Below are 57,671 nucleotides of genomic sequence, written 5' to 3'. Positions count from 1 at the left end.
TCGGGGCTCCGAGGCCGACGTTCAGGCCGTTGGCGCCGGCGGCGAAGGCCATGTTGACGTCGATGCCGACCAGGTGCCGCAGGGTGCACTCGGCGTCCGTCATCGGCCGCGCCCAGTCGTAGGCTTCTTCGAACAGCTTCTCGCCGGGGCCGCGGACGTGGAAGCGCGGCAGGTCCGCCAGGAGCGGGTGCCCGTCGGGGGCCTCGCACGGGGCGCAGTCGACCGGGTCCCTGCCCAGGCTGCCGGGGTTGTGCGCGGAGTGCCGCTTGCCCGTCGCGTCGGGCTCGGAGGCGCGGGTCGGCGGGTGCAGCGCGGTCATCAGCTCCAGGCCGGTGACGGCGGTGGAGCCGCGCGGCGTCATCACCCGGGAGGCGTACACCCCGAGGACGCGGGCGAGGTCCGCCGGCGGAAGCTGTGCGGCGTTGCCCCAATGGCGGGAGTCGAGCGCGTGCCAGGACGGGATGCACAGCTGTACGCAGTTGCGCTCCGAGCCCTGGGCGGGGCGGTAGATCCGCGCCCACGGCCCGAGGCCGCGCTTGGTGAGCTTCCAGTCGGCGCGCGCCAGCTGCCTGACGGCCTTGTGGCCCTCCGGTAGGCGCCCGGCGAGGCGCTCCTCCTCGGTGAGGGCCACGGGCAGGCCGTAGCGCTGCAGCACGGCCTCGGTCAGCACCAGCAGCGGGTCGGCGTCCTTGCCCGGGCCGGACAGCCTCGGCTGCCCGAGCCTGGCCTCCTGCAGCGTCCACTCCACCAGGGCCGGCAGGCTCTTGGCGGGCACGTCCAGGACCAGACCGCCGGTGCAGTACGCCAGCACCTGTCCCCCGGCGTCGACGTCGACGACCGCGAGCGGCCCGTTCTCGAAGCGCGGGTCGGCACCGCCCGCCGGGGTGCGGGCCGGGGCCGCCTTCCGTGCGCCGGGGCGGCGCGACGTCGACGTGCTCCTGGCGGTGCGCGCCGGACGCGACGCGGCCGCCGGGACAGAAGCGGGAGAGTCGGGGCTGATTCGGGCGTTCCCGGTTGCGGTCGTGGCCGCGGTGGCGGGCGCCGGGCCGGGGGGCAGAGGCTGTGCTTCCGCCGGGCCGGGCGCGGCGGTGAAGGTGGCTGCTGCCGTCGGGGCGGCTGACTCCTCCGGTACCGGGGGCGCGGGGTAGAGCTCCGCGAGCTTGTTCAGCAGCCGCGCATACGCCTCACGCTCCGGGCCCCGCGGCTCGACCGTCTTCTTGACCGACTCCCAGCCCGACACCGTCGCCCGGCGCACCTTCAGCGCGGCGGCCACCTCCTCCAGCGTCAGCCCGTGGGCCTGACGCAGCCGCTTGCGCTCCTGCGCCGGCGGCAACGGAGCACGGGACGCCACCAGCGCGTCGACCGCCTCGAACAACTCGGACATGGAACACCTCCCGACCGACATCCTACCCCCTCGAACCGAACGAAAGGCGCACTTTTACCGTACGAATTGCGTACAAGCCGATTCAGAGCAGCGCGGCCGACACCGGAGGCCGTCGACCCGTCCGGACGCGTGCCCGGCCGCCGTCGGTGAGCACGGCTGCGCACGGCCTCGATGAGCGGGAGAACGCGGGGTATCCGGGAGGCGACGACACTGTCCCGACTCCCCTTCGAGGAGGTCCGCGCTGTGCTCTCGCTCAAGCGCTTACTCGACCGTAGTCTGACCGCGCAGGCGACCCTGGTCTTCCTCCTGGGACTGGGCGTCACAGCCCTGTTCCGCAAGGACGAGCACCCGGCTGTCTGGGTGTTCCAGAGCGCTCTCTACACCGGGGTCGCCATCGCGGTCCTGGCCGTCCAGCGCCGCCGGGCCGCCCGAGCCGTGGGCACCGACGCGGACGGGCTCGCCGATCTGAACCGGAAGATCCGGCACCATGAGGTGCCGCAGGACCCCGAGGAGCAGGCGGCCGTGCGACGGCTGGTCGCCGAGCAGCTCGGCCAGATGGAGCGGGCGGGCAAGTGGCTGCCGTACTGGCTCGGCGCCATGGGCCTCGTCGCGGTCGGCATGGTCGTCCTGGGGGCCGTCAGCGGGTCCGTGGTCTTCCCCCTTCTCTTCGCGCTCGGCATGGTCGCGCTGTGCTCCTGGGTCCTGTGGATGCGCCGCCGCTCCCTGGACCGCCTCCGCCGGATGCGCCAGGCCCTGCGGCAGGAGTGAGCGGCCGGGGAGGGCGGGGACGGTGGGCGAGTCCCCGAAGCCGGCGGCCTTTCGAAGCGGTGAACTCGCGTGGCGGAGGTAGCGGCAGGGCAACGCGTGAGGACACGGCCCGGAAGGGTGACGATGGGTCCGGTCAGTCGGTCGCGACAGCTCGGGGCCGTGCATGCGGGCGGTGCGGCGGCCCGACCTTCTGCCTGTGGCTGAATCCGGTCCGGGGTGAGGGATCGACGCGGCAGAGGGTGCTGCTGCCGGGGCTGCCCGCCGTCTTCCTCGTCCTGCTGCTGTGGTCGACCTGGTACCTCGGGGAGGCCGGGGCGCACCGTGGGGCGGACCGGGCCGGGTGCACGGCGAACGCGCACGCCGAGCCGTCCTGACGCGAGCCAGGCTCCGGGAACGGACCTCGACGGCGGCGAACCGCCGGGCCGGCGCCTGACCGGGGCGCCGACCCGGCGGGTGTTCCGCGGCGGCTGGCGATCCGGAGCGGCAGGCGGTCCGGGCGGCCGGAAGTCGCCCCGCGGGCCTGGTGTGACGCGGGGGCCCCTATTGGTTTCGTCAACCTGTTGGGGCGGGTTGGGGTTCGTAGAAGGTTCCGTCGCGGAGCATCGCGAAGAGCACGTCGGCTCGTCGTCTTGCGAGGCAGAGGAGGGCTTGGGTGTGGTGTTTGTCCTGGCTGATCTTCTTGTCGTAGTAGGCCCGGGAGACCGGGTCGGCCAGGGCCGCGAACGCGGAGAGGAAGAAGGCCCGTTTGAGCTGCTTGTTTCCGCGTCTGGAGGGTTGTTCGCCGCGGATCGAGGTGCCCGAACTGCGGGTCGCCGGGGCGAGACCGGCATAGGCGGCAAGGTGGGCGGCGGACGGGAAGCTGGATCCGTCGCCGACGTCGATGAGGATGCGTGCTCCGGTCCTGACGCCGATCCCCGGCATGGACGTCAGGACCTTGGAAAGAGGGTGGGACTCCAGCAGTTCCTCGATCCTCGTGGCGAGGAGCTTTCGCTGGTCAAGCACTGCTTGGAGCGATCCGGCGAGGCTGGAACGATCAGTGCGGCCGCGTCCGTGCCCGGGCCGACGACGGTCTACTCGTCCAGTGCGGTGAAGATGTCCTCGACCAGCCGTTCGGCCGTCCGCGGTGCCTTCGGACGTATCAGCGTCACGAGCCGGCGCCGTCCGGCTTTGCGGATCTGGGCGGGCGAGCCGAACCGGTCGAGGAGCTTGAGCACTGCCGGATGCTGCACTCGCGGACCCAGGACCCGCTCGAGCAATGGATGGATCTGCGTGAGCAGGCCCCGCAGGCGGTTGCTGATCGGGTGGCCTCCCCGGCCAGGTCGTCGTCGAAGCCGACGATCATCTCCAGCTCGGCGACGGTCTCGTCTTCGAGCTCGACCGAGCGGAGGGTGTGAGGCATGACGCGGGCCGCGTCGGCGATGACGAAGCGTCGCGGGCGTCAGTCTTGGCCTCACCGGGATAGAGATCGGCGATCCGCCGCATCGTAAGTCCGGGCAGATAGGCGACCGGGCAGCCCATGTCCCTCGCGACTGCCAGCGGCAGGGCGCCGATCGAGGCCGGCTGGTCGACCACGACGAGCACGCTCCCGTGCTTGGCCTGCAGTTTTCCGAAGGCCTCGCGGAGCTTCGGTTCGCTGTTGGGCAGCCGTTTGTCGAAGGCTTTCTTCCTGGCCGGGGTGACGGCGGTGGCGTGATGTCCGCCCTTGCCGACGTCCAGGCCGAGGAAGACGCCGATGTCGCTGACGTCGATCACGTGCTTCCTCCGGTTGTCCCCGCCCGGCCGTCCCACGGCACCGATCGCCACATCCACATGACGAAGAGCCTCCCGACCTGCGGAAAGGCCGGTGGCCATGCCCTTAATCAGCGGTCTGTCGATGCCTCCGGAGCCGGTGACACCACCCCCCAGGCCATGCGTTCGGCAGGGGGAGAAAGTCATGCCAACTCCGAAGGCCGGGCGCCCCATTGCGGGGCCACCAAGAAGGTAATGGGGGGACGCAGGTGCCACGGTACGGGAGCGTGCGGGAGGTGGCTGATCATCGGCCAAGCCGTCGGGATGTGCCCCTCAGGCCCTTGACCGGGTGCCGCTTCTGCGGAGGGTGAGGGAAGGGAGCGGGTCTGCGTGGTGAAGTATGGGCCCCTGATGACTCCGACAACAGGGAGCGTTTCTTCCGATGACCACGCAGCCCGCACGCCCGAAGCGCAGCGGTCCCGAAACCGCCTCGGTCATGGACGTCTCGCCGTTCAAGCCTTCTCTCGTCAAAGCGGTGTTCAGGGACGTGACCCCGATGCACGTCTCCCGGTCGGCCGCGTGGGCCGCCGCGTCGGTGACGCGGACAGTGCTGACGGAGATCATCGACGGCGCGAGGAGAGCGGCGGCGGAGGAAGCCCGGAAGAAGCTGATTCCCGGGGACCTTCTCTCGGCGATCGACCGGAACGCCGAGCTCGAGGTGGGGAACAAGTGGTACGACCACAGCCCGACGTTCCAGGGCCTGACCGGTGTCCTGTACGACGCCGAGGGTGTCATCGTGCCTTCTCGTAAGCGCAGCAGGTCGCGCAAACCGAGTGCTGTGGCCGGCGCCCACAGGTTCGAGGCTGGGGTCAAGAAGCTGCTGCGGAGCCAGGGGGCGACGGCCGTCCCAGCGATGGTCCGCGACCTGGACGGAATCGCGAGCGTGTTCCTGACGGACCTCGCCCGGGACGCGGCCATGATCGTCCGCGAGGGCGGGGTCAAGCGTTTCGGTACGGTCACCCTGGTGATGTCGGGCGAACCGGCCCCGCCCCCGTTCCTCGAGGATTCCCTCCGGACCCTGTCCACCCGCAGGGGGGACAGGCGGACCATCGGCAGGGATGACATCCTGGCCGCCACCACGATTCGATTGTTCGGCGGCAACCTCAGGCAGCGAGCCCTCACCGAAGCACGCGAGGCGGCACAGAACACTTCGGCCGGCTGAGCGTGTGCGACGACATCGCCGCCTGCGCCCTCATCTGCTACTGCGGACCCGCCACCTGATCCGGCAACCGATCGACGACACCGGCACGTCCTTGGGGCGTGAGTACCGCTGCATCCCCACCACCGTCCAGCACGCCGCCGGCCTGGCCGCACTGCGGCCACGGCGCAACCCCGGCCGATCCGGTTGGCTCCCGCGGCATCCGCGTCGGTGACCACACCGCCTGTCTGGCCCACCTGAATGACGTCGACCGTGCCGCCTACCTCGCAGCGCTGTCACCCGGCGCCAACATCGACCACCGCGGCACCCCTTTCACCGCTGAACTGCTGGACCAGTTGCTCGCCGCCCTACGCGACCCCATCACCGGCACGCCCCACATCGGCGTCGCCCGGTTCAGCGAGGCGTCCTTCTCCGGCGACGCCCAGTTCGACGGAGCGTCCTTCTCCGACATCGCCGCGTTCGGCGGGGCGTCCTTCTCCGGTGACGCCAGGTTTGGCGGGGCGGAGTTCGAAACGGCGTCGCACCTGGGACCGCTGGCGTGCGGTAAGCAGGTGATCTTGAACGGTGCGGTGTTCCGGCAGCCGGTGACGGTGGAGATCGCCGCCCGTGAGGTGAGCTGTGCGCGCACCCGGTGGGCGTCGACCGCCACGTTGCACCTGCGCTACGCCGAGTTGGACCTGAGGGATGCGGTCTTCGAGTACCCGGTGCTGGTCGCTGCCCGCCCCACCCCTTTCCCCCTGTCCGCATCGGCTGGTTTGCTGCCTGAGACGGAGCTGTCCGGTCTGGAGCCCGGCGTGCGCCTGAGCACGGTGGGCGGAGTGGATGCCGCACACCTGGCACTGCACGACATCGACTTGGGCAGGTGCCGGTTCGCCGGCGCTGTCCACCTCGATCAGCTGAAGGTCGACGGCTGGTGCACCTTCGCCACCACCCCTTCCGGCTGGAGCCGGCGCTTCCCCTGGCGGTGGAGCCGGCGCAACACGCTGACCGAGGAGCACCACTGGCGGGTGCGTGCCGCCCACCACCCCGGCCGGGCCACTGCCCTGGGCTGGGCCTGCCCGCCGCAGGACGCTCCCGATCTGAAGCCGGCGGCTGTGGCGGCGCTGTACCGACAGCTGCGCAAGTCGCTGGAGGACGGCAAGAACGAGCCGGACGCCGCCGACTTCTACTACGGCGAATGCGAGATGCGCCGCCACGACGCCACCCGGTCCCGGGGTGAGCGCGCGCTGCTGAGGATCTACTGGGCCCTGTCCGGGTACGGGTTGCGCGCCACCCGCGCACTGGCCTGGCTGGTGGCGGCGATGGCCGTCACGATCGCGGTGACGATGGTGTGGGGCCTGCCCGTCGACGACCCCAAGCCGACCACCACCGGCCGCCAGGCCGCCGTCGGACAGCAAGTCGTCCTCACCACCGACACCCCGACCCGGTCAACCCCACCGGCCCGCTGGCCGAGCGCGTCACCATCGAACGGTTCGAGAAGAGTCTGCGGGTGGTGATCAACTCGGTGGTCTTCCGCTCTTCCGGACAAGACCTCACCACCACCGGCACCTACACGGAGATGGCCTCCCGGCTGGCCGAACCCGCTCTCCTCGGCCTGGCCGTCCTCGCCGTCCGCAGCCGCGTCAAACGCTGACTGTCGCCTGCCTACGGCAGAGGAGACAGGGACACCACCGCCACCCAGGATGACCGGTGTGGTCGCACCGGCCCCAGGCGCCGCACGGAAGATTTCAGTGCCGAGGCCACCGCATCGCCCACCGTCTTCTTCCGCGCGGCCCAACAGTCGTGGCGGAGCGAAGCAAATTACTGAACGGCCAGAAGGCGGAGACCGGAGGTCTGTGCCTTCTGCCGCACGTGGCACCTGGATGCCGGAGCGTATTCCGACGGAATACCGACCCCGGCGGCCGCAGCCCGGTTACCGAGATGGAACTCGCGATGTCGCATACGGCCGACCGGAGCCCACTCCGTGCGGTGTCGCCGTGGGATGCGGTATCCACAAGGCGGCCGAGACGGCGGTGCGGCACGTGATACCGGGCGCCGCCGTCGCCCGTACCTCACTGATCATCGAGCACGGGCGATCCGTGCGCAGGCGCACAGCGCACGCCTCCCCGGTGGACGATACTCGCCCGGCCGCCCGGCTCCGGGCAGGCACCGGCCGGACGGGCACCTGCCGGGGAACCGTCCGCCGAGCCGCCCACCCTCGCCGCCGACCGCGTGAGCCGCGCCCTCGACGGGCGGCTGCTCCTCGACGGCGTCACCCTCACCCCACGGCCCGGCTCCGTGACCGGGCTGCTCGGCCCCAACGGTTCCGGGAAGTCGGCACTGCTGCAGCTGCTGTCCGGCGTCCTCCACCTAGTGATCTTTGAAGACGGACCCTGGAGGTCCGGTGGAGGGCGATGCCGGCCGCCCCGGGCCGGAAGGTGCCGAAGCGGTCATCGATCGGAGCGCCCCGGCCGGGCTCCGCTCGCGGTCCTGGAGGAGCGGCATCCGGGAGGGGCGCCTAGCCTTTATGGGTGAGAGCCGCACTCCGGGCACCCTCCGCCGATCAGCGAGGCCCTGCCCACCTGACCAAGCGGTAACATCCACGACCGCGCCGCAGGTTTCCCGCAGCGGACGCGGCCATCGTCTCGTGCATCGACGACGCGCGAGGGATGGAAGGAAGTCAGATCATGAATGCACAACGTGTGAGGCGCTTCTTCACGGCCTCCGCCGTCGGGGTTCTGATGGCCGGTGGTGCCACGATCGGCGCGGCAAGTACGGCCTCGGCAGCCGCCCCGGCCAGTCTTCCGAGCCAGGCCAGCCATGACTCGTGTGATCGCTACGGCTCGCAGGACCAGTACTGTCACTTCCACGACGACCTCAACAACAACGTCGTCGTAGTCATCGTGGTGGCCTGAACAGTTCGACGGAGCACGGCCGAGGGCCGCCACCCGCACTGCGGCCGGCGGCCCTCACGGCGTCCACGGGCCTGCCGATCAGGCAACAGCCGTGCCAGCCCCGCCTTCACACCGGCCCCGATCACCTGATGTGCACCCTCCGGCACGGCCTTCGCCGAATCCGGTACCTCGGCGGACTGATCGACGGACGCCTCTGTGCAGCCTGCTGCCCGACCATGCCGACATCACGCCGGCAAGCCCAGCGGTTCGCGGGCCGGAGCACCGGCCTTCACGTGTTCAGCCACTGGGACGACCACAGGCCGAAGGCACGATCCCGCTTCTGGGCCGTCTCCGGGCCGACCTGGCTGCGGCGCCCTCGGCCCGTACGGGCCGAGGGCGCGTGATCACCGTCCCGGTGTGCCCGCCACCGGGTGTGCCGGGGCTGGTGGTCCGTCCACGGCGGGACGGAACGGGAACCGGTGCCTGACGCCGAGAGGGACGTGGACGTCGTCGCACCGTGCCACGGCCGGCGCCGTGCTGCGTTCCGGATGCGGCAGGTGCGAGGACCAGGTCGCGCCCCCTCGGGTCGGATCCGTCCGGGAGGGCCCCGCCCGGGCGGTCGAGGACCCGGCCGGCGGATCCGTCCCCCGGGAGGAGAGCATCGGGCCGGTCCTCAACCTCGCCAGGGCCGTGTACGACTCGTGGCCGAACCCGGCGACACGGCCCTGTGCGATACCGCCTGCGCCCTCGCCGACCGGCTCGGCGGGCAGCAGGAGCGCACGCCGCGCTCCAGGGGCCTGGCGGATATGGCCGCTGCCCGCGAGACGGGCCGGACACCCGGCACCCGGGCCATGCCGGATCGTGACGAGGCGTACGCACAGGCGTTCGCGGACCGGGTCGGGGACGGCCTGCGCGCCCGTGGCCACCGCTTCGGCACCGTGCTGACCGGCCTGCCGGTCCCGGTCCGTGAGGAGGGGCTCGGTCTGATGCGGGAGATTGTCGCGGCGACGGCCGGCCGCTTCGGGAGCGGCGGGGAGGAAGCGGTGATCCGGTCATGCACTACTCCGCCGACTGGGACCTCACCAGCGACTCTGGCACCGGAGACCTCCGTCACATCGGCCACCAGATGCCCGGGGAGCGGGCGGGCAGCATCCACCTGGGACTGGACTTCCACGAAGTCCAAGCGGACGCCGACCTCAGCGGCCACGAGCCCTGGCCGCTGCCGAAGTGACTAAACGGCGTCCCGTAAGCCCTGCTCAGGCATGTGATGATCTTGGCGGGGGACGGTGGTGACGGCGGCTGAGCCGCAGGGGGTGGGCCTGTTCGCGGGACTGGACGGGCGGCAGTTCCGCAAGCGCGTCAGGCTCGTACGGCGCCGGGGCGGAGGCAGGCCCACCGGCGGCCGACCGTGGGCACTGTCCCTGGAAGACCGCATCCTGCTGGTGGCCGCGTACGGGCGAACGAACCTCACCATGCGGCAACTCGGGCCCTGACCTCGTACCTCCGCAAGGACCCGGGTGTGCCGACGCAGCGGGTGAACGCGCCGGGGTACGGGTGCGCCTGAACGTACAACCTTTCGTACAGCTCGGATGTCATGGGGGACATCCGTTGTCCGAGACAAGGAGTTCCGTTGCGCAGAGCAGTCACGGCGGCCGCCGTGCTCACCACCTCCGTCGCCGTCACCCTCACCCCGGTGACATCGTCCGCCGCCTCCCCTTACAAGGGCGCCAACACTGCGGCTGTGCAGGACGACTTCAACGGTGACGGCTACCGCGACCTGGCCGTCGGGGCTCCCGCCGCCGCCAACGGCACGGTGGAGGAGGCCGGTTCGGTCGTCGTGCTCTACGGCTCCGCGTCCTCGGTGAGCACCACCCGCGGCACGGTCATCACCCAGGCGACCACCGGGATCCCCGGCACCGCCGAGGAGTCCGACCGCTTCGGCAGGACGGTGGCCAGCGCCGACCTGGACCGGGACGGTTATGCCGACCTGCTCGTCGGCGCCCCGGGCGAGGACGTCGGCGGTGTCGAGTCGCGGGGTTCCGTGACCGTGGTGTGGGGCGGGCCGAACGGACTGAAGGGTGGCGCGAACATCGCCCCTCCGGCCGGGTACGGCGAGGGCAGGATCCACTGCCGCTTCGGCATGTCCATCGCCACCGGCGACATGAACGGCGACGGTGCCCCGGAGGTCGGCATCGGTTCGGGCTGCACCATCGCCTCCTACAGCGGCCCCTTCACCCGCACCGGCCAGGCCGCTGCCCGCTACCTCGAGTGGCGGGAGAACGCCCGTGGCGTGGTGATGGGTGACGTGAACGGCGACGGCAGGGCCGAGCGCTTCTACCTGGCCGGTCCCACCGACGGCGACATCCGCGGACCGGTGACCCTCGACACGGGCGCCCCCGACACCGAGGACCCGCTCGTCAACCGGGGCGTCGAGCTGCCGTACGCCGACGGCCACGCGGGGCAGATCGGCGACCTCAACGGCGACGGTTACGGCGACCTCGTCACCGGCATCGCGGGCGATGACTCCCACTTCAACGCACCCACCCCCGCGGCCCACCGCGGCGGCGAGATCCAGGTCCTCTACGGCGGTGCCCAGGGCATCACCGCCGGGCAGAAGCCGAAGGTCTTCCACCAGGACACGGCGGGCGTCCCCGGCACCGCGGAGTGGGGCGACTGGTTCGGCCAGTCCCTGAGCGTCGGCGACGTCGACGCCGACGGCTACGCCGACGTCCTGGTCGGCTCCCCCGAGGAGGCCGTCGGGTCGCGCGCCTCGGCAGGCACCGCTGTCCTTCTGCGCGGCTCGGCCTCCGGCTTGACGACGGCCAAGGCGGCCGGCTACACCCAGAACACCGCGGGAGTCCCCGGCACCGCGGAGAGCGGCGACGGGTTCGGTACCGCCGTCCACCTCGCCGACCTCAACAAGGACGGCAAAGCCGAGACGGTCGTCGGCGCCCCCACCGAGAACTCCGACGGCTGCCTCTGGGTCGCCCGCGGCTCGGCATCCGGCCCCCTCCTGAACGGCTCGGTCAACCTGTGCGGCAAGAGCGCCGGCATCGCCGTACGCGGCATGAAGGGCTACTTCGGCGCCGCTCTCACCAGCCCTCACGTGGAGAACTGACGCGGGCAGGGGCATGATCAGCGCCCCGAACGTCACGCTCCACCTGCTCCAGGACGCCGAGGCCGACGAGCTCCTCGACTGCAGCCCGCTCGCCGCGCCGGCCGGCGTGCTGCTGACTCCGCAGGCTTCGACGGATGGACGTTCTCCCGGGTCCTAGGCCCGGGGGAACGTCAATGGGGGCGGCAACCGGTGAGGGTGCCGACGGGGTCGTCGGGCAGGGCGATGCGGGCGGTGATGCGTTTGCCGACCAGCTCGCGCTGGACTTCGAAGCCCTGCGCGACGGCCATGACGATCTCCAGGCCGTGCTGGCCGACCCGGCCCGCATCCGCGGCCCTGGCCACCGGCAGGACCGGATCGCTGTCCCACACCACGACTTCCACCAGGTCCCCAGCGATCCGCAGCTCCATCATCGCCGGACCCGGTGCGTACTTGCGGGCATTGGTCACCAGTTCACTGACGACCAACTGGGTCAGGTCCATCGCGCGAGCAGAGACCGGCATGCCGTACTCGGCCTGGACACGGGTGAGGAAGTCCACCGCGCGGTGGCGGGCCCGGGCGATGCACGAGCTGTCACCGTCCAGAGCAAGTACGTCCTCTATGGCATCGGGCATCACGCCCCCGCTGTCCGGTGCCGATTCCACTGGGTCCACTACCGCTCCCCCATTCACATACGCGCGCTTACCCGCGAGGACGCCTCACATGCACCGTCCGTTCCGAGGTATGGACCGTACTGGTGGAAACCCTTGACTCTCATGGCAGGCTGCAGGTGCACGTCACCATCCGAAGTCCGAACCAGCGAGCGCAGTCGAGGAACCATGACGGATACCCATGAAGCAGCACGATCTGACCTGTCGATCGACATCAGCACGATTGACAGCGTTCGCATCGTCACCCTGCGGGGCGAAATCGACCACACCCACCGGGACGCTCTCTACCGGGAGCTGGTCCCTTCCGAACACGCCACGGAACCACGCACCGTGCTCGACCTGTCCGGCGTGTCGTTCATGGACTCCAGTGGCCTCAACGTCCTCATCGCCGCCCACCAAGCCCTCACCGAGACCGACGGCCGGCTGCACCTGGTCGGCGCCCACGGCCCGGTGCTGCGCGTCATGGAACTCGTCGGCATCGACACCGTCATCCCCTGCCACCCCACCGTGCACCACGCCCTGAACGACTGAACCACTCCCCTCGAAAGGCGCACGCTTCCACGAGTCGAAAGGACGGCCCCTCGGGGACGACGCCGATCCGCGCGTCAGCCATCGCGAGGAGACCTCGATGCCGTATCCGGTCCCGTCTCGCACACCACTGACGCCCGAGCAGGTGGAGCGGAGCTCCGACTGCCTCCTGGGGCTGCAGAGGGGTGGCGGCGCTGCTGTCGCCGGGCGGGCGGAAGCGCATCGGGAGCCGGCGTTTCCTCCTGTTGCGGCTGGCTGAGTACGTCCTCTGACCCGTCGCGGCCGTGGCCGGTGACAGCGACCCGTGCGCGGACTCCTTCGTGCTGGAAGAGGTTTGCTGCCTTCCGGCGGCGCCCGGCCCGGGCGGAGGGGTTCACCCTCCCCGAGATGTGGGGCTTCGGTGGCGAACGGCCGTGGAGCGAGGTGTCCACCGTGCTGGAGCCACTCCTCCATCCCCCGGACGTCGGCGGTGACGACCTCTCCCCCGCCGGCTGCGCGGCGATCCTGCCCCGCCCGGAGACCGTCACCGATCAGCGGGCACACGAGGGCGGCGACACGCTGCGTCACGAGCACATCGAGGAAGGCCGCCGGCCGGCGACCGTCCTGCGTCTCTGCCTCGGGAAGAACTACCGCTGTGCTTCCTCCGCCCCCGCCGATCGCTGAACGTCACTCACGGGACAGCCCTTGGACACCCCCGCCCCCACCGATCCCGGAGCGGTTCGCCGGGGAGGTAAGGTCTTTCGGTGTCCCTGACCGCGAAAGGGGTTCTGGGTGTTGGTGCAGGTGGTACGGGACGGCGTGGTTCTGGCACTCAGCCACCGCAGTGGGCAGGGCAGGCCGCTGTTGCTCGTGCCGGGAGTCATGGCCGATGCCGCTTCATGGCAGCCTGTGGTGGACGCACTGTCCACGGATCAGCCCGTATATGTCCTGAACCGGCGCGGCCGTCGGCCCAGCGGCCCGCTGGGCGATGACTATTCGGTGGGCACTGAGGTCGAGGACCTGTGCCGTGTGCTCGACGAACTCGGTACGGATGACGACCGCAGTGGTGGAGTGGACGTCTTCGGCTGGAGCTACGGTGGCCTCATCGCGTTGGAAGCCGCGAGGCGGCATGCCGGCGTCCACTCGCTGACGCTCTACGAGCCGGTGATGCGCCCTTTCGGTCTCCAGGCACTGGATGCGCTGCGGCAGGCTGATGAGGCAGGCGATCTGGACCGGGCCGTGGAGGTCGTGAACCGGGACGTGTCCGGCTTCTCCGCCGAGTACGTCACGCAGTTGCGCCGGAGCCCGGTGTGGCAGGCACTACGGCCGCTCGCGGCGCCATTGGCCCGGGAGTTGGCGGCGCTGAATGAACACGCGGTCGAACTGCCGGGCTACGGGAGCCTTCCCATGCCCGTCACGTTGCTGCTCGGTGGCGACAACGAAGGGCTCCCCCCGTACGGGGAACCGTTCGCCCGGATCTCGGCGGCGATGCCCCGTGCTCGCGTGCGCGTGATGCCGGGGCAGGGGCACCTCGCCCACGCCCAGGATCCCCGCACGCTCGCCCGGTTCATCGTCGAGGCGCTGGACTGGGCGCACCGGAAGGACCCTTCCGTGACTGCCGGCCACGAGTGAACCGGTCCTACTGAGCCTTTTCAGCGTTGCCTCTCCGGGACGCCCCGGCGCTCGCAGGTTCGGATGGTCTTGTGGGTGCGGGAAACGGTCAAGTCGTGGCTACGGCCCGGCAGCGCGGGCGAGACCCACGGCACCTCGCCGTCCGGATCGGTGTCGACCTGGATGTCCACGCCGTGGCGACGGTGCTTGGCGGAGCAGTCGGTGCGGCTGTCCGACGCGGTCGCACTCGGCGAGGGTGCCGTCCAGAAGGACGGACTCGGGATCGTGTTCGCGCAGCATCTCGAGAAGACCCGGGGGTCTGTCGGCGAGCAGGCCGGTCACGGCGGTGACAGCGTCGGCCAACCGGCCGGTGTCCTTGACTGACCGTCCGTCGCGATGCGGCGTCAGCCGGTGCTGTCCGCATGTACGGGTGTCAGCCGTCGATGGAGGGCCTGCACGCGAGCCTCACCGACAGCAGCGGCTGCACGAGCCCCATCCCCAAGGGCGCGCACCTGCGCAGTGCACCGGCCGGGTGACGCCGGTGTCCGCCGGATGCCGGAGTGCCCCGTGTGGGAGGAGAGACGACGGGGCAACCCATCCTGCATGCGCATCGTGGTCACCGGGGCGACCGGAAACATCGGCTCTGTCGTCGTGCAACGCTTGCGTGCCGAGGGCGGGCACGACCTGGTGGGTCTGGCCCGGCGGCCACCCGAGGGCCCTGACAGCCGGGGGGTCGACTGGCGCTCGACGGACCTCAGCGTCGAGGCCTGCCACGGCACGCTCGTCGAGGCGTTCACCGGCGCGGACGCCGTCGTCCACCTGGCATGGGGCTTCCAGCCGTCCCACGATCCCGCCTACCTCACCGAGCTCGGCGTCGGCGGTACTCGCCGCGTGCTCCGGGCCGTCGCCGACACCGGCGTCCCGCACCTGGTTCACATGTCCTCGGTCGGCGCCTACTCACCGAAGAGGGACGACCGTCCGGTCGACGAGTCCTGGCCCACCGGGGGTGTGCGCAGTTCGCAGTACAGCCGGCACAAATCGGCGGCCGAACGTCTCCTCGACCGGCACGAGGCCTCCGGCGCCGGCACGCTCGTCACCCGCCTTCGGCCGGGAATCGTCGGGCAGCGCGCCGCCGGCAGCGCTCTCCTGCGGTACGGCGTGCCCGCCCTCGTGCCCCCCAAGGTGCTCGACTTGCTGCCGGTCCTGCCGATGGACCGGAGGCTGACCATCCCGATGGTTCACACCGACGACGTCGCCGAGGCGATCGTCACGGTGGTGCACCGGCGCGCGGCAGGTCCGTTCAACCTGGCCGCCGACACGCCCGTGACCGCGGCGGTCATCGCGGACGCGCTCGGCGCCAGGCTGGTGCACGTGCCCTCCGCCGTGGTCCGCGCCGTCATGTCGGCCGCCTGGCACGCGCGCCTGCAACCGGTCGACACCGGGTGGCTCGACATGGGCTTCGCGCTCCCGATGCTGGATACGACCCGCGCGCGCACGGAGCTCGACTGGGCCCCGGCCAAGGACGGCCCGCAGGTGCTCGCCGAGGTGCTCGAGGGCATGAGGGGGGCCGCGTCCGGCCGGACGCCCGTGCTGCGCCCGCGCACCGTCCTCGGAGCGCTCGGCGACGCGGTCCGTCGTGGGCCGGTCGCCGTGCGGCGACGCCCGTGACCACCGGCGCAGCACCGACGCGCCCCGGGCCGCCGCCCGTGCCGGCGCTGCTCGCCGCCGCCCACGGCGGGCCGGCCCTGGCGGTCGCCGCCATCGCGGGCCTGCTCGCGCTCCGCAGCGACCTGCACCCGCTCGATTCCGCCGTCGTCACCGCGGCGGTGCTCGCCGGCCAGCTCACGATCGGTTGGGGCAACGACCTGCGGGACCTTCCTCGCGACCGCGCCGTCGGCCGGACCGGCAAACCGCTGGTCACCGGAGCCCTCCCGGTCGGCTGGGTGGTGCGCGCCCTGGCCGTGGCCGGACTCGCCTGCATCGTGCTGTCCGCGCTCGCCGGCTGGCGCAGCGCGCTGGTCAACGTCGTCCTCGGCGCCGGCGCGGGCCACGCCTACAACCTGGGGCTCAAGGCGACCTGGTGGTCGTGGGCGCCGTACGCCAGTGCCTTCGGGACGCTGCCCTCGGTCGTCACCCTCGCCGGCCCCGCCCCGGCCTGGGCGCCGCTGTGGATGACCGGCGCCGGAGCCGCGCTCGGTGTCGGGGCACACCTGCTCAACACGCTGCCCGACCTCGCCGACGACGAACGCACCGGCGTCCGCGGCCTGCCGCACCGGATCGGCGAGCGCCGCTCGCGCATCCTGGCCGTCGTGCTGCTGTCCGCCGCCTCACTGCTGGCCGTGCTGGGGCCCGCCGGGCCCCCTCCGGCATGGGCGCCGGCGGTCCTGGCCCTGGTGGCGGTCCTCGTGGTGCTCACGTCGGCCGCCCGCGGCCGTGTTCCCTTCCGGGCCGCGGTGGCCGTCGCCCTGCTCGACGTCGTGCTGCTCGTGGCGGCCGGCTGATGGCGCCCGCATCCACTCGCTGGGACCTCGCGGTGGTCGGCGCCGGACCGGCGGGCGCCGCCGCCGCCCTGGGCGCGCTGCACGCCGACGCGAGCCTGCGCGTCGCCCTTGTGGACCGGGCGGACTTCCCGCGGGACAAAGCCTGCGGCGACGGGGTGGCCCCACACGTCCTCGACCTCCTCGCCGAGGTCGGCGTCACCGGTCTCGTCGACGACCGGGTCCCGGTCGAGCGCCTCCGTCTCGGCCGGGGCGGCCTGGTCGCCGAGCGGCGCATGGCCCGCCCGGCGTGGGTGGTGCCGCGCCGGATCCTCGATGCCCGACTGGTCGACGCGGCCGTCGCCGCAGGCGCCCGGCTCCTGCGGCACCGCGTCCGCGATCTGCGGCAGCGCACCGACGCGGTGGTCCTGGACGGGGAGGTCTGCGCCGCGGTCGTGGTCGGCGCCGACGGCGAACACTCGGTCGTCCGACGCGCGCTGGGCCGGTCCCACGGTCCGCTGGCCCTGGCGCTGCGCGGCTACGCCCCGGTCGCACCCGGGCGGCGCGGCGCACAGGTCATCGAGTTCGGCACCCGCCATCAGCCGTCGTACGCCTGGTCCTTCGACTGCGGTGACGGTCACGCGAACGTCGGGTACGGCGAGGTCCTCCACGGGGACCGGCCGGCACCGACCCGTGCCCAGCTGTTCGAGCGGCTGGAGGCGCTCCTGCCCGGTGCGGCCGGGGAGGGGCAGGACTGGGCCGGGCACCTCCTGCCGCTCTCGACGGCGCGCTGGCGCCCTCCGGCCGGCCGCGTGCTGCTCGCGGGCGACGCCGCCTGCCTGGTGAACCCCTTGACCGGGGAGGGCATCCACCACGCCGTGGCCACCGGGATCGCGGCCGGTCGTTCCGCCGCCGCAGCCCTGCGTGAGGGACGGCCCGAGCGGACGGGAGAGCGGTACGCCCGCGTCACCCGCCGGATCCTGCTGCCCCACCTGCGCCACACCGCTCTGGCCGCCCGGCTCGCCCGTACCACCGGTGTCGTCGAGGCCGGGCTGCGGGCCTCGGCCGCCGACCGGCGCGTCTTCGACGACCTCGTCGAACTCGGTCTCGCCCGGGGCCGGCTCACCCCCACCGTCGCGCTCGGCCTCGGCCGGGCGTTCCTCACACCCGTCCGTCCGGCCGGCCGACCTCAGGAGCCAGCATGACCATGCGCGTCCTCAGTGTCTGCGGTGTCCTGCCCGAGCACTGCCACCGGCAGGAGGAGATCACCGAGTCCTTCACCGGCGCGCTGGTCGAGGGTGCGGTCGACCGCGGCGTCGTCGAGCGGTTCCACCGCAACATGTGCGTCGAGACCCGGCACACCGTGCTGTCGCTGGAGGAGTACGCCCGCCTCGGGGACTTCGGCCGGTCGAACGACGTCTTCATCCGGATGGGCGTCGAGCTGGGCGGTCGCGCGATCGTCAGCGCGCTCAAGGACGTCGGCCTCACGCCGACCGACGTCGACTTCATCGTGTCGTGCACGGTGACCGGTCTGGCCGTCCCCTCGCTCGAAGCCCGGATCGCGGCGGAGATCGGGCTGCGTCCCGACGTGGTGCGCATGCCCCTGGTCGGCCTCGGCTGTGTCGCCGGTGCGGCCGGCATCGCACGCCTGCACGACCTGCTGCGCGGCTGCCCGGAGGGGGTCGCGGTGCTGATGTCGGTCGAGTTGTGCTCGCTCACGCTCCAGCGCGAGGACACCTCGGTCGCCAATCTCGTGGCGAGCGGCCTGTTCGGGGACGGCGCAGCGGCGGTGGTCGCAGTCGGCTCCGGGCATCCGCTCGCACGGTCCGACGACCCCGCCCGCCCCGAGGTCCTCGCCTCGCGCAGTCGTCTCTATCCCGACTCGGAACGCACGATGGGCTGGGACGTCGGTTCCGGTGGGTTCAAGATCGTGCTCGACTCCTCGGTCCCCGACCTGGTGCGCCGGTACGTCGGCGACGACGTCCGCGGCTTCCTCGCCGACCACGGCCTCACCAACGACGACGTCGGCTGGTACGTCGCGCACCCGGGCGGTCCCAAGGTCCTGGAAGCGCTGCAGGACGTGCTCGGGATCGAGCGTGACGCCCTGGGGGCGACCTGGGACTCGCTGCGCCGGATCGGCAACCTGTCCTCCTCCTCGGTGCTGCACGTCCTGGCGGACACGCTCGCCGGCCGTCCTCCGCGGCCCGGCTCCCACGGGCTCATGCTCGCCCTGGGCCCGGGCTTCTGCTCCGAACTCGTGCTCCTGCGCGCCCCGGGAGGATGAGAGGTGAGCGGCGAGGTTCTGTTCACCGCCCTGGTCCTGGCCGTCGGCCTGGAGCGGGTCGCCGAACTGGTCGTGTCCCACCGCAACGCCGTCTGGAGCGTCGCGCAGGGCGGCGTGGAGGCCGGGCGGGGCCACTACCCGTTCATGGTGGTGCTGCACACGGGTCTGCTCGCCGGCGCGCTCGTGGAGGTGTGGGTGCGGCGGCCGGACACCGTACCGGTCCTCGCCTGGGCCATGCTCGCCCTCGTCGCGGCCTCTCAGGCACTGCGCTGGTGGTGCATCGCCGTCCTGGGCCGGCAGTGGAACACCCGGGTGATCGTCGTGCCCGGCGCTGCGCGCGTGACCGGCGGCCCCTACCGACGGCTCCCGCACCCGAACTACCTCGCCGTCGTCGTCGAGGGGCTCGCGCTCCCGCTGGTGCACTCGGCCTGGATCACAGCGGTCGTCTTCACCGTGCTGAACGGGTTCCTGCTCGCCACCCGCGTCCGCGTCGAGAACGCCGCCCTGACGCGGCTGGCCTGAGGGGGCACACATGGATCTGCTCGTCGTCGGAGGGGGGCCGGCAGGTCTCGCCACGGCGTTGCACGCGGCTCGGGCGGGCCTCGAGGTCGCCGTCTGGGAGCAGCGCGCCGGTACCGTCGACAAGGCGTGCGGCGAGGGTCTGATGCCGGGTGCCGTCGCCGCCCTGGCAGCGCTCGGTGTGCACCCGCCGGGACACGACCTGCGGGGCATCGGGTACGTCTGCGGGCCGCGCCGGGTCGACGCCGACTTCCGGGCGGGGCCGGGCCGCGGGGTACGTCGCACCGCCCTGCACGCGGCGCTGCGAGAGGTGGTGCTGGCCGCCGGCGTGCGGGTCGAGCAGCGCACCGTGCGCCGTGTCGAGCAGGACGAGGACGGTGTGGTGGTCGACGGCACCCGTGCCGGCCACCTCGTCGCCGCGGACGGCCTGCACTCGCCGATCCGCCGGTCCCTGGGCCTGCACCGGCCGCGTCGGGCCCACCGGCGGCACGGGCTGCGCCGCCACTACGCGCTCGCCCCCTGGAGCGACCGCGTCGAGGTGCACTGGGCCCGTGACGCGGAGGCCTACGTGACCCCGGTGGGCGACGACCTCGTAGGCGTCGCGGTGCTCACCTCCGGCCGCGGACCGTACGACGACCACCTCGCCGCCTTCCCCGAGTTGCGGGAGCGGCTGGCCGGAGCCGGGCCCGTCGGGCCGGTGCGCGGGGCGGGGCCGCTCCGCCAGGACACGAGCGCGCGCACCGCCGGCCGGGTGCTGCTCGTCGGCGACGCGGCCGGTTACGTCGACGCGCTGACCGGCGAGGGCATCGCGCTGGCGCTCGCGCAGGCCCCGGCGGCGGTGCGCGCGGTCATCGGCAACGACCCGGCAGCGTACGAGCGGGAGTGGCGACGGCTCACCCGGCGCTACCGCTGGCTGACCCGGGCGCTGCTCGGCGCGACGAGGATGCCTCCGGTCCGCGCCGCGCTGGTGCCCACGGCGCAGCGGCTGCCACGGCTGTTCTCCGCGACCGTCGACGCGCTGGCGCGCCCGGCGGGGACGTGAACCGGCAGGCGCAGGGTCCGCACCCACGAAGAAGACGCCTCCCGAGTGAGGGCCGGAACCACACCCCGAGCCGTGGCCGCCCCCAGGAACCTGGTCATCGGCCCTCTCCGGCTCACCGGCCGCGCAGACATCGCCGCCGGCCTCCGCCACCACGCCCGCAAAACCGCCGGGCCCTCGGCCGCCTCGGACATCAGGTGATCAAACCGGCCCCCCACGAGAACGACGCAGCCCTGCGTCGCCGGCTTCGTCCGGCGGGCCCGGCGGCCGTCACGGAAGATCGGGGCTGAATGCGGCATGAAGCAGGCGGTTCAGCTTGTGATCGAGACCACGCGTGAGCGAAGGGTAGGCGTGCTTTCCCAGATGCCTGTGTTCGAACACCTGGCGAAAGTCCCGGCCGAAGACCGGAGCAGCAGCCTGGAACACCTCCGCTTCTCTCTCACCCAGCGTCTGGAGCACGGGAACATCAAGGGGCCGGGGCTTCTCGAATATCCCAGCCCGCTCATGGGCAGGTGACCGCCATGCGGACATCGCGATGAAGAAGCGTACGTCGCCCAGTCCCACCTCACGCCCCCGAGCCTGACGGTGGAGAGCGGCCGAAGCCATCGCAGCGCCTTCGCCGAATCCAGCGACACCGGCGAACGGCCCATGCTCTTCCGCGACCGCCCTGAGGTACTGGAGGGCCGAGTTCAAGGACTCCTCGGCATCGGCATCAGCAGGTGCCAGGCCGGCCGGAGTGTCGTGGTACTGGTCCCACAGTTCCGAGAAGCCCGCCTTCCACTCCCGATAGGTTCCCGTCAGGTCGTAGAGACCCTCCTCGGCCAAGGAGTCCAGGCCCCGGATGTTCAGTTGCTCCACACCGGTGAACGCCGGCATCGCGTAGGGAGCGTCGGGAATGACGAACTCCAGATCTTCTCGCCTGGTCCAACCGGCCTTTTTCAGCATGGCCCGGGAAAGACGTCCGTCGGTCCCCCGGCCCGGCAGGAACAGCACCCGGTGTCGTCGCGGCACGAAGATGCTCATCGGGCCGAAGCCGTCATGCTGGACACGTCGCTCCACGGGGAACGCGGGATCCCGCCGGTGAAGCAGCGACACGGTCGGGGACATCACGCTCCAAAGCCCCTCCCCCTCGTCTTCCGTTCCGCCCATCATCGCGGAGTACGCCCGCCACTCCGCTTCCCGCTCCTTTTGGAAGCGGTCGAACGGGCAGAGCTCGGCAGTTCGCGATGCGACATTCTTCTTCGCGCGCTCGATGAAATCCCACAACTCTACGAGCAGTCGTTCGGAGGACGACTTTTCCGACGACTCCACAGCGATCCTGCCGAACAGCGCTTTCAGCTCCGCAGGGTTGTCCCGGAAATGCAGGTAAGCTTCAGCGAATGCCTGCAGGAAGAACACGTAACTCGAGCAGAGCAGGGATTTCGCCTTTCGGGGGATCTGCGCGCCGTCGTTGTAGGTGAACAGATTGGGGTCCCCGTCGATCCAGAGCCCTTCGACTCTGCTGTCCTCGCCGAAGATCTTCGTCAGGACGCTCCGGTCCGTGTGCGATCCCAGGCACTTGACCAGCACGTCGGCCTCCACCTCCGTCCCGCTCTCCGTGACGACCGAACGGGCCGACACGTGATCGATCTCGCTCTCCATGACGGTCACCTTCCCGAGCGCCTGCGCCAGGAAGTAGACGTCCGAGGCCGCCGGAACCGTCGACTGATCCAGCACGAAACTTCCGTCCGCCTCCCGGGAGAGCGAGGGAAGGGATGCTATGTCGATGCCGCAGAGGTCGTAGAACGGGCGCATGATGTCGACGACGTCATCGAGCGGTGTCGCTCCCTCGCTTGAGTTGATCAGCCAGTTGCAGAGAGTGGACACGACCAGGTTCCGCCGTCGGCAGATGATCGTCACATGCCGCGCACCGTTCTCCAGGGCGGTGCGCATGTTCTCCAGGGCGAAAGCACCGTGTCCGACAATCGCCACCGATGCGTTCTTGAACTTTTCCGGCGGCGTGTCATCGGCGACCCCCAGTCCGACATGCCCCGCAAAGAGGTGCTCGTCACGAAACCGGTGCCGCACGGGCAGGTGGAGCCCGCCCGTAAGAGCCGCGACACCTGAGACGCGGACGGACTTGGTGACTCCGCGCTGGAGGTATACGGCCTCGTATTCCTGCTCTCGCACCTTCCTGACGGAAACCACTTCACAGTTGAAGTGAATCGGTGCCTTCAGTTCGGACGCCACGGAGTTCGACTGCTGGAGGACCTCGTCCCTGCCCGGGAACACCGCCCGCCACCGATGGTCGCCGTGCACCGCGGGTGATGCGCTGTCGAAACTGTACGCTGGGGAATCGATTTGAACTTTGGAATCCGCATTGGCAAGTGAGCTCCATACGCCGCCCACACGGTCCCGCTTCTCCAGGATCATCGCCGCAACGCCCAGCCTCTCCAGTCGTCGAGCGAATCCGAGACCGCCCAGGCCTGCCCCTATGACCAGGACCGGCAGACGCGGTGAAGCGGGCGGCTGCGCAGCAGTGCGCGTCCGGCTCGCGGGCTTCCGTGACGCGGGCTCGTGCCGGGTAGCCGCACCCTCGCTCGATCGACTTCGTAGCTGCTCGAAGATGTACCCCACCAGAGAGCGCACATCTGCGGACTCCACGGCGAATGCCGGAGGCAGCACGACTTCCAGGTCGGACGCGATCCTGTTTCGCAGCAATACGCTTCCCAACGAGTCCAGGCCGGAGTCGGCCAATGAGGTGTCGTCCTCGACATGCCGTCCCACCGCTGCCCGGGCCGCCGTGCGTACGACCTGTTCCACGTCGCCCAGCGCCGGCGGCGGCGCCGGCGCATCCGTTCGCTGCCGGGTGGTGAAGCGTGAAACGAAACGGCTCCTCAGCGACAGCGTGTCCCAATCCAGCGGGGAGACGCAGACCACTCCCCGCTCGGGCCCGGCGAGCAGCCGGTTCAGCGCCGTGGCCCCGAGATCGTTGCCGATCGCTCCGAAGCCCGCGGTCCTCGCGCGTTCGACCGCTCCGTGTCGCACCGCGATGCCGGCGTCGGACCACGCACCCCACTGGATGGAGAGAACGGGCTCACCCCGCAGCGACCAGGACTCGGCCAACGCGTCCAGCGTCGCGTTCGCCGCGGCATGGCTCGCCTGCCCGGCGGCCCCGAAGAGGGAGGCGGCCGAGGAGAACAGCACCAGGAAGTCCGGCGGGGCGAAGACGCTCCGAAGATTCTTCGCGCCGTCGACCTTGGCCCCGTAAGCCTGCCTCAGCTTCTGTTCCGACTGGTGCGCCAGCATGCCGTCGGCCAGGACGCCTGCGGCGTGGACGACGCCCGCCACCGCCGGCATACCGGCCTTCGCGATGGCGTCCCGCGCCCGACGAACACTCCGCGGGTCGCTCACGTCACAGGTCATCCACTCGACCCGCGCCGACCGACGCAGTTCGGCGACCGCGGGCGGCACCGGAGATCCCGGGCGCGCCGACCGGGACAGCAGCACTACGTGCCGCGCCCCCCGGTGAGCCAAGAACTCGGCCGCCACCAGCCCCAGAGCTCCCGACCCGCCGCTCACCACGTACGTCGCATCCGGCCGGGCGGCGAACCCTTCATCGCCGACGAAGTGCCGTCGCAGTCTCGGGACTTCGAGGACGCCGGTCCTGGTGAACCGGTAGTCCTCCTCCAGACGGTCGCTCCGGCTCAGTGTCAACGCCCGGGAAAGCTGCTCCCTGGGTGCCTCGATGCAGTGAACCGCCAGGTCGGGCCGCTCCAGCCGGGCAGTCCGGGCCAGCCCCCACAATCCCGCGTCGTCGGCCGCACCCGGCGCCGGCAGGAACACCACCCTGGACGGGGAGGAAAGCACCCCCTGTGAACAGGCTTGCAGCACGCGCAGCCCCGCCGGCACATCAGCTTCTCGTCCGTCGCTCAGGACCGCCACGCAGCTCCAGGCCTGCTCGGCGAGCACGTCGCCGAGCGAATCCGAGGCGCGCACCGCGCGGTTGACCCACCCGCCCGGCAGATCGGCATCGACGTCCGCATCCGACAACAGCAGACGGGGACCTGGCCGCGAAACCCCTGAGGGCCCCTCCGCCTCGACCCATGCCGTCGAATAGAAACAGTCGGCAACCGCGGACGAGTGCACGGCTTCCGTGGAAAGGCTCGGGGACACACTGCTCATATCGGCACTCCTCGTTCGCGGACGGTCGGCAGAGGTCTGTGGGACCGACGTACAGGCCAGTAGCCGGTTCAGCCGCCGGATTTCTCACTCCCCCCCAGGTCCCGGAACTTCTTGGTCGCGATGTTCACGCAGAGGGACGGCGACAGTCTGAAGAGCCACCAGAACAGCTTCCAGGCCGCGGGAACCACGATGATCCCCTTGTTCCGGGCGACCGCGTCGAGCGACTTCCCGGCGAATTCCTCCGCCGAGATCGGCTTCTGCTCTTCCCACATGTTCCGCGTCATCTCACGGGTCACGCCCTCGACGCGGCGGCCGTACACTCCTCCCTCGATGAGGGGGGTCCGGACGACGCCCGGGCACAGCACGCTCACACGCACCCCGAGCTGTGCCCCCTCGATGCGCAGATTGTGCGAGAGCCCGACCACGGCGTGCTTGGTGGTGACGTACGAGGTCGTCCCCGCACTCGGGACCAGCCCCGCCAGGGACGCGGTGTTCACGATGTGCCCGAACCCCTGGTCGATCATCAGGTTGTAGGCGGCCTGAACGCCGTTGACGACACCGACGAGGTTGACGTCGATCATGCGCCGCCAGTCCTCGATGCGATAGTGCCGGGCGCCCGCACCCATGCCGTGGGTGATGCCGGCGTTGTTGAACAGGTAGTCCAGACGTCCGGTCCGCGCGACGGTGTCCTTGACGAGCTGTTCGAACTTCGCGTGGTCGGTGACGTCGAGCCAGGCGGCGGTCGCCTTCCCACCGGTTTTCCGAAGAGCGGCGGCCACCTCCTCCGCCTGCTCGATCTGGAGGTCGGCCAGCACCACCTCGCAGCCACGGGCCACGAGTTCCTCGGCCAGCGCACGGCCGATCCCCGACGCGGCACCCGTGATGACCGCGGTGGCGTCCCGATAGATTCTGATCTCGTTCGACGTCGACATGACCGGATTTCCTCCCTGGATCCCGACTCGTCCTCAGCCTCGTATGGAAGCCGTCTGCTCCTGAAACTCGCGAAGCGATCTCAGGTCCTGTCCGAAACGATTGACGGTGTGCGCCTGCGCGGAGCCGCTGCCCGGCGGCAGGATGTACTTCACGAATGTCGCGAGTGTCGCGCTGGGCCCGAGGTCGACGAAGGTCGCGTCGCCGGCGGCGATCACCTTCTCGATGGTCCGCGCGAAATCCACCGGACTTCTCATGGCGGCCCAGACGCCGTCGGCCGTCACGTCGACGACGCGGTCCGTGGAGGCGGACGACACGATCGGGATCTTCGGCGGAGCGAACGTCACGGTGCCGAGGAGGCCGCGCACCTGTTCCTCGACCGAGTCGATGAGTTCGGTGTGCACGCCGTGGTTGACCGGCAGCCGCTGGCAGACGATCCCCTCCTGCCCCAGGGAGCGTTCGAGCCGGTCCACCGCCCCGACGCGACCGCTGACCACGAAGTTGCCGTCGAAGTTGCGTCCCGTCACCCAGCAGTCGGCGAACAACCCGGCGTGGCTGCGCAGGAGTTCTTCCGTACCGAGCACCGCCAGCATCCCGGACGGCGGGGTGCGATCCGCCAGCGTCCGTGCGAACTCCACGGCGAAGGAGATCCCGAGCTCCAGCGAAAGCACCTCCGCGACCACGGCAGCGGTGATCTCGCCCAGGCTGTAGCCCACCAGGGCGTCGGGCCGGTAACCCATTTCCTGCACGACGCGTGTGAGGCTGTACTCCACGCACAGCAGCGCCGCGTTGGAGTCCGCCAGCGAGTCGAACGGATCGCTCTTCGTTCGGTCCTGGTCGAATATCGTGTCCACCACTGACTTGCCGAGGACGGGGAAGGCGATGTCGTCGCAGTGCTCCAGCCAGAGCCGGTAGCGCGGATGCCGTTCGTACAGTTCGCGGGTCATGTGGAAGTACTGGGAGCCCTGCCCCGAGTACATGAACACGGTGGATCTCGTCACCGCGCCGCTCCTTTCGCGAGGTCTCGGACCTTGGCCCGGGGGCCCTTCGCCGTCAGCACTTCTCGAGGCAGATCGCCGCGCTGACGCCACCGAAGCCCATGCTCAGGCTCACAGCCGTGCGGACCGCGCAGTCCTCCGCCTCCTCGCGCACCCAGGGGAACCGTTCGTCCAGCGGATCGGCCAGGTTGCGGGTGGGGTGCAGCTTCCGCCCCCTCATCTGCAGGAGCGTGGCCACGATCTCCACCGCCCCCGCCGCGGTGAGCCCATGCCCGGTGATCGACTTGGTCGCGTTGATCCGGGCGTCGGTGAGCCCGCAGCGCGCGAGCGCCTGCAGTTCGACCGCGTCCCCGGTGGGGGAGCCTGTGCCGTGCGGGTTGACGTAGTCGACGTCTGACGCGGACAGGCCGGCTTCCCGTAGCGCGGCCTGGATGACGGCCGCCTCTCCCTCCACCGACGGGTGGGGATTGCGGGTGCCGTCCATTGCCCTGCCGCCACCGCAGAAGCGCGCGTACGGCGCCGGATGCCGGCGCCCGTCCGCCCGCTCGACGACCACTGCGGCGCATGCCTCACCGAAGATGAACCCGTCGTGGTCACGGTCGAAGGGGCGGCAGGCCGCGGCCGGATCGTCGGCCCAGCGGTGGGAGCCCATGGCGCCCATGGCCTGGAACGCCAGGCATTCCCAGTACGACAGGTCCATGAGCGCGCCGAGGGCGATGCAGACGTCGACCTCGCCGTACTGCACCGCCCGCACGGCCTGGAGCACCGCGAGCAGACCGCTGGCCGAAGCGCCGCCGAGTGTATGGGCGAAGCCCCGGATCGGGAACTGCTCGGTGCAGAATCCGCACAGGTCGGAATCCATGAAGCCCATGCCGTACGTCGGGCGCAGGAACTCGGGACGGTCCGCGTGGCGGGCGTGCAGCAGGGTCAACTCGCGCTGCTGGACATTGGACCCGCCGACCACGAGGCCGATGCGGGACGGGTCGGCCTCGTCCAGCCCGGCCTCCTGCCATGCCTCGTGCAGCGTGGTCAGGGCCACCCTGGCCGAGAGCGAGGCCGTGCGCACGGTGCGCGCGGCGATGCTCCCGGGCAGGCTCGGCTCCCCCATCTCGGCGCCCAGGAAGGCCGCGGTTTTGTCGGGGGAAGGGGCCGGAGGCAGCCGGCCCGGTCGCCGCATGAGCCCGAAGGCGTGGCGACCGTCGAGAAGGGCTGCGACGAAGTCGTCCTTGCCCTGGCCCACCGCGGTGGTGACGCCCAGGCCCGTGACGACGACGTCGCGGCCGTCAGACCGCGGACTTGTCATGGATGAGATCCGCCAGCTCGCCTATGTTCTTCGCGTCCGCCAGCTCGACCAGGGGGATGCTCGCCGACAGCGACTCCAGGGTCATGACGATGATCTCTGCCCGGTCGATGGAGTTGGCTCCCAGCTCGCGGAGCGAGTCGGTGGGGGCGAAGCGGTGTTCTTCGAGCTCGGGGATCACCTCGCGGGTGTGTTCCACGATCAGGTCGAAGACGCGTGTGTCCGGCATGGGGTGTCAGCCTTCTGTGTAGTGGGATGTGATGAGAGCCCGGACCTCGGGCTGGTGGAAGGTCTTCGCGTGCATGGCCACTTCGCGCTCGATGTAGTGCGGGAGTTCGGCGCGGAGCTCGGAGACCAGGTGGCTCTTGAGTGTGACCAGGGAGACCCTGGGCTTCTCGGCCAGCGTCTCAGCCAGTTCGAGGGCGTGGTGCAGCACCTCCGCACGCGGCAGGACCGGGAAGGGGACGCCCCGTTCCTTCAACTCGTGGCCGTAGTAGGTCTTCGCCGAGAGCAGCATTTCGCCGGCCAGGCTCATGCCGAGTTTCCTGGGCAGGATCAGGGTCGCGCCCATACCGGGGGTGAACCCGTACTTCATGAAGTTCGTCGTGTAGATGCTCTCCTGGCTGAGGATCACGAAGTCGGCGAACATCCCCATGGCGAAGCCGCCGCCGATGCCGTGCCCCTGCATCGCGGCGATGACGGGTACGGGGCAGTCCAGCGCGAGGCCGTAGATGTCGGCGTCGGTGAAACTGATGCGCCGCTCCTGGATGAGCAGCAGGCTCTCCTTGGTGCCGCCGCTCGCGAAGTAGTTGCCGTAGCCGGTGAGGACGACGGCTTTGCACCGTTCGTCGGCCGCGACCTTCGCGAAGGCGTCCTGCAGGCCCGTGATGAGCTGATCGGAGAAGGTGTTCTTGTGCACCCGGTCCTGCATCGTGATCTGGACGACCGAAGGGGTGATCTCCCGGTACTCGACGGGTGGGCCCTGCATTCCTACTCTCCTTCCCAGGGGAACTGCCCTGTGGTCACGTAGCGCTCGATCTTGCGCAGGTTCTCCTGGTCGGAGAACACCTCCTGGTTGGCCGCGACGGCCTTGTCCCGGGAGGGGAGGAGGATGTCGTCGAGGTTGCGCAGGTAGGTCTTGTAGCGGGTCACTCCCGTCTTGGGCAGCCGGCGCAGCCGCAGGAGGTGCCGGCGCAGCAGGTTCTCGCTGTTGTCCGCGCTGGCGTCGACGAGTCCCCAGCTCACGGCCTGTTCGGCGGGGAACGGCTGGGTCATCAGCGTGATGTAGTTGGACTTGGCCGGGCCGACCTTCCGGATCAGGAAGGGCAGGACGCAGGCCGGCATCAGTCCGAAGAGCATCTCGGACAGGCTGAACATCACCGCGTCCGCGCACAGCACGATGTCGCAGGCGGCCACGAACCCCATTCCTCCGGCGTTCACCTTGCCGCGTACGTGCGCCACGGAGACGAACGATCCGAAGGCCAGTGAGAGCCACAGGTCGTACAGGGCCGCCGCGGGCGATTCCCCGTTCCCGCCTGCCGCGTCTCCTGCGGCGAGGTCCCCGAAGTCGGCGCCCCAGCAGAAGACCTCGGGCAGCCCCTCCAGGACGAGGATCGTGGCGTGCTCCTCGGCGAAGCGCACCACCTCGGCACACTCCTCGACCAGGCGGGCGTTGATGGTGTTGCCCGCCTCCGGACGGTGTATCCGGAGGAAGCAGATCCCGTTCTCGAAGCGGACCCTGACCGTGTCGAACGCCGCCGTGTTCAGGACACCCACTCGTACTCCCGGTGGAACTCGTCGATCCGCTTCAGGAAGAGGCGTTCCCGGCCGCTTCCGGTCCGGGCCTGCGGAACGATGCCGGTGTTCAGGTGGGCGTTCCGGGTGCCGAATTTCACCGCGTGGTTGGCCTGGAGCAGTGAGTCGTACTCCGGCATCGTCAACTCGTACCGGCCGCCGAGGTGCTTCTCGATGCCGAGGTCACGCGTGCGGTCCTGGCTCTCCTGGCGGGACACGCCGCTGAAGAACTCGGAGCAGCAGCCGGAGCCGTACGAGAAGACGCCTATGCGTTGGGGGCTGGACAGGTCCGCGTTGTCGATGGTGCTGGCCAGCGACAGCATGGTGGTCGCCCCCATGATGTTCCCGACGCGCTGACAGTACGTCAGGCCCGGGTGCATACGCCGCCGGAAGTCCTCCTCGATGACCGCGGGACGCGCCTTGGCGACCTTGCGCATCAGGTTGCGGTGCGCGCCCTTGATCATTCCGCCGAAGGGCGTGTGGAAGGCGAGATAGCCGAAGGTGGAGACGAAGTCGACGTCGCCGACACGTCGCTGGTACTCGAGGAAGGAGTTCTCGCAGCAGTCCAGGTAGGAGAGCAGGGACAGGTCCGCGTTGCCCGCTTCGCTGTCGGGCAGGGGACGGCAGGTGTCCATCACCTCGTAGCCGTAGTAGCCGCTCGCGCCGACGTCGATCTGGAAGATGTGCGGGGTGTCGCTGACGATCATCGCCACGGCGCCGGCTCCGCCGCTCGGTTCGGCGAAGGACCAGTCCTCGGAGAGCGCGTCACCGCTCTCCGCGACCATGAAGCGCGTGATGTCGGTGGCGATGACCAGGGCCTTCGCGCCCGGCGAGGTCCCCGACAGGATGAAGTTCGCCGCCGTCTGCAGTGCCGCGACCCCCGAGTAGCACGCGTTCTTGATCTCGAAGAGGCGGCAGTTCCGGTTCAGCCCGAGCAGGTCGTGGAAGTACGTGCTCATGGACTTGCCGAAGTCGAACGCCGACTCGGTCGCGGTGATGACCAGCTCGATGGAGTCCCGCTCCTCGGGCGAGAGCGCGTCGATGAGGGGCTTGGCCGCGTTGACGCCGAACGTCACCGGATCCTCGTACGGCAGCGCGACGGTCTTCTCCTTCATGAGCAGGTTGTCGAACCTCGCGGTGTCGAGGCCTCGGTGGATCGCCAGCTTTTCCACGTCGAGATAGCAGGAGCCGGCGAAGACGTTCAGTGCTTCGATTCCAACGGTCGTCATGACTTCTCTTCCTGGGGCTTTACCGGTCGGTTTCGGATTCACTGCGCTGCCGGTACCGGCTCCAGTTCCCGGAGATCGAAGTACCCGCGATATCCCTGCATGTAGACGGCCGCCCGGTGTCCGAAGAGGACGGTTGCCTCCGTAGCGGTCTCGAGTTCTCCGTAGCTTCCTGCGGTGGACCGGAATCGGGAACCAACCGCATACCGCTCATTCCATTTCCGGACCACCTCCCCGGCGCTTTCGGTCGTCTTCTTCGGGCTTCCGGGTCGCACTTTCCCGGCGTTTTTGATTTCGCGGCGGATCTTCTCAAGCAATTTCGTCAGCACATTACCGTGACCGATCTCCTCGAACTCCATGCCGGGATTTTCGAGGAGGTGCTCCATGGAGTCGGACCACCGTACGGCGTGCACCATCTGCTGGGTCAGGTTCTCCTTGACGAGGTGATCCTCATAGGCCCGCGCGGTCACATTGGAGATGACCGGTATGCGCGGCTTCGAGAAGGTCACTCCGGCGAGGAACTCCTCGAACTCCACGCGGGCCGGCTCCATGTACCGGGAATGGAAGGCCCCGCTCGTCCGCAGCGGCATGAACAGGTGGTTTCCGGTCTGGAACAGCGGCTTCGCGGCTTCGATGTCCTCGGCCCGGCCGGAAATCACCGTCTGCGACGGCGTGTTGAAGTTCGCCAGATCAACGGAGTCGAGTCCGTTCTCCGCGAGGATCGTCCGGATCTCCGACTCCGAGGCGTTCAGCACGGCTGCCATCCCGCCGCCCGACGCCCGGCCCATCAGCTCTCCGCGCTTGCGCACCAACCGCAGGCCGGTCTCGAAGTCGAACACCTCGGCCGCCAGTAACGCGTTGTATTCGCCGAGGCTGTGACCTGCGACGAAGTCGGGAACCTGCCCGGTCTCCCGGAGCTTGCGGTAGTAGGACAGGGCGTTGACGACATACATCGCGGGCTGCGTGTACTGCGTCCGGTCGAGCAGTCCGTCAGGGTCCTCCAGGCAGAGGTCCATGACGGAGTAGCCCAGGATCTCGTCGGCCGAGCGGGTCAGATCCTCGAATTCATCGAAAAGAGAAGAACCCATCCCTTTCCGCTGCGCCCCCTGTCCGGGGAAGATGTAGGTCCTCATGGGAAATCCTTCCTCAGCTGGTCTCGACGACCGCGATCATGTTCCACCCTCACCCTGCCAGAAAATCCGCTCCCTCGGCTACCTGTATCCCGAAAGAATCGAGGACGCCTCACGCATCAGTTCCTTCGCCATCTGGTCCGGATGACGGTTCCTCCAGTTTTCCCACGGTGTGCCACGCGCCCATTGATTGAAAGCCCCGAGCGCAGGACCGGTGTGGATCTGCACGTTGGCCCGATCGACATCGGCCTCCATGAACGACAGCCGACTGCTGTAGCCGTAGTACCAGCGGAAGAGCAGAGCCATGCGCCGCTTCGGGCTGCGCTCGGCCCGCTCGATCTCCGACTCACGGCCCGTTTTCCGCAGGTGCTCGCAGGTTTCCCGCCAGACGTCCTCGGCGCTCTTCTTGAAGTACGCGTCCTGAATCTGCCCCCGGGTCTCCTGCGGTATCTCCTCCCACGACTCGTAGCTCTTGTACAACGCGTACAGCCGGTTCGCCCGGGCGGGAAACAGTACGCCCTTCTTCAAGACCTGGACCTGGGCGCCGATCTCGAACATGTCGCCCGCCGGGCAGTAGTCGGTGTCCTGCACGTCGATGCCCTGCAACCGGTCCTTCACCGCGTCGCTGACGCGGGCCTCGACCGTGCACTGGTTGATGGATCCGGTCATGACGAAGTCGGCGCCCATGGCGAAGGCGGCGGCGACCGCGTGCGGCGTCCCGATCCCGCCGGCGAGCCCCAGACGGATTTTCTCGCCGTACCCGAACTCCCTTGTCATGCGCAGCCGCAGGCTCTGCATCGACGGCAGCAGCACGGTCGACACCCCCCGGTCGGTGTGGCCCCCGAATCGGCTTCCACGGTGAGGTCCTGCGCCACCGGAACCCCGCGGGCCAGCGCGGCCTGCTCGCGGGTGACCCGGCCCTCGGCCACCAGCCGCTCGACGACGGCCTCCGGCGCGGGGCTCATGAACTCGCGCGCCACCTCGGGCCGCGAGACCTTGGCGACGATCCGTGTGTCACGGGCGACCCCCCCGTCCGGCCGGGAGCGCAACCCCGACAGATGGAACAGGACCAGGGCCGGGGTGACCTTGATGAAGGCCGACGCCTCGATGACGCGCACACCCTGGGCGAGCAGCATCTCGACGTTGGCCGTCTCCCGTGCCGGGTGCCGGAGGTCGCACAGCAGATTGACCCCGAAGGGCCGGTGGGGCTCCAGGTGCCGCCGGATGTGGGCGATGTCGTCCGTCACCCGCTCGGGGTTCAGGCCGGCGGCTCCCAGGAATCCCATGAAGCCCGCCCGCCCCATGGCGACCACCAACTCCTTCGAGGCGATACCCCGGTACATCGACCCCGCCAGATAGGCGTAGTCGACGCCGAAGTCCCGGCGGAAGGAAGCATCGCCGAGCCGCTCCGGCGCGTCCTCGTCGCGTTCTCCCGCCGCACTCACTTCGTGTCCCTCGCCTTCTGGTGGCGTGTGACCCACGCCTTCGCCACGGGGAGGCGCCTGCCGCGCTCGCCGGAGTAGAGCAGCTTGCAGAACGACCGCACCGTGGTGAGCGCCGCCGGGTCGCCGAGCATCACGAAGTGGTTGGCCGAGTCCACGTCGATCTGGTGGAAGTTCGGCAGGTGCCGCTGCCACTGCGCCCAGTAGACGGCGTTGTCCAGGACCGCGCCGTCCTCCTGCGTGGAGAACAGCGGCTCCATCTCCCCGTAGAACAGGCCGCTTCGGTTGCGGAAGTAGAAACAGGCGACCGACTCCGGCCGGGGAAGCGGCGCGATGTCGTAGTCCAGCAGTCCGTAGGCCTCCTGAACTGCCAGATTGCGCAGCACGCGGGTGCGCAGCGTCCGCGGGTCCCCCCTCAGCCCGCGCTGGCGCGCGAGGGTGAGCATCCGGTCGAGCAGGGCGTCCTCGTCCTGACCCCAGTCGATCTCGCGGACGGACACCAGCGTGTCCGCGAAATCCTTCGGAGCCGGCTTGGACGCGGCGAACAGCAGGGCGTTGACCTGCTGCAACAGCATGTCGGGGCGCGACATGGTCACCTCCCCCACGCTGTCGTCGTAGGTGTCCACCATGACGATGCTCTCGACCGTCCCGCCCTGCTCCTGGAGCCGACGGGTCACCTCGTAGGCCAGCAGGCCGCCGAACGAGTAGCCGCCGAGGTCGTAGGGCCCCTCGGGCTGGACCGTGCGGATGATCTGCGCGTAGTGCGTCGACAGCGCCCGAATCCCGTGGAGCGGCTCGCTGTCCGTCATCCAGCCGCGGGCCTGGATCCCGTAGAAGGGCCGTTCGATGCTGTCGGTGATCGACGCGTAGACCTCCACGCCGCCGAGCCCGCCGTGGAACCAGAAGACCGGCCGGCCCTCGCGAGCAGCGTTGAGGTGGACGACCTCCGGGATACGCACCGGCGCGACGGGAGCCGGTCCGGTCCCGCCGGATGCGCCGGCCCCGGACCCGAAGCGCCGCACCAGGTCCCGGGTCGACCGGCACTCGCTCAGCGCACGGAGGTCGGCCAGGGGGTCGACCTCGATCCGCAGCGCCTGGAGCAGCTGCGTGGCGTGGATCGAGCTGAAGCCGAGGTCCTCCAGCGGCGTCGCGAGGTCGAGTTCGTCCGTACGCATCCCCAGCAAGTCGGCGACGGTGGCCGTGATCCGGTCCGCGGCTCCGCCGGCCGTTGCAGCGGACGGCGGAGGGGTGACCGCCGCCGGAGCGGTGACCGCGGTCGTGGCGTCCCCTCCCTGGGGCGCAGGCACCCAGTACCGCTTCCGGTCGAAGGGGTAGCCCGGCAGCGACCGCAGCAGCCGCGGGGTCCGGTCGCCATGCCGCACCGACTCCCAGGGCACCTTCCCGCCTCGCGCCCACAGCAGGGCCAGTTTCTCCAGGTGGTTCTCGGCCAGCAGCTCGCGGACCAGTGCCTCCCCGGCCCGCCCGCCGAGCAGCAGGTCGAGGTCGGAGTCGTCCCGCCCCGCATTGCCGGTGAACAGCGGTACGGGGGCGCTCCCCTCGGAACCGTCGAGGTAGTGGGTGAGGCCCGCGGCGAGCCCCTTCAGGTTCCCCGTCACCAGTGCCAGCCGGACGTGCATGGCCTCGCGCCCGCAGCGGAGTGTGTGGGCGACGTCCTCGAGGGACAGGTCCGCCCGCGTGGACAGGAACTCCAGCAGCCGGCTCGCGACGGCCCTCAGCCGGTCCTCGGTGCGCGCGGAGAGGACCACGATCTGCGGCGCGGGGGCGGACTCCCGGGGTGCCGGGACGACAGCGTCGTCGGCCTCGGGCTCCGCCGTGTACTCCTCCACGACCAGATGGGCGTTGGAGCCGCCCGCCCCGAAGGAGTTGACGGTCGCCCGCAGCGGGTACTCCCGTTCCTCGCCGTCGAGGTCCACGACGGGCCGCTGCCACGGCTCCGCCTCCTGCGGCAGATAGAACGCGGTGCCCGCGAGCTCGACCCCCGGGTTGAGCCGGCCCTTCCCGGCGAAGGGGACGAGCCGGCGGTGCGCGAGCTGCAGGACGACCTTGCTCAGCTGGGCTATGCCCGAGGCCGCCTCCATGTTGCCCAGCGTGGACTTGACCGTGCCGATGGCGCAGAACCGCTCGTCGCGGGTGCGCGCGCCGAAGGCGTCCCGCAGCGCCGCGAATTCGATGGCGTCGCCCATCTGGGAACCGTTGGCCGACACCTCGGCACAACTGATCGTGCGCGGGTGGACGCCCGCCCGCTCCAGGTTCTCCGCGATCAGCCGCTCCTGCCGGGCCGGGCTCGGCACCATGGGGCCACTGGTGCGGCCCTTGTGGTTGGTCGCGCTCGACCGGATGACGGCGAGGACCTCGTCCCCGTCGCGGAGGGCGCTGGACAGCGGCTTCAGCAGCACCGCGCCGACGCCCTCCGCGGGCACGAAACCGTCCCCGTCGAGGAGAGCCCGGCTGCCGGGGTCGCTGCCCGTGAGGCCGGTGAGGCTCAGCCCCAGGTACTTCTTGGGGTGCAGGGAGAGGTTGACGCCACCGGCGATCACCATGTCACTGCCGCCCCTGCGCAGTTCCTCGCAGGCCATGTGGATCGCGACCAGCGACGAGGAGCAGGTGGTGTCGATCGCGAGGCTCGGACCCTGCAGATCGAAGAAGTGCGAGACCCGGTTGGCGATGGCACCGTGGCTCATCACCGACGTGATCGACTCGTGCGCGAGGTCGGACGACAGCAGCTGGTAGTGCTGGTACATCGCGCCGACGTAGACGCCGACCCGGCCGCCGTGCGCGTCGCGCAGTCGGTCCCGGGTGTAACCGGAACTCTCCAGCAGGGTCCAGACGCACTCCAGGAACAGGCGCGTCTGCGGATCCATGATCGCGGCCTCGCGCGGTGAGACGTTGAAGAACGGTGCGTCGAAGTCGGCCGCGCCGTCGAGGAACCCGCCCCACCCTGCGGGGGTGCCGGGCCCGCTCCGGTCGGAGTCGTCGGAGGGGTCGTGCTTCCAGCGGTCCCGGGGCACTTCCGTGACGCAGTCCCGTCCCGCGACCAGGTTCTCCCAGAACTCGTCCAGGTCCTGCGCGCCGGGGTAGCGGCCGGCGAGTCCGATCACGGCGATCGCGTCCTCGCGGGTCACGGGCCGGGGCGCGGGCCGCACGGTCTCGGCCGGTGACGGCGCCTCGGCCGGTGCCGGGGGCCGTACGACGGTGACCGCGGCGCCGGCATCGGACGCGGCGAACCGGTCGGGCTCGCCGTGGACGCCGACGACCGTCCGGACCGCGTCCGCGTGGGCCTGGAGGAAGTAGGCGCTCAGCTCGTGGAGGTTGCGGTGCTCGAAGAAGAGCGTCTTCGACAGGGAACCGAATTCGGTCTCCAGCCTGTTGGTGAGGGAGAGCGCCAGCACCGAGTCGATGCCGAACTGCTCGAAGGGCGCCGCCGCGTCGATCCGGTGACCGGGCACCTGGAGCACCTCGCTCAGCGTCTGCCGGAGCCACGCGACCACAGCGGTGCGCACCGGGTCGGCCGCGCCGCCCGTCGCCTGCCGGGTCCGGCCGACAGCCGGCACCGGCACCGGGCCCGTCCTCGGGCCGTCCACCGGGGCGGCCGACCGCGGCGGTGCGGGCCGGGACGCCTCGGGCGCCGCCGGTCGGCCCAGCACGGCACGCCTGATCCGGTCGGCGTCGCCCGCGACGACCAGGACCTGGCTGTGCGGCGCCTCCAGAGCGGCGTACAGGGCGCCCAGGCCCGCGCCGGTCGGCATGGGCGTCATGCCGAGCCGCTCGCGCATCATCGCCTCGGTGCCGGGATCCACCCGCATCCCGCCCTCGGCCCACAGCGGCCAGTCGACCGACACGGAAGCTCCCGAGCGCTCACCGCGGTCGACCAGCTGCCGCCGGTGGTGCGTGTAGGCGTCCAGGAACGCGTTGGCCGCCGCGTAGTCGCTCTGTCCGGCGTTGCCGAACACCCCCGCCGCGCCGGAGAACGACACCAGGAAGTCCAGCGGTACGTCCCTGCTCGCCTCGTCCAGGTTCACCAGGCCGGCGACCTTCGGTGCGAGGACCGCGCGGCAGTCGTCGGCGGTCTTGCCGCGTACGAGGCCGTCGCGGAGCACCCCGGCCGCGTGGATGATGCCGTGCAGGGCGCCGTGCTCCCGCAGGATGCCGTCCACCAGGGAGCGCACGGCGGCGGCCCGGGTGACGTCGACCCGCGCGTGGCGGACGTCGGCTCCCCGGTCGCGCAGCGCGTCCAGGAGGGACTCCTGTTCGGGTCCGAGCGGTGAGCGGCCCGCCAGGACGATCGTGACGTCGCGCACCTCGGCCATGTCCCGTGCGACGAGGGTGCCGACGCCGCCGAGGCCGCCCGTGACGAGGTAGACCCCGCCACTGCGCCAGGGCACGCGGGCCTCCGCGGACGTGCCGCCCTCGCGCCAGCCGAGGACCTCGACGCGGTCGGCCCGGAATCGCACGCAGGACGCGTCGGGATGCCGCCGGGCCGCGGCGAGCCGCGACATCGTCCGCTCGGCGGTCTCGGCCGGGTCGACGACCACCACCTGCGGCAGCAACCCCGGCTCCTCCGCCTGCGCCGACTTCAGCAGCCCGAGCAGGCCGCGGGTGGCGGCGAGTCCGGCCTCGTCGGGGACGACGAGCTGGACGCGGACCCCGTGCCGCACGCCCTCGGCCATCAGGCGGCGCAGGTGGTCCAGCGCCTGGACGGTGTACTCGGTGAACCGCTCCGCGATCCCGGGCGCGGCGGAGGTCAGCCGCAGCAGCCGCGCCGCCGGATCCCGCCGGGCGAGGAGTTCGCCGAGGACTGGCAGGTCGGGCAGCAGCACGACGCGTTCTTGCGGTGCGACGTCCGGGTCGCCGCCCGGCGGGGCTTCCCGCCAGACCGGCAGGAAGCTGACGCAGGACACCGCGTCCGGCCCGTGCCCGCCGACCTCGCCCTCGAGGACGCGGTAGGACATGCCACGGATCCGGACGCGGACCCGTCCTCCGTCGTCGCAGAGGTCGATGTCGAGCTTGAAGACCTGTCCGTCCGCCCGGGAGCCCGCGCCGAAGCGGATCCAGGCCCACATCGACTCCGGGCAGCCGCCGAGCACTTCGAGCTCGTCCAGGCCGAACGGGAGGGAGGGCTTCATGCCGGACACGTCGAGTGCTTCGGCCGCGCCGGTCGCGAGACCGATGCCGAGCGATGCCTGCAGGGTCGCGTCGAGCAGGCTGGGATGCAGGACGAACGCGTCGCGAGCCGCACGGACCGAGCCGGGCAGGACGAGGCGGGCGAGGATCTGGCCGCGGCCGATGTGCAGCCGCTCCAGGCCCCGGTGCGAGGGGCCGTAGCGGAATCCGATGGCCTCGTACGCGCGGTACAGCTCGGCCGCGGTCAGCTCCAGCTGGTCGCACGCGGCACGGAGGGCCGGGAGGTCGAGCTGCGCCTGCGTCACCGCCCTCCGCACCACCTGCCCCTGGCTGTGCACCACCGGGGCGGCGCCGGACGCCGGACCGGGCGTGCCGGTGATCTCGTAGTCGGCCTCGTCGGGGCCCTTGGCTGTGAGGGACGTGACGAGGGTGACGGGCTCGGCGTCCACGGCCACGGGCCGCGCCCACACCACGTTGCGCAGGGCGACGGCGTCGGCGCCGCCACCGGGCCCGGACGTTCCCGGGGTGAGGGCGGCGGCGGCCCGCGCCATCTCCAGGCAGGCGACGCCCGGCAGCACCTTCCGTCCCTTGACCACGTGGTCGGTGAGGAAGTGCTCCTCACCGGTGAACCGTGTGCGATAGCGGCGGGCGGCGAAGTCCGAGACGTCCTCGTGCAGCAGCGGGTGCGGCCCTGCCGTGCCGGGACGAGCCGGGGCGAGCACCCGCTGCTCGGGCACCCAGTACCGGTCCCGGGCGAACGGGTAGGTCGGCAGCGGTACGCGGGTGTGCCGGCCCGTGCCGAAGAGGGCGGCGTAGTCCAGGTCGTAGCCCTGGACGTAGAGGTCCGCGACGGTCGACAGCGACTCGGTGCGCGATGCCGGGTCGGTGGCGGCCTGCCGGAGGCAGTCGTTGCCGAGGTTCCGCAGCGCGGCCCGCTCCTCGATCCCCTGCGCGGGGACCTGGCCGGCGCTCAGGCGGGGGCTCTGTTCCCCGTCGAGCCAGGTGCGCAGGGTCCGGACCAGTTCCGCGCTGTCGCGTACGACCCAGGCCAGCCGGTGCGCCAGGTGTCTGCGGCCGACGAGGAGGGTGAAGGCGATGTCGCCCGGGTCCAGCCCGGGCCGCTGCTCGCAGTGGTCGATCAGGCGCTCGGCCTGCTCGACGAGTTGCCCGGCGGTGGCCGCGGAGAGAGTGACGAGGTGCGTGGTGGGTACGGTGGTCGCGGTGGAGGGGCGGACCGCGCCCGGGGCCTCCTCGAACACGATGTGGGCGTTGGTCCCGCTCACCCCGAAGGAGCTGACCGCGGCACGTCGTGTGCCGTCGCTCCCGGCGGCCCAGGGGCGGTTGACCGTGTTCACGTAGAAGGGACTGTCGGACAGGTCGATGTGCGCGTTCGCCCGCTCGAAGTTGATCGAGGGCGGGATGGTCCGGTGCTCGAGCGAGAGCAGGACCTTGATGGCTCCGGCGACGCCGGCGGCGGTGATGGTGTGGCCGAGGTTGGACTTGACCGAGCCCAGCGCACAGTAGTCGCGTCGGTCGGTGTACCGGCGGAAGGCCTGCTTCAGCGCCCGGTACTCGATCGGGTCGCCGAGCTTGGTGCCCGTGCCGTGCGCCTCCATCATCTGGATGCCGTCGGGGCGGATGCCGAAGGTGTCGTAGACCGAGGTCTCCAGCCGTTCCTGGGACGCGGCGCTCGGCGCGGTGATCCCGTTGGAGGCGCCGTCCTGGTTGATCCCGGAGCCGCTGATGACGCCCCGGATGTGGTCGCCGTCGGCGAGCGCGTCGCCGAGCCGCTTGAGGACGAGGACCCCGACGCCCTCGCCGGGCACGAAGCCGTCGGCCCGGTCGTCGAAGGCGTGGCAGCGGCCGCTCGCGGAGAGCATGCCGGCCCGGCCCGCCAGCACGTAGAACTGCGGCGTGCACTGCAGGGAGACGCCGCCCGCCAGGGCCATCTCGGTCTCACCGCCCCACAGCCCCTGGCAGGCGAGGTGGACGGCGACGAGCGAACTGGAGCAGGCGGTGTCGACGGCGATCGCCGGGCCCTGGAGGTCGAGATGGTACGAGATCCGTGCCGGCATCGCCGAGAGCGCGTTGCCCCACATGGACTGCGGGGGCGCCTCGGCGCCGAACAGCTGCGCATAGCCGCTCTCCTGGCAGCCGACGTACACGCCTACGCGCCGCCCCCGGGTGCCGGAGCCCGCGTAGCCGGCGTCCTCCAGGGCTTTCCACGACTCCTCGAGGAAGAGCCGCTGCTGCGGATCCATGTACGTGGCCTCGACACCCGAGATGTTGAAGAAGGCCGGGTCGAAGCGGTCGATCCCGTCGATGAAGCTGCCGCGTTCGCAGCCCTGCGCGTCGGCCGGGTGGTAGCGCGACAGGTCCCACCGCGAGACGGGCCCGGTGAGGTCGTGGCCCTGTGCGAGGTGCTCCCAGAGCTGCTCGACGCCGGCCGAACCGGCGAACCTGCCGCTCATGCCGACGACGGCGATGGGCTCCCTGGCCGGGGCGCCCGCGGCGGTCAGCCCCGCGTGCGTCCCGGCGGGCCGCCGGGACGCGGATGAAGACGGCGCGGGCTCCTCGGGCGCGACCCGCTGCCCGGTCGGCCGCGGTGCGGCGGGTTCGGCCGGTGCCGCCGGGAGCGCGTGGTCGACGATGTGCCGCGCCAGCCGGTTGACGGAACCGTGGTCGAAGAGGTCGGTCGTGGCGAGGTCGGTGCCGAGCGCACGGTTGATCTCCTGGATCAGCCGCACACCGATGATCGAATCGACACCGTAGTCCATGAAGGCGTCATCCGCGCCGATCCGTGACCGGTCGAGCTTCAACGACAGTCTCAGCTGCTCGAAGACCGTGTCCCTGACCCGCTGTTCCGTCGCCTCGCCGGAGGCGGCCTCCCGGCTCTCCGGCCGGGCGGGGGGCTCGTCGACCGTTTCCCCCGCCGGGGCCGTCGGGGCCGCGGCCTCCCGGGCCGCCTGCCGGACGACGCCGTCGCTTTCCGCGGCGATCACCTGGTAGCCCAGCTCGTGCAGCCGCAGCGCCGGGAAGGACACGGAGTCGAATCCCTCGTCGTCGAGCACCTCCTCCCAGGTCTCCGGGGAGAGGCCGGGGCCGCCCGGCATGCGCAGCTCGTCGTCCTCGTAGAGCCACCAGCCGTCGAGGAGGCCGAACGTCAGGTGGGTGAAGAGCGAGTGGGAGGAGAGCTCGTTCGCCAGCAGGACTCCGTGCCGCTTGAGCGCGCCTTTGGCGTTGCGCAGCGTCCGGCGGATGTCCTTCGTGGCGTGCAGCACGTTGGTGGCCAGGACGAGGTCGTAGGAACCGGGGGCGATGCCCTGCTCGGCCAGCGGTTCCTCGACGTCGAACAACCGGTAGTCCAAGTAGGGGTACCGCGGCCCGTACTCCTCCTCCGCGTACATCAGGAAGGACTTCGACAGATCCGTGTAGGAGTACGTCTCGACGTGCGCCGCGAAGGGCTCCAGCCGCTCGAGGACGGTGACGCTCCCGCCGCCGGTGCCGGCGCCGATCTCCAGGATGCGGACGCGGGCGGCCGGGTCGGCGCGGACGATCTCCCGCACCACGGCGGCCGCGGCGTCCGCGAGAATCCCGTTGAAGCGGTCGGAGAGGGGGTTGTCCCGGTAGATGCGCTCGACCAGCTCCATCGACGAGTCGGGGAACATCACGTCGGTGGCGAGCACCTCGCCGCGCAGGATGCCCGGCAGCGCCCGCAGCGTGGCGTCGAGCAGCGTGAACCGCGCGCGCCGGCCGGTGTCCCCCCGTGCGTCGGCGCCGTGTTCCTCCCATTCCGACCACGCGGCGGAGCCGTCCACCGTCACCGCCGGGACCGGCCGCGAGGGGGAGCCGCTCAGCAGCCCGCCGACGCGCAGCCGGCGCACGGATTCGTCCAGCCAGCGCCGCAGTCCGCCGCCGGGGAGCGGGGCCGGAGCCGCTCCGGACAACCGGCCCGCGCTCATGAGCTGGAGAAGCAGCAGGCGGCTCAGCAGGTCCTCGTCCAGGCCGGATCCGGCACCGGGCGGCGCGCCCGCTGCCGGATCCGTCGTACCGGCCTGCTCCCGGCACAGGTGGCGCAGGGGAACCCGCGTGCCTTCGGGCGCCATCGCGATGGATTCGCGCCGGATGTCGTTCAGCATGTCAGGAATTACCCCCGTGGGCCTTGATCATCCCGAGTTGGTCGAATGTGCCGGAAAGGAGGACGTCGAGAGCCGCCATGCCGTCCGCGGGTTCGATCGAGCCGGCGCCGACCCTGTGCATGCGCTCCCGGTACTCCGGTGCGGCCACGACGCCCACGGTGCCCCAGTAGCCCCAGTTCATGGTCTTGACGGGTATGTCCAGCTCGCCGGCGAGGCGGTGGGCGTAGGCGTCCTCGAACACCGATCCCGCCACGTAGTTGCACTGCCCCGAAGCCTTCAGGAACGAGTTCATCGAGGAGAAGAAGAGGAGGAAGTCCAGTGGCTCGCCCCGGAAGACCTGGGCGAGTCGGACGCTCACGTCGACCTTGGCCGTGACCGCGGCGCGGAAGCGCTGTTCGTCCATGCGCTCCAGGCTCTGGTCGAGCAGCACGATCGCCGAGTGGATCACACCGTGGACGACCGGATGGGTCCTCTTGATGTCCTCGTACGCCCTCTCCAGCGCCGCCCGGTCGGTGGCGTCGGCCCGCACGTACCGCGGTCGGGGACCGAGCTCGCCCAGGCGACTCAGCTTCGCCCGGATCGACTCGTCCTCCTCCCTCCGCCCGATCCACACGACCTGCGCCCCGTGGGCGCGGATCATGTGCTCGGTCCACGCCTCGCCGATGCCCCCCGCGCCGCCGATCACGACGTAGACGCCGCCCTGCCGGTACACCGCCCGGCGGGTGTGCTCCGCGGCGGTGTCCCGCACGGGCACGAGGGTCTGGCGGTACCAGCGGGAACGGCGGTACGCCCACACGCTGCCGCTCTCCTCGCGGGGCAGGGCGAACAGCTGCGCCACCGGCCAGTCGCGGTCCGGGTCGAGGTCGGCGAGGTGCACCGTCCAGCCCGGGTATTCCTTCGCCACGGAGCCGAGCAGTCCGTGCAGACCGGCATGGGCGGGGTGGACGACGTCCGTACGCCGGACCCGCAGCGTCCGCTCGGTCACGACCGTGACATCGAGCGGGCGGCGGCCGTACCCCAGCCTCAGCAGCGCCTTCAACGTGCGGAAACAGGCGTACAGACCGGCCTCCTGCGCGTCCACCAGCGCGTCGGCCGCGGCGTCGGGGCCGTCGAGGACCGGCTCCCGGGGAGCCAGCCAGACGAGGTGCCCGAGGGTTTCGCCGGTGGCGTCGAGCTTCGCGGCGATGGTCTCGACCGTGTCCGCGGGGTCCAGCGGCAGGTGTTCGGCGCGGGGATGGACGACGCCGATCCGCTCCCGCTGTTCCTCGGTGCCGCCGATCACGACGACCCGGCCGGACGGGAGGGCGACGTCCTGCGGCGCACGCGGGGGGACCGCGTCCCAGACCGGCGCCAACAGGATGTTCGTGCCGTCCGGGACCTCGCCGTCGGATCCGGTCGGCGTGTGCTCCTGCGCGGTGGGGACGGGATCCGGCGCCGGGAGGGACGCCTCGGGCCGCCGCGACGCCGGGGCGTCGTCGAACCAGCAGCGCTCACGCGCGAAGGGGTACGTCGGCAGCGGGACCCGACGGGGCAGGGCTCCCTCGGAAAGCCGCGCCCAGTCGACGGGCGTTCCACCGATCCACGCCGCGGCCAGCCGTTCGGCCTCCGCCGCCGACACCGTGCCGTCCGGACCGGCTTGCGGCACCGGCTCGGTCCGGCCCGCCCGGTCCTTGCCGGCCAGGCCGGTGAGGACGCCGTCCGCCACGCCGTCCTCGACGTACCGCGTCAGCTTCTCCAGCAGCTCTCCCGGCGTGGTGGCCACGACGGCCAGCCGCCGTGCCATGGCTTCCCTGCCCTGCTGCAGTGTGTGGGCGACGTCCGCCAGGGCCTGCGACGGGTGGGCGCGCAGGTGCGCGACGAGGCGGGCGGCCGACACCCTCAGCTGTTCCTCGCTCCTGGCCGACAGCACGAAGACCTGCGGGCCGCCGACCGGCCGCTCCGCGGCATCCTGCGGAAACTCCTCAACGACCAGGTGGGCGTTGGTGCCGCTGAAGCCGAAGCCGCTGACGGCCGCGCGTCGCGGGGAGCCCGGTTCGGTCTTCCACGGCGAGAGCTCGGTGTTCACACGGAACGGGGAGCTCTCGAAATCGAAGTGCTCGTTGGGCCGGTCGAAGTGCAGCGTCGGCACCAGCTGCTCGTTCCGCATGCACAGCAGCACCTTCTGGATCGAGGCGATGCCGGCGGCGGCCGAGGTGTGGCCGAGGTTGCTCTTCACCGAGCCGATGGCGCAGTACCCGGTCCTGTCCGTGTGTTCCCGGTAGACCGTCGCCAGGGCTTCCAGCTCGATCGGGTCGCCCAGTTTGGTTCCCGTACCGTGCAGTTCGGCGTAGCCGATCCCGGCGGGGTCGATGCCGTACCGGTCGTAGACGTCGCGCTCCAGCTCCATCTGGCTCGCGCCGCTCGGCGCGGTGATGCCGTTGGTCCTGCCGTCCTGGTTGATGCCCGAGCCGATGACCACGCCGTGGATGTGGTCACGGTCGCGCACGGCGTCTTCGAGGCGCTTGAGGACGAGCGCGCCCACGCCCTCGCCCGGCACGAACCCGTTCGCGCTGTTGTCGAAGGCCTTGCAGCGCCCGTCCGGGGACAGCATTCCCGCGCTGGACATGCCGAGGTACGCGTCCAGGCTCAGGTAGAGGGTGACGCCACCGACCAGGGCCATGTCGATCTCACCGCTCCGCAGGGCCTGCGTCGCCAGATGGGTGGCCACCAGAGAGGACGAACAGGCCGTGTCCAGGGCGATGGCAGGGCCCTTGAGATCGAGGAAGTAGGCGATGCGTGCGGCGGTGATGGCATTGCTGCCGCTCGTGGCCGCCGCACTCGTCTCACCGCCGTGCCGCTGCATGAGCGCGCCGTACTCACTGCTCATGATCCCCAGGTAGACACCGCACTTGCGGCCGCTCAGCGAACGGGGGTCGTAGCCCGCGTCCTCGAACGCGTGGTACGCCTCCTGAAGGAACAGCCGCTGCTGCGGGTCCATCGACTCCGCCTCCGCCGGCGGGATGTTGAAGAACAACGGGTCGAAGCTCTCGATGTCGTCGAGGTGGCCCATCCACTTGCAGGTGACCTTGCCCTCCTGGTGGGGACGCGGGTCGTAGTGCTCGGCGACGCTCCAGCGGGACTCGGGGACCTCGCCCACGCAGTCGCGGCCGTGCGCCAGGTTGTCCCAGTACTCGTCCAGGGTCGCGGACCCCGGGTACCTGCCGGACATGCCCACCACGGCGATCGCGCCGATCGGGTGGGCATCCGCTCCCGACGGCACGGCGGCGGACTCGGCCCGCGTCGCCCGCTCGGCCGCGGGAGCCGGCTCGGCGACCACGACCGGCTCGGGCTCGGCGATCCTGACCGGCTCGGGCTCCACGACTCCGGTCAGCTCGGGCTCGGGCTCGACGACGGGCTCGGTCACCTCACGAAAGGGACGCCCTTGGGGGGCGCCTCCTTCGGCCAGCTCCCGGACGATGCAGGCCGACAGTTCCACGACGGTGGGGTGGTCGTAGAGCCGGGTCACCGTCAGATCGAGTCCGTAACGCTTGTTGATCGCGTTCATCCACTCGACGCCGACGATCGAGTCCAGGCCGATGTCGGTGAACTTCGTGTCCGGGTCGACCTCTTCCTCGAGCAGGTACAGGGCGTCGGCGAGGCTCGCCGCCAGCTCGCGGACGAGACTCGCCTGGTCCGGAACGACGGGCCCCGGAGGGACGAGCCGTCCGGGCGTCGGGCCGGGCGGGACCACCGGGACTGCCGGGGCGGGGCGCGGGACGCCTTCCGTACGGGGCGCCGCGGTGGCGTCGGCCTCTTCGGCCGGCGCGTCCGGCGCTTGCGGCGCTTGCGGCGCCGGGGATGAGCCCGGTGAAGCGGGTCGCGCGGGCGCCGCGCCGCCGCTGTGCCCGAAACCGGCGTCCAGCGGGGTCAGCCCGATGCCGCGGGGCTTCGGCACGGTCCGCGTGCCGGACACCGGGCGAGGGGCCGGCGCCTCCTGGACCGTCACGTCCGCACGCACCACCGGCGCGGCCGGTTCGGCCGCCGTGGCGACGCCGGGGCCGGCCGTCCCGGTGCCGGACCGGGCGCCGCCGTTCATCCAGAACCGCTTGCGGGCGAACGGGTAGGCCGGCAGGGAGAGCCGGCGCGGCAGCGCGTTCGGGTAGTAGCTGCGCCACGGCAGGTCCAGCCCGTTGGTCCACAGTTCGAGCAGCTTGCCGAACTTCCCCTTGTGCACCCAGGCCGCGATGGTGCGTTCCATGTCCTCGTCCTCGACCAGGACGGAGACGACGTCCTGGGAGCGTCTGCCGCGACCCCGGTACGCCCCGGCGTCGTCCTTGCCCTCGACGTAGTCGTCCAGGCGGGCCGTCAGCTCGGCCGCCGAGCCGGCCAGGAACGCCAGCCGCTCGGCCATGTGCTCCCTGGCCACCTGGAGAGTGGCCGCGACAGCGGGAACGTCGGCGTCCTCGACCCGCTCCTCGCGCACCCAGTCCAGCAGGCGCCGGGCCTGCTCGCGCAGTTGCTCCTCGGTCCTCGCCGAGAGCACGATGACCGACCCCAACGGCCACTGCCCCGGATCGCCGGCCGCCGGGGGCTCTGCCGGTACGTACTCCCCCACGATGACGTGGGCGTTGGATCCGCCGGCCCCGAACGACGAGACGCCGGCGAGACGCGGGTACTCCCGGGGCCCGTCAGGTGTGTCGATCACCGGCCGCCGCCACTCCGCCGGCTCCCGCTGCACCCGGAAGGGCGTGTCGCCGAAGTCGATGTGCGGGTTCAGCGTCTCCGAGTGGAGCGAGGGCGCCAGGCGGCCGTGCGCGAGTTGCAGCAGCACCTTGGTGAAGGCCGAGATGCCCGCGGCGCTCTCGGCGTGTCCGATGTTGCTCTTGACCGAACCGATCGCGCAGAACTGGCGGTCGTCGGTGTGGCGGGAGAACGCCTTGGTGAGGCCGGCGATCTCGATCGGGTCCCCGAGCGAGGTGCCCGTACCGTGCGCCTCGACATAGCTGATGGTGCGCGCGTCGACCCCTGCCCTGTCCAGGGCTCGGGCGACCACGTCGGCCTGGGCGTTCGGGTTGGGGACGGTGTAGCCGTTCGTACGGCCGCCGTGGTTCACCGCTGTCGCCCTGATCACCCCGAGGATGCGGTCACCGTCGGCGACGGCCCGGTCCAGCGGCTTGAGCATCACCGCGCCCACCCCCTCGGCGGGCACGTAGCCGTCGCCGCCCTGGCCGAAGCTCTCGCAGCGGCCCGTGCCGGACGCGAAGCCGGCCTGTCCCAGCAGAAGGTACTTCGCGGGGTGCAGGGACAGGTTGACACCGCCGGCGATGGCGACCTCGCAGTCGCCCGTCTGCAGGCTCTGGCAGGCGAGGTGGAGAGCCGTCAGGGACGAGGAGCACATCGTCTTGACGGTGAGGCTCGGCCCCTGCCAGTCGCAGAAGTAGGAGACGCGGTTGGCGATGTTCGCGGCATTGCCCGGAACGACCCTTCCGTCGGCCAGCGCCTGCTCGGTCGCACCGTAGAGCTGGTACTCGTCGTACATCGAGCCCACGAACACCCCGACGCGGCCTCCGGCCCCGTTCGGCGAGGGCGCCGTCAGGTCCTGGCGCGTGTATCCGGCGTCCTGGAGCGTCTCGTAGACGCACTCCAGGAACAGGCGCTCCTGCGGGTCGGTGAACTCGGCCTCCCGGGGTGACATGTTGAAGAACAGCGGGTCGAACCGGTCGACGTCGTCGAGGAAGCCGCCCCACTTGGAGTTCGTCGTCCCCGGCCGGGAACGGTCCGCGTCGTAGTAGGCGCCGGCGTCCCAGCGATCCCGGGGGACCTCGGTGACGCAGTCCCGGCCCTCCGCGAGGTTCCGCCAGAACGTCCGCAGGTCGGGTGCCTGCGGGTACCGCCCGGCCACTCCGATGACGGCGATCTCCATGGCGCGCGGGGCGGAGCCGGTCCCCTCCGCACGGTGCGCCCGCCCGGTCGCGGTCACCGCCGCCCGACCGGTGACGGCGTCCGCGGCGGACGGCTCCGCCGGTGCGGGCGCCGGCGCCGCTGCCGGAGGCGAGAGCGCCTCGTCGACCGGGCCGGTCCCTCTCAGCTCCCGCAGCCGGTCCTGGTGGGCCTCGATGAAGTACTGGCTCAGCTCCTTGACGTTCCGGTACTCGAAGAACAGCGTCTTCGGCAGGTGTCCGAAGGAGGCCTCCAGCCGGGCGGTGAGGTTGACGGCCTGGATCGAGTCGATGCCGTAGCGCTCCAGGCGGCTGCCTGCCTCGATGCGCCGTGCGGGCACCTTCAGCACCTCCGACAGCAGGGAGGTGAGGTACGCGACGGTCCACTCCGCCAGTCCGTCGTCCCGGACGGCCGCCGGGGCGGGAGGAGTCGCGGTGGTCACGGGTGCCGTGTGTTCTCCGGCTCGCTGCATCGTCAGCGCCTTCCTGATCCGGTCCGCGTGCCCAGCGGCGACGAGTACCTGGTGGTGGTTCGTGTGGAGGCACCGGCTGAACGCCCCGATCCCGGCGCCGCGCTCCAGCGGGAGGATCCCGAAGCGGTCGCGCAACACCGTCCGGGTGCCGGCATCGGTGCCCATGCCGCCCTCGGCCCACAGCGGCCAGTTGATCGAAAGGGTGCGCCCGGAGCGGCGTCCGTCGGCCACGAGCCCCTGGCGGTACTCGGCGAACGCGTCCATGAACGCGTTCGCCGCCGCGTAGTCGGCCTGACCGACGTTTCCCGTGACGGCGGCGCCGGAGGAGAAGGCCACGAAGAAGTCCAGGTCGAGGTCCCCGGTCGCCTCGTCGAGGTTGACCAGGCCGCTCACCTTCGGTGCGAGCACCTCGCGGAACCTCCCCTCGGACTTCCTCAGGATGAAGTCGTCCTCGATCACGCCGGCGCTGTGGACGACCCCGTGGATGGTTCCCGCCGTGCGCCGGATCCTGCGGACCAGAGCGCTCACCGCGGCTCGGTCGGCGACATCGACCGGTTCGTAGGACACCTCCGCGCCCGATGCCCGGAGTCGTTCGAGGATCCGGCGCGACTGCTCCGTCTCGGGAGAACGGCCGACGAGGACGAGCCTGGCGTCCTTCGCCTGCCGGGCGATCTCCTCCGCGAAGACGCGGCCGAGGCCGCCCATGCCGCCGGTGACGAGGTAGACGCCTCCGGACCGCCACGGCGAACCGGGCGACTCCGCCGGGGACTCCTCGGCCCAGGTGAGCACCTCACGCCCGTCCCCGCGGAGCCTGACGGCGGCGTCGACGGGGTGGCGCCGCTCCTGCGCGAGGAGATCGAGCCGTACCGCGAGCGGCGTCCCGGCTGCCATGACGACGACCTGTCCGGTGATCCGCGGGTTCTCCAGAGCCGCGGTCCTCAGCAGCGCGCCGAGACCGGTCAGGACCCGTGACTCCGGTCGATCGGTCAACAGGACCTGCAGGACGTACTTCGTCTGCGTACCGTCCCGCAGCAGTTGCCGTGCCCTGAGGAACACCTGCGCCGCGTAATCCGTGTAGCGGGCGTCGAGGGTGGCGGCCCGGGAGCTGAGCGTCACCACCTCGCAGTCCGGACCCGCGGTGGCGCCGTCCACGAGAGCGCCGTTCTCGGCGAACACCACGGCCCGCCCGCCGGTGGCGGGGACGGCCGCGCCGGACAACGGCCTGCGTTGCCAGCGCGGGGAGGCGAACACCGTCGCGTCCGCGGACGCGAGGGCCGCGTCGGCCGTCGCCCCCGGGTGCAGCGCCCGTACCGAGAGGCCCCGGACGCGTACCTGGACTTGTCCCGCGTCGTCGCACAGATCGAGGTCGAAGGTGCGGGTCGCCCCGCCCACCGTGTCCCGGGCACCGCGTCGGCCCCAGACCCAGAGGGCTTCGCCCGGCGCGGCGAGCACCTCGACCCGCTCCACCCCGAACGGTACGAATGCCGTCCGCCCGGCGTCCGGCTCCCCGGCCATCAGTCCCGCGCACGTCTGGAAAGCCGCGTCCATCAGGCTCGGGGGCAGACAGCAGCCGTCCGCGTCGACGCGCGCCGCTTCGGGCAGCACCACGCGTGCGAGCACCTGGGAGTCCCCGAGGAGCAGGTGGTCGATGGCGCGGAACGAGTCGCCGTACGCGAGCCCCGCGGCCCCGAACGCGGGGTAGACGTCCGTCGCGTCCCACCGCCGTTCGCCGCACGCGGCCCGCAGCCGTGCGAGGTCCAGGGAGGCAGGTGCCGCCTCGCACGGCGCCACCGATCCCGTGCACAGCACGGCGGTCTCGGCGTCCTCTCCGCCGGCGGACATCCGGAAGCCGACCGTGTCCGCGGAATCAGGCTGGATCAGCACGTGCAGGTCGCGCGGCTGGTCATCGATGCGGAACGGCCGGATCCAGACCACGTCCGAGAGGGCGACGCCGGCGCTGTCCGTCACCGCCGCGCCCCTGGAGTCGGCCGCCGCCGCGAGCGCCACCTCCAGGTACGCGGCTCCGGGCAGCGTCCGCACCCCCTGCACGAGGTGATCCCTCAGGAACAGCTCCTCGCCGGTGAAGGTCGACCGGTAACGCCGGCCTCCGGGTTCGGAGGTGTCGCGGTGCGGCAGCGGATGGAGCACGGCGGTCGCCGACGGCCCTGCGGAGCCGGCGGGCGCCGCGGGGCTCGCGGCCACCCAGTACCGCTCCTTCGCGAACGGGTACGTGGGCAGCGGAATGCGGAAGGGCCTGCGCGGAGCGTGGACGCGGGCCCAGTCGACGGCACGGCCGCCGGCCCACACCTCCGCGACACGGCGCCACGCGCGGGCGGAGATCAGTGAGCGGACCAGGTCGCGGTCCTCCTCGCTCTGCTCCTCCCAGCCCGGCGACTCCGGTGTCCGGCCGCGGAAGACCTCGACCGTGTCGTCCTGCCCCAGATGGGTCCTCAGTCCCCGGGCCACCCCGTCGAGGGAGTCGGCGGTGAAGGCCAGCCGGCAGTCCAGCGCCGCCCGCCCCACCTGGAGCGAGAAGGCCAGGTCGACCAGATCGAGTCGCGACTGCTCCTCGACGAAGGCCAGCAGATCACGTACGCGGGTGTTCAACTGCCCTTCCGACACGGCGGACAGGACGATCACGACAGCCGACGACCCGGCCTGTTCAGTCGTGTCACGCATGGCGATACTCCTCCAGCACCACGTGGGCGTTCGTTCCGCTGAATCCGAAGGAGCTGACGGCGGCCCGCCTCAGCTCGTGGCCGTTCCGTGCCTCCCAGAACTGGAGGTCCCTGCTGACGGTCAACGGGCAGTCGTCGGAGTCCAGAAGCTCGTTGGGGGTCTCGACGTGGAGGGACGGTACGAGCAGGCCGTGGCGCAGGCCGAGCAGCACCTTGTGCACGCCGGCGACGCCGGCGGCGGCGGAGGCGTGCCCGATGTTGCTCTTCACCGAGCCGATCGCACATGACCTCGGGGCGACTCCCCGCTCGCGGTAGACGGTGCTCAGGGCGTCGAGCTCGATCGCGTCCCCGAGGGTCGTCCCCGTACCGTGCGTCTCGACGTAACCGATGGACGCCGCGTCGATGCCGTACCGGTCGTAGACCGTACGGAACAGTTCCATCTGGCTGTTGGCGCTGGGAGCCGTGATGCCGTTGGTCTTGCCGTCCTGGTTCGTACCCGACGCCAGAACCACACCGTGGACGTGATCGTGATCGGCTTCGGCGTCGCTCAGCCGCTTCAGCACCAGGGCTCCGACGCCCTCGCCCGGCACGAAGCCGTCGGCTCCCTGGTCGAACGACCGGCACTTCCCCCGCGCCGACAGCATCCGCGCTCCCGACATCCTGACGTAGGTGCCCGGGAGCAGGTACAGCGAGACGCCTCCGACCAGGGCGATGTCGATCTCACCGCTGGCCAGCGCCTGCTGAGCGAGGTGCAGGGCGACGAGGGAGGACGAGCAGGCGGTGTCGAGGGCGATCGCCGGGCCCTTGAGGTTGAGGAAGTAGGCGATGCGTGCGGCGGCGATGGCGTTGCTGCTGCTCGTCGCGACGGTGTCTTCCCGGCTGTCGTTGCCGGAGACCAGAAAGCTGTACTCGTTGCCGCTGATGCCCAGATAGACACCGCACTTCATCCTGCTCATCGTCCCCGGGGCGTAGCCCGCGTCCTCGAAGGCCCGGTACGCCTCCTGCAGGAACAGCCGGTGCTGCGGGTCGATGCCTTCCGCTTCGGCCGGCGAGATGTTGAAGAACAGCGGGTCGAAGCAGTCCGCGTCCTCCAGGTAACCCATCGCGTTGCAGTAGGTCTTGCCCTTCCGCCCGGGGCGGGGGTCGTAGTAGCGGGACATGTCCCAGCGGTCGGCGGGCACTTCCCGCACGGAGTCCCGACCGTCCCGGAGATTGGCCCAGTACTGGCGGAGGTCCGCCGCGTCCGGGTAACGCCCGGACATTCCGACGACGGCCACGCGGTCGCCGCGCACGGCGGGGTACGGGGCGTTCTCGGGCACGGACAGCACCCGAATCGGGTGCGGTTCCTGGTCCGGTGCCGGGTCCGGCCGTGGTTCCGGGTCCGGCCGTGCTTCCGGGACCGGTAACGCGATCGGCTCCGGCCGTGCTTCCGGAACCGGTAACGCGATCGGCTCCGGCCGTGCTTCCGGAACCGGTAACGCGATCGGCTCCGGCTCCACCACCGGGGAAACGGCCTCCCCAGCCGGTATCAGCTGCTCCATATGAGCAGCCAGCTCCACCACCGACGGATAGTCGTACAACCGCGTCGCCGTCAAGGACGTCCCGTACGCCTTGTTGATCGACTTGACCCACTCCACCCCGATGATGGAATCCAACCCCAGTTCCACGAAATTACGCCGCGGATCGATCTCGCTCTCCGACAGGAACAACACCGCCGCGAGCCCCGCCCGCAACTCGTCCCGCAACACGCTCAGGCTCGGCGAGGCCGCGGTCACGCCCGAAGGGCCGTCGGACCGGGGCGCGACAACCGGCTCGGACTCCGGCTCCGGCTCCGGCTCCACCACCGGGGAAACGGCCTCCCCAGCCGGTATCAGCTGCTCCATATGAGCAGCCAGCTCCACCACCGACGGATAGTCGTACAACCGCGTCGCCGTCAAGGACGTCCCGTACGCCTTGTTGATCGACTTGACCCACTCCACCCCGATGATGGAATCCAACCCCAGTTCCACGAAATTACGCCGCGGATCGATCTCGCTCTCCGACAGGAACAACACCGCCGCGAGCCCCGCCCGCAACTCGTCCCGCAACGCGCTCGAAGAACGTGACGGCCCGCCGGCCTTGCCCGAAGCAGTCGTGGTCGTGGCCGCGGCCACCGCAGGAACCGGTGGGACCGAAGGAACCGGCCGGCCGGCCCCCTCACCCGTGTCGGTCAGTGCGACGTTCCGGGGCTTGCCCACAGGGGCTGTCTTCGGGACCGCCGCTGCGCCCGGATCCTGGAGTCGGATCCGGTGCTTCTTCCGGGGGACGGTACTCGCCGCGACCGGCTTCCCCGGCTCCTGCGCCGGGAGCTCCGGGGGTGCCGGGACTCCCGGGGGTGCCGGTATGAACTTCCGCGCGGCCGGGCGTGCCGGAGCACGACGTCCGTCGGTGACCCAGTGCGACGAGCGCGCGAAGGAATAGCCGGGCAGCGTGACGATCCGTGGCCTGTCGCCCGTGAACAGCGCCGACCAGTCAGGGGCGGCGCCCCGGCAGTAGAGCTCGGCCAGGGCACGGCACGCCTCCCGGTACCGCTCCGCCGGTACGCCGGGCGCCCCGAGCACGTCGAGCAGCGCTCGCGCCTGGACGTCCGACAACGAACGGTCCTGGTCGCGCGGGGCCTCGCCGCGGCTGACCATGGGGTGGTCCCGGCCGCTGCCGGCCGCGGCCAGCACGGAGAGGACGTCGCCGGCACCGCTGACGACGAGTGCGCAGCGGTGGGCGAAGTGCTGCCTGCCTTCCAGGAGCGTGTACGCCGTGTCCCGCAGCCGCTGGTAGTCGGTTTCTCCTTGCGCGAGGGCCGACCGGAGCTCCTGGACACGCCGCTGGAGTCCCTCGGGAGTCTTGGCGGAGAGAAGCAACGGCAGGGCCGGGGCCTCGGTGACCGCGGGTCGGCGGGTGGGCTCGGGGTAACTCTCCACCACCATGTGGACGTTGGTCCCGCTCATGCCGAAGGAGCTGACCGCACCGAGCCTCGTTCCCGAGGGTCCGGCCGGCCAGGGTCTGGTCACCTTGTTGACGTAGAAGGGGCTGTCCCTCCACGCGATGTACTCGCTGTCCTGGTCGCAGTGCAGACTCGCCGGGACGACGCCGTGCCGTACCGACTGGACGAGGGCGATCAGGCCGACCAGCCCGGACGCGGCCAGGGTGTGTCCGACACCGGGCTTGGTGGAGGTCAGCGCGCAGAAGCCGGTCTTGTCCGTGCGTTCCCGGTACACCTCGTCCAGGGCGTTCACCTCGACGGGATCGCCGAGCGGTGTTCCCGTGCCGTGCGCCACGATGTGCTCGATGCGCTCGGGGTCGATCCCGTGCCGCTCGTAGACCTGCCGGTAGAGCCGCGCCTGGGCCGCCCCGTTCGGAGCGGTGATGCCGTTCGTCCGGCCGTCGTAGTTCATACCGCTGCCGCGGACGACCGCCAGGATGCGGTCGCCGTCGGCTTCCGCCTGGGACAGACGCTTGAGGACGACGGCGGGGACGGCCTCGCCGAGGACCATGCCGTCGGCCCGCTTGTCGAAGGCGCGGCAGACCCCGCTCTCGGAGAGCATCCCCGCCTTGCCCATCTCGGTCAGGCCCCGCGCGGTGGTCGCCAGGTTGACGGCGGCGACCACCGCGGTGTCGCACTCGCCGCCGCGCAGACTGGCGCATGCCTGGTGGGCGGCGGTCAGGCCGGAGGAACAGGCGGTGTTGACGGCCAGCACCGGGCCGGAGAAGTCCAGGAGGTAGGCCAGGCGCGAGGCCATGATCGCCTCGTGCTGGGCGGTGATGCCGCCCTCTCCCCCGGTCAGGTGGGAATAGTCGCCCTGTTCGGCACCGACGAACATGCCGATCGTCCCGGCGCGCAGTCTCCGTTCGCCGTAGCCCGCGTCCTCCAGGGCACGCCAGGTCTCCTGGAGCAGCAGTCGCTGGCGCGGGTCCATGGTGCGCGCCTCGCGCGGCGATACCTCGAAGAACGCGGCGTCGAACTCGGCGATCCCCGGGACGAATCCGCAACGGACGGCCTCCGCCCCCTCCCAGTCGGCCTGCCGGTCCGCCGGGACGGGCGACAACGCGTCCTTGCCCTGCAGGAGGTTCTCCCAGAACTCGTCGACGGACCGAGCGGCGGGGAAACGGCCGCTCATGCCGATGACGGCGATCGGTTCCGGCTCCGTGTGCGCCGTGGGTCGCGGGGCCGGAGCGGACGCGGACCGCTCCTCGGCTTCGGTGACGGGGACCTCCGCCGCCGGAGTCCCGGACGGCGCCGGGACGGTGTCCGGGGCCTGGGCCCGCTCCGCGCGGTGCCGGGTCAGTGCCTCCCCGTGTTCCGCGGTCAGATGAGTGACCAGCTTCTGCGGGGTGGGGTGGGAGAAGAAGACCGAGGGCAGCACCTCGGTCGCGAGGCTCTCGCCCAGGGCCCTGGCCAGCTTGACCAGGCTGACCGAGTCGAACCCGAGCTCGGAGAAGTTCTCGTCGGGATGAATCTGCTCGCGGGGCACCCGCAGTACGTCGACGATCGCCGTCCTGAGGGCCGAGAGCACCAGCGCCTCGACGTCCGTGTCCTCCCCGCCCGCCATGTCCTGCCCGCCTTCCGTGTTCGAGGGGTCCGCGGAACGGGTGATGCCCGCGCGGGGGGTGGGTGCGGCGGGGCGCGCCTCGGGTCGTGGGGTCGTCGGCACGGGGGCCGCGTCGAGCATGCGCCGTACCCGTACCGGGTCGCCGGCCATGACGATCTGCTGTGTCTCACCCTGCCCCAGGAGGCGTTCGAAGAGCGTGAGGCCCTCGGCCTCCCCCAGCAGGCGCAGCCCACTGGTGGAGAGATACAGCCCGATGCCCTCCGCGTCGTCGAACCCCATGCCGCCACCGCTCCACAGGGGCCAGTTGACGGCAACGGTCGCGCCGGACGACGCTCCCCGGCGCACCCGCTCGTCGCGATGGCGCGCGTAGGAGGTCTGGAAGCGATTGGCCACCGAGTAGGCGCAGCCGCCGAAGTCGCCCAGGACCGCCGACGTCGACGAGAAGTAGCAGACGAAGTCGAGGGGTTCCGGGGCGAGCACGTCGTCGAGCACGCGCGTACCGTCCACCTTGGCGGAGAGCACGTCCCGGAAGGCGCTGACGTCACCGGCGACCAGCGAGCCGCTCTCGGCGACTCCGGCGGCGTGGACGACGCCGTGGAGCGGGCCGAACCGCTCGCGCGCCGCCGCCACCGTCTCCACCATGGCCTGCCGGTCGGCGGTATCGGCCTGCCGGTACAGGACCTCGCCGCCCAGCGACTCGATCCGCGCGATGCCGCGCCGCTTGCGGGCGTCGAGGGCCGAGCGCCCGGTCAGCACCAGGCGTGCCGACCAGTTCCTGGCCAGGTGCTCGGCGAGCAGAAGACCCAGGCCGCCGGCGCCCCCTGTGATGAGGTAGGTGCCGTTGGGCCTGAGAAGGTGCTTGCCGGCCCGGTCCGGACTCGGAATGACCCGGCTGACATGGCGGACACCGGCGCGGTACAGCGCGCTGCCGGACGTCCCGGCCGTCCACTCGTTCCACAGACGTTCGAACCAGACGCCGCGGGGCGTCCTGCCGGCCGGGCCATGGGTCTCCGCAAGGATCGCGGAGAACCGCACGTCGGGAAGCGCCCTGTGGAGGGAGCGATCGAAGCCGAGCCACGACTCGGCGTACGCCCGCTCGACGCCGTCGCGGAACTCCCCGGCCTGCAGGACGCGCCCCACCGGCAGCCCTGATGCGGCGATCGCCCGCAGGAGGTGCACGGTGGCGGTGTACGAGCCGGGCTCCGCGTCGTCCAGGGACCACAGGTTCAGAACGCCGTCGACCGCGCCGTACCGCGACCGGATGTCCTCGAACACCCGGACGTGGTCGTCGGGAGTCCGGTGCTCGGCCTCGTAGGAGTGGTCGGACGTCCGGGCGAACTGCCGTCCCCGCGTGACGAACAGCAGGGTGAGGGCGGGGTCCAGCTCACGAGCGGTACGTGCCAGCTCTTCCCGGTCCGCCGGGCCGGGGCAGAGACAGACCAGGGTGCGCTGCGCATCGGGTCGGCGGGCGGCGGACAGCGCCTCCGGTTCCCAGGACTCCGTGAAGAGGAGGGGTGCCGGATCCCGGTCGTCACCGGTCACCACGGCGCCGGACGGCGCCGTCGCCCCGTGCGGAG

33 protein-coding genes and 5 pseudogenes (2 of these 38 only partly in view) are annotated in these 57,671 nt (G+C 71.1%); 20 read left to right on the top strand and 18 right to left on the bottom strand.

Features of this window, described 5'->3' with window-relative positions; all coding sequences use genetic code 11:
- Positions 1-1,384 carry the 5' portion of a helix-turn-helix transcriptional regulator gene (locus GL259_RS36885; RefSeq protein WP_159538074.1) on the bottom strand. The gene continues 863 nt to the left of window position 1, outside the view, so only the first 1,384 of its 2,247 coding nucleotides appear in the window; the start codon lies at positions 1,382-1,384; its stop codon lies beyond the left edge, outside the window.
- Positions 1,385-1,627: 243 nt separating this feature from the next.
- Between GL259_RS36885 and GL259_RS36880 the strand changes: the two genes are divergently transcribed.
- Together GL259_RS36880 and GL259_RS39440 are read left to right on the top strand one after the other, a co-directional pair.
- Positions 1,628-2,152: a hypothetical protein gene (locus tag GL259_RS36880; RefSeq protein ID WP_159538072.1), complete on the top strand. Its 525-nt coding sequence runs from the start codon at positions 1,628-1,630 to the stop codon at positions 2,150-2,152.
- A 239-nt stretch (positions 2,153-2,391) separates the two neighbouring features.
- Positions 2,392-2,526 carry a hypothetical protein gene (locus GL259_RS39440; RefSeq protein ID WP_279578645.1) on the top strand — a complete coding sequence of 45 codons (135 nt, stop codon included), beginning with the start codon at positions 2,392-2,394 and terminating at the stop codon, positions 2,524-2,526.
- Between the two features lie 178 nt (positions 2,527-2,704).
- Here the strand turns inward: GL259_RS39440 and GL259_RS36875 are convergent.
- Positions 2,705-3,904: pseudogene (locus GL259_RS36875) on the bottom strand (IS110 family transposase).
- 418 nt (positions 3,905-4,322) lie between these two features.
- On the opposite strand from GL259_RS36875, the gene GL259_RS36870 reads away from it, so the two are divergent.
- The 9 genes and pseudogenes from GL259_RS36870 to GL259_RS36835 form a co-directional block, all read left to right on the top strand.
- Positions 4,323-5,102 (top strand): hypothetical protein, encoded by a 780-nt coding sequence (locus tag GL259_RS36870; protein WP_159538070.1) that lies wholly within the window; start codon positions 4,323-4,325, stop codon positions 5,100-5,102.
- Between the two features lie 98 nt (positions 5,103-5,200).
- Complete coding sequence (locus GL259_RS36865) at positions 5,201-6,595, top strand: pentapeptide repeat-containing protein (RefSeq protein WP_347814641.1); 1,395 nt, start codon at positions 5,201-5,203, stop codon at positions 6,593-6,595.
- A complete protein-coding gene (locus GL259_RS39585) occupies positions 6,589-6,732 on the top strand; it encodes a hypothetical protein (protein WP_347814640.1) in 144 nt (47 codons plus the stop codon). Before GL259_RS36865 ends, GL259_RS39585 begins: the two co-directional genes overlap by 7 nt.
- Before the next feature lie 482 nt (positions 6,733-7,214).
- Positions 7,215-7,445, top strand: a pseudogene (locus GL259_RS39215) (ATP-binding cassette domain-containing protein); the annotation flags it as partial.
- A gap of 320 nt (positions 7,446-7,765) precedes the next feature.
- Positions 7,766-7,993 (top strand): hypothetical protein, encoded by a 228-nt coding sequence (locus GL259_RS36855; protein WP_166461416.1) that lies wholly within the window; start codon positions 7,766-7,768, stop codon positions 7,991-7,993.
- A gap of 1,033 nt (positions 7,994-9,026) precedes the next feature.
- The gene (locus tag GL259_RS36850) at positions 9,027-9,203 is read left to right on the top strand and encodes a hypothetical protein (protein ID WP_159538066.1); all 177 of its coding nucleotides are present in this window, start codon (positions 9,027-9,029) and stop codon (positions 9,201-9,203) included.
- 55 nt (positions 9,204-9,258) lie between these two features.
- Positions 9,259-9,453 (top strand): annotated as a pseudogene (locus tag GL259_RS36845) (IS5/IS1182 family transposase); the annotation flags it as partial.
- A 149-nt stretch (positions 9,454-9,602) separates the two neighbouring features.
- The gene (locus GL259_RS36840) at positions 9,603-11,090 is read left to right on the top strand and encodes an FG-GAP-like repeat-containing protein (RefSeq protein ID WP_243762509.1); all 1,488 of its coding nucleotides are present in this window, start codon (positions 9,603-9,605) and stop codon (positions 11,088-11,090) included.
- A 13-nt stretch (positions 11,091-11,103) separates the two neighbouring features.
- Positions 11,104-11,205 (top strand): annotated as a pseudogene (locus GL259_RS36835) (Fe-S cluster assembly protein HesB); the annotation flags it as partial.
- Between the two features lie 55 nt (positions 11,206-11,260).
- Here GL259_RS36835 and GL259_RS36830 read toward each other — a convergent pair.
- Entirely contained in the window at positions 11,261-11,701 is a 441-nt protein-coding gene (locus GL259_RS36830; protein WP_159538060.1) for an ATP-binding protein, read from the bottom strand.
- A 204-nt stretch (positions 11,702-11,905) separates the two neighbouring features.
- Between GL259_RS36830 and GL259_RS36825 the strand changes: the two genes are divergently transcribed.
- The 3 genes from GL259_RS36825 to GL259_RS36815 all read left to right on the top strand — a co-directional run bounded on the left by GL259_RS36825 (position 11,906) and on the right by GL259_RS36815 (position 13,876).
- A complete protein-coding gene (locus GL259_RS36825) occupies positions 11,906-12,268 on the top strand; it encodes an STAS domain-containing protein (RefSeq protein ID WP_159538058.1) in 363 nt (120 codons plus the stop codon).
- Between the two features lie 429 nt (positions 12,269-12,697).
- On the top strand, positions 12,698-12,928 hold the full coding sequence (locus GL259_RS36820; protein WP_243762508.1) for a hypothetical protein: 231 nt from the start codon (positions 12,698-12,700) through the stop codon (positions 12,926-12,928).
- A gap of 108 nt (positions 12,929-13,036) precedes the next feature.
- A complete protein-coding gene (locus GL259_RS36815) occupies positions 13,037-13,876 on the top strand; it encodes an alpha/beta hydrolase (protein ID WP_243762507.1) in 840 nt (279 codons plus the stop codon).
- A gap of 35 nt (positions 13,877-13,911) precedes the next feature.
- Here the strand turns inward: GL259_RS36815 and GL259_RS36810 are convergent.
- Positions 13,912-14,206: pseudogene (locus GL259_RS36810) on the bottom strand (transposase family protein); the annotation flags it as partial.
- 252 nt (positions 14,207-14,458) lie between these two features.
- Between GL259_RS36810 and GL259_RS36805 the strand changes: the two are divergent.
- From GL259_RS36805 to GL259_RS36780, 6 genes are read left to right on the top strand one after another with little or no spacing between them, the layout of a single operon-like run.
- On the top strand, positions 14,459-15,523 hold the full coding sequence (locus tag GL259_RS36805) for an NAD-dependent epimerase/dehydratase family protein (protein ID WP_159538054.1): 1,065 nt from the start codon (positions 14,459-14,461) through the stop codon (positions 15,521-15,523).
- Complete coding sequence (locus GL259_RS36800) at positions 15,520-16,356, top strand: UbiA family prenyltransferase (RefSeq protein ID WP_208026573.1); 837 nt, start codon at positions 15,520-15,522, stop codon at positions 16,354-16,356. Before GL259_RS36805 ends, GL259_RS36800 begins: the two co-directional genes overlap by 4 nt.
- Positions 16,356-17,537 (top strand): geranylgeranyl reductase family protein, encoded by a 1,182-nt coding sequence (locus GL259_RS36795; RefSeq protein WP_159538052.1) that lies wholly within the window; start codon positions 16,356-16,358, stop codon positions 17,535-17,537. Before GL259_RS36800 ends, GL259_RS36795 begins: the two co-directional genes overlap by 1 nt.
- Positions 17,534-18,616, top strand: coding sequence for a 3-oxoacyl-[acyl-carrier-protein] synthase III C-terminal domain-containing protein (locus GL259_RS36790; protein WP_159538050.1), 1,083 nt, complete (start codon positions 17,534-17,536; stop codon positions 18,614-18,616). Before GL259_RS36795 ends, GL259_RS36790 begins: the two co-directional genes overlap by 4 nt.
- A 3-nt stretch (positions 18,617-18,619) precedes the next feature.
- Positions 18,620-19,138, top strand: a complete 519-nt coding sequence (locus GL259_RS36785; RefSeq protein WP_159538048.1) for an isoprenylcysteine carboxylmethyltransferase family protein — start codon at positions 18,620-18,622, stop codon at positions 19,136-19,138.
- Between the two features lie 10 nt (positions 19,139-19,148).
- Positions 19,149-20,177 carry an NAD(P)/FAD-dependent oxidoreductase gene (locus GL259_RS36780; RefSeq protein ID WP_159538046.1) on the top strand — a complete coding sequence of 343 codons (1,029 nt, stop codon included), beginning with the start codon at positions 19,149-19,151 and terminating at the stop codon, positions 20,175-20,177.
- 267 nt (positions 20,178-20,444) lie between these two features.
- Here the strand turns inward: GL259_RS36780 and GL259_RS36775 are convergent, their stop codons facing one another.
- The 14 genes from GL259_RS36775 to GL259_RS36715 form a co-directional block, all read right to left on the bottom strand.
- Positions 20,445-24,338: an SDR family NAD(P)-dependent oxidoreductase gene (locus GL259_RS36775; protein WP_159538044.1), complete on the bottom strand. Its 3,894-nt coding sequence runs from the start codon at positions 24,336-24,338 to the stop codon at positions 20,445-20,447.
- A gap of 68 nt (positions 24,339-24,406) precedes the next feature.
- Complete coding sequence (locus tag GL259_RS36770; RefSeq protein ID WP_159538042.1) at positions 24,407-25,270, bottom strand: SDR family oxidoreductase; 864 nt, start codon at positions 25,268-25,270, stop codon at positions 24,407-24,409.
- Between the two features lie 33 nt (positions 25,271-25,303).
- Positions 25,304-26,248, bottom strand: a complete 945-nt coding sequence (locus GL259_RS36765) for an acyltransferase domain-containing protein (RefSeq protein WP_279578657.1) — start codon at positions 26,246-26,248, stop codon at positions 25,304-25,306.
- 73 nt (positions 26,249-26,321) lie between these two features.
- Positions 26,322-27,569: a beta-ketoacyl synthase N-terminal-like domain-containing protein gene (locus GL259_RS36760; RefSeq protein WP_159538037.1), complete on the bottom strand. Its 1,248-nt coding sequence runs from the start codon at positions 27,567-27,569 to the stop codon at positions 26,322-26,324.
- Positions 27,550-27,795: an acyl carrier protein gene (locus tag GL259_RS36755; protein ID WP_159538035.1), complete on the bottom strand. Its 246-nt coding sequence runs from the start codon at positions 27,793-27,795 to the stop codon at positions 27,550-27,552. The genes GL259_RS36760 and GL259_RS36755 overlap by 20 nt, the downstream gene beginning before the upstream one ends.
- 6 nt (positions 27,796-27,801) lie before the next feature.
- Entirely contained in the window at positions 27,802-28,554 is a 753-nt protein-coding gene (locus GL259_RS36750; RefSeq protein WP_159538033.1) for a polyketide synthase, read from the bottom strand.
- A gap of 2 nt (positions 28,555-28,556) precedes the next feature.
- A complete protein-coding gene (locus GL259_RS36745; RefSeq protein ID WP_159538031.1) occupies positions 28,557-29,342 on the bottom strand; it encodes an enoyl-CoA hydratase/isomerase in 786 nt (261 codons plus the stop codon).
- Positions 29,330-30,589: a hydroxymethylglutaryl-CoA synthase family protein gene (locus GL259_RS36740; RefSeq protein ID WP_159538030.1), complete on the bottom strand. Its 1,260-nt coding sequence runs from the start codon at positions 30,587-30,589 to the stop codon at positions 29,330-29,332. Before GL259_RS36740 ends, GL259_RS36745 begins: the two co-directional genes overlap by 13 nt.
- A 38-nt stretch (positions 30,590-30,627) precedes the next feature.
- The gene (gene fabD, locus GL259_RS36735) at positions 30,628-31,719 is read right to left on the bottom strand and encodes an ACP S-malonyltransferase (protein WP_159538029.1); all 1,092 of its coding nucleotides are present in this window, start codon (positions 31,717-31,719) and stop codon (positions 30,628-30,630) included.
- A gap of 78 nt (positions 31,720-31,797) precedes the next feature.
- Positions 31,798-32,538 (bottom strand): hypothetical protein, encoded by a 741-nt coding sequence (locus GL259_RS38050; protein WP_208026572.1) that lies wholly within the window; start codon positions 32,536-32,538, stop codon positions 31,798-31,800.
- A complete protein-coding gene (locus GL259_RS38045; protein ID WP_208026571.1) occupies positions 32,490-33,161 on the bottom strand; it encodes a nitronate monooxygenase in 672 nt (223 codons plus the stop codon). Before GL259_RS38045 ends, GL259_RS38050 begins: the two co-directional genes overlap by 49 nt.
- A complete protein-coding gene (locus GL259_RS36725; RefSeq protein WP_159538028.1) occupies positions 33,158-42,439 on the bottom strand; it encodes an SDR family NAD(P)-dependent oxidoreductase in 9,282 nt (3,093 codons plus the stop codon). Before GL259_RS36725 ends, GL259_RS38045 begins: the two co-directional genes overlap by 4 nt.
- Position 42,440: 1 nt before the next feature.
- Positions 42,441-51,509 (bottom strand): SDR family NAD(P)-dependent oxidoreductase, encoded by a 9,069-nt coding sequence (locus tag GL259_RS36720; RefSeq protein WP_159538027.1) that lies wholly within the window; start codon positions 51,507-51,509, stop codon positions 42,441-42,443.
- Positions 51,502-57,671, bottom strand: the 3' portion of a protein-coding gene (locus GL259_RS36715) for an SDR family NAD(P)-dependent oxidoreductase (RefSeq protein WP_159538026.1). It continues 2,344 nt past the right edge of the window; 6,170 of the gene's 8,514 nt are visible here — the last part of the coding sequence; the start codon falls outside the window, past its right edge; it ends in the stop codon at positions 51,502-51,504. The genes GL259_RS36720 and GL259_RS36715 overlap by 8 nt, the downstream gene beginning before the upstream one ends.

Origin of the sequence: Streptomyces sp. Tu 3180, assembly GCF_009852415.1 — a bacterium.
Lineage (GTDB): Bacteria > Actinomycetota > Actinomycetes > Streptomycetales > Streptomycetaceae > Streptomyces.
The sequence above is the reverse complement of the archived record's forward strand: the minus strand, read 5'-3'. Positions and strand labels throughout refer to the sequence as shown.

What these genes read in the sequence shown, in the direction of transcription:
- GL259_RS36830 (WP_159538060.1), bottom strand. Translation starts at nt 11,701, where the DNA reads ATGCCCGATGCCATAGAGGACGTACTTGCTCTGGACGGTGACAGCTCG.
- GL259_RS36870 (WP_159538070.1), top strand. Translation starts at nt 4,323, where the DNA reads ATGACCACGCAGCCCGCACGCCCGAAGCGCAGCGGTCCCGAAACCGCC.
- GL259_RS36720 (WP_159538027.1), bottom strand. Translation starts at nt 51,509, where the DNA reads ATGCGTGACACGACTGAACAGGCCGGGTCGTCGGCTGTCGTGATCGTC.
- GL259_RS36770 (WP_159538042.1), bottom strand. Translation starts at nt 25,270, where the DNA reads ATGTCGACGTCGAACGAGATCAGAATCTATCGGGACGCCACCGCGGTC.
- GL259_RS36765 (WP_279578657.1), bottom strand. Translation starts at nt 26,248, where the DNA reads ATGTACTCGGGGCAGGGCTCCCAGTACTTCCACATGACCCGCGAACTG.
- GL259_RS36790 (WP_159538050.1), top strand. Translation starts at nt 17,534, where the DNA reads ATGACCATGCGCGTCCTCAGTGTCTGCGGTGTCCTGCCCGAGCACTGC.
- GL259_RS36755 (WP_159538035.1), bottom strand. Translation starts at nt 27,795, where the DNA reads ATGCCGGACACACGCGTCTTCGACCTGATCGTGGAACACACCCGCGAG.
- fabD (WP_159538029.1), bottom strand. Translation starts at nt 31,719, where the DNA reads ATGAGGACCTACATCTTCCCCGGACAGGGGGCGCAGCGGAAAGGGATG.
- GL259_RS36750 (WP_159538033.1), bottom strand. Translation starts at nt 28,554, where the DNA reads ATGCAGGGCCCACCCGTCGAGTACCGGGAGATCACCCCTTCGGTCGTC.
- GL259_RS36825 (WP_159538058.1), top strand. Translation starts at nt 11,906, where the DNA reads ATGACGGATACCCATGAAGCAGCACGATCTGACCTGTCGATCGACATC.
- GL259_RS36760 (WP_159538037.1), bottom strand. Translation starts at nt 27,569, where the DNA reads ATGACAAGTCCGCGGTCTGACGGCCGCGACGTCGTCGTCACGGGCCTG.
- GL259_RS36780 (WP_159538046.1), top strand. Translation starts at nt 19,149, where the DNA reads ATGGATCTGCTCGTCGTCGGAGGGGGGCCGGCAGGTCTCGCCACGGCG.
- GL259_RS36855 (WP_166461416.1), top strand. Translation starts at nt 7,766, where the DNA reads ATGAATGCACAACGTGTGAGGCGCTTCTTCACGGCCTCCGCCGTCGGG.
- GL259_RS36850 (WP_159538066.1), top strand. Translation starts at nt 9,027, where the DNA reads ATGCACTACTCCGCCGACTGGGACCTCACCAGCGACTCTGGCACCGGA.
- GL259_RS36775 (WP_159538044.1), bottom strand. Translation starts at nt 24,338, where the DNA reads ATGAGCAGTGTGTCCCCGAGCCTTTCCACGGAAGCCGTGCACTCGTCC.
- GL259_RS36805 (WP_159538054.1), top strand. Translation starts at nt 14,459, where the DNA reads ATGCGCATCGTGGTCACCGGGGCGACCGGAAACATCGGCTCTGTCGTC.
- GL259_RS36725 (WP_159538028.1), bottom strand. Translation starts at nt 42,439, where the DNA reads ATGCTGAACGACATCCGGCGCGAATCCATCGCGATGGCGCCCGAAGGC.
- GL259_RS36740 (WP_159538030.1), bottom strand. Translation starts at nt 30,589, where the DNA reads ATGACGACCGTTGGAATCGAAGCACTGAACGTCTTCGCCGGCTCCTGC.
- GL259_RS36795 (WP_159538052.1), top strand. Translation starts at nt 16,356, where the DNA reads ATGGCGCCCGCATCCACTCGCTGGGACCTCGCGGTGGTCGGCGCCGGA.